This is a genomic window from Microtetraspora niveoalba, assembly GCF_001570405.1.
GTDB classification, from domain to species: domain Bacteria; phylum Actinomycetota; class Actinomycetes; order Streptosporangiales; family Streptosporangiaceae; genus Microtetraspora; species Microtetraspora niveoalba.
The window spans coordinates 28,809-80,310 of record NZ_BBYM01000039.1 but is presented as its reverse complement, the minus strand read 5'-3'; the positions used below and the strand labels follow the sequence as shown (position 1 = coordinate 80,310).

Sequence of the window (51,502 nt, the reverse complement as noted above, 5' to 3'; positions counted from 1 at the left end):
TTCACATGAATGTCAACCAAAGGAATCCATCCCCCCACACCGCAATGAGTGCGGGCAAGGACGGGGTTGTGCATCATGCACTGGCTTTTAGCACACTGTTGAGTTCTCAAGAAACGGACGCGACCACCATCACCTCAGACTCGAAACCGAGCCATCCGCTCCGGGGCGTTACATTCGCTTCACTTACCGCTATTCTCTCGTGTCGCCCGATCCGTGTCAAACCGTCCCGTTTCGGAACACTTGACCCGAACCCCGCAACCCTGAGGGAATCGCAGCCACCCCGTCTCCGGGGCAACCCCTCCAACTTACCAGATCCTTGTCCGCTTCGCGAACGAATGACCAGGAACTGATCGTTTGAGGAGACTTGTCGAGTTTAGCCCACGCCGTCCCATGCTCGAGCCACCCAGCGGAACCACTGAACCGCCTGGCAGAAGGAGAGGGAAGACGCCGGACTGCGCCGACCGGACAAGATTAACAGCTCGCCCAGAGTGTTCGAGCCGCGAATCGCCGGGACAGGCCGGGCGACAGCCGTACCGGGGGCGGGTGCTCGCGAACGGGCGCGGATCGATCTTTGTCCCTCGATCAGGTAGAAACGGGAGATGGCTGAACAGCGCGCTCCCCGGGCTCTCATCGTGTTGGTGTGCACGGCCGCCGCAGTCATCACCCTGGCCGGCATGCAGGCGGTCCAGTCGATCGTCGGACCGGTGATCCTCGCGCTGACCCTTGTCATCGCCGTCTCGCCGCTGCGCGAGTGGCTCTATCGGCGCAACGCCCCCGGCTGGATGCTCGTCGTGGTCCCCCTGCTGGTCCTGCTGGTGGTCCTCCTCGGCATGGTCGCCATCCTCAGTTTCGCGGCGGCCCAGCTCGCCATCCTCGCCCCCACGTACGCGCACCAGTTCAACGAGGTCATCGCGAGCCTCCAGCGCTGGGCCGCGGAGCTGGGCTACGGCAGCGCCGAGATCAACAAGGCCCTCGCGTCCATCGACTTCGGCAAACTGATCGAGCTGGCGCAGAGCGTCTTCTCCGGCCTGCTCGGCGTGTTCTCCAGCCTCTTCCTCATCGTGGTCATGCTGCTCGCGATGAGCCTGGACGCGCCGGTCTACTCGCGCATCATGAACGCCGCCCGGGCCGACCGGCCGGCGCTGATCACGGCGTTCACCACCTTCACGCACAAGACCAGGCGGTACCTGATCGTCTCGACGATCTTCGGCGCCATCTGCTCGGCGCTGGACATCGTGGCGCTGTACGCCCTGAGTGTGCCGCTCCCCCTGCTCTGGGGAGTCTTCGCGCTGATCACGAACTATGTGCCGAACATCGGGTTCATCCTGGGCCTGATCCCGCCCGCCCTCTTGGGGCTGCTCGAAGGCGGCCCGAAGACGATGATCCTGGTGATCGTCGCCTATATCGCGATCAATGTCGTGATCCAGTCCTTCATCCAGCCGAAGTTCCTGGGCGATGCCGTCGGGTTGTCCACCACGATGACGTTCCTGTCGCTGATCGTCTGGACCTGGGTGCTGGGCCCGCTGGGCGCCCTCCTGGCGATCCCCCTCAGCCTGCTCGTACGCGCGCTGCTCGTCGACAGCGACCCGAACGGCAAATGGGCGGCCGCACTCGTGTCCGGCCGGTTGCCGTCACCCTCGAAGGCACCCGACACAACCGTCTGACCTCGTACGACGCGTGGCGGCCGTCCCATCCGCCCGGCGGCGCGACGCGTATGGTCGAACCATGCGGCGATGGGACATCGACGAGCGGCAGACCGGGATCGCGGACGGCTCGGCCATGGACCCGGAGGTCCGACAGCTGCTGGACTGCATGAGACGCGACGGCTGGGTCACCGAGGAACCCGAGGTGCACCTGCTCCCGCACCTGCGCCGGGCCTGCGGCTCGGCGTGGCTGCTCACCGGGCAGCGGCTCCTCCCGGACGGCGTCTACGAGGTCACGGTCTCGCTGGCCGGCGACCAGGAGGGCGTGCACATCCACCGCGACGCCATCCGCCTGCTCTCCGCGGTCGCCGAGTCCGTCTTCTTCGTACGGCAGCGCGAGCCCGGGGTGTTCGACTGCGTCACCGGCGTGCTTGAGGGCGACAGCCCGGGGTTCAAGAGCCACGGCCACCTGATCCGGCTGATCGTCAAGTGACGGGCGCGGCCCGGCCGCGTCAGGAGGACGACGTATGCTCCGGCAGTACCGGCGAGACCGCGGGCGCGTGCTGAGGCGCGCTGGTCGGCAGCGCCCTGCGACGGCTCCACGGCATGCCCGCGATGAGCACCGGGAACAGCACGATGGAGCTGATCGCCCACGGCGAGTGGAGCTCACCCCACTTGGCGCCGGTGAACTGCGTGAGCACGAGATAGCCGATCGCCGCCCAGACCGTGCTGCCGATGATCACCGGCCAGGCCCAGCGGGTGGGCCGGGCGACCAGGAACGGCATGAACCACATGAGGTACTGCGCGCCGAGCCGCGGCGTGAAGATCATGAAGGCCAGGACGATCGCGATGGTGACGTCGATCGGATCCGCCTTGCGCCACCAGATCAGGCAGGCCACGAGCGACGCGTAGATGAGGTACTGACCGATCTTGAGCGAGGTGGGGCTGAGCACCCAGTCGCCCCCGTTCAGCACCGCGGTCCAGCCCCAGTCGCCGGTGATCGGACGGACGTCGCTGGGGCGCAGGCCGATCGTCTTGAGCACCTCGGGAAGCTGGTTCCACGCGGTCCAGCCGCCGATCGGCAGTGTCAGCAGGAACAGCACCGGCGGAATACCGACACCGATGAGCGAGACCACGCGGGAACGGAGGCCGGGCAGGAGCATCAGCATGCCCGGGACCAGGATGACCGGCCAGCTCTTCGCGCAGAGCGCCATCCCCATGAGCACGCCCGCCCACAGGGCACGCCCGGTCGCGGCACGGTCGGCGTCCGTCGGATGGGTGAAGCGGCGCAGGAACTCGGCCGGCCGCCGCCACGGGAGCGTCTCGGGAAGCGTCCAGCCGTTCGAGCCCCGGGCCACGACGAACGCCGCGACGGCGAACACCAGCGAGACCGGCTCGACCTGGCCGTGCACCGAGGCGACGAGGATCGCGAGGGGGTTGCACGCGTACTGGAACGCGCGGAGCCTCTCGGTCGAGCCGCCGGCCAGCTTGCCCACGAGCGGGATGAGCACGATGTCGGACACGACCGTCACCAGTCGCCCCGCCACCTCCCACGGAATGCCGAACCAGAGCAGCAGTCCGTACACGTACGGGATCGTGGGGAGGAAGTGCCAGCCGCCGTTGCTCTCAAGCACGGGGTCGCGGTGGTTGAGGATCGCCTCTCCCGCCGGGCGGAAGCTGTTCACGAAGTCGATCGGCTGCCAGCTGTCCTTCGCCGACAGCACCATGATCAGGACACGGAAGCCGATGCCGACCGCCAGAGCGACGGTGAGGGATGGCTTCCATCCCTTCCGCTGTGCCAGGAGAGCAAGGAGCACACCGGTGACGAGAACGAGGCCCGTGGGAATCGCGTAATCCATAACGGTCCCAAGACTGCCCGATGGGTGGCTATATCGGCCACTCAGGGAAGGAAGATTTCGGGGATTTCCGCGACAGAGCGTCGTAGTGTAACTACAGAGAGTTAAATTGGGGGCAGTGATGAAGGTGCGCTTGTGGATCGTGCTCGGGGTGGCCACGTTCGTGGGGATGGTGATCGGGTTCCTGTCCCCGTCCCGGAGCGACAGGCACGACGCGCGGCGCTGGGCCGCCTACCGCGCCCGCCGAGACGCCACATTCGCCAGGAAATGCATGGCCTCGCCGGCGGAGGCCGGCACGGCGTGAGACGGACGAGGCGCCGGTCGCCGGTCCCACCACCGCGTTCGAGGGCCGGACGTATTTCCGGTGACGCATTTCCGGTGACGCATTTCCGGTGACGGCTTTCCGGTGACGGCTTTCCGGTGACGGCGACGGCGACGGCGGCGGGCGGATCGATCGCGACCCGCCCGCCGTTCAGCCGGACTGTACGAAACCGGGGATCTACCCGAGCCCGTCAAGGTAGGCCCGGTGGCTGCGCGAGAACTCGAAGCCGTTGTACTTGTCCCAGTTGACCGACCACGTCATCAGGCCGCGCAGGCCGGGGAAGACGCCATGCGGGCGGTAGGAACCGCAGCCCGCGCCCTTCGCCAGACAGCCGAACGCCTTCTGGACCTCGGCGACCGTGGTGAACCCGTTCCCCGCGTACGGCGCGGCCGGCAGGCCGATCGCCACCTGCTCCGGCCGGAGCGGCGGGAAGACGGTCCCGCCGGCCACGGGGAAGCCGGTGAGCAGCATGTCGGTCATGGCTACGTGGAAGTCGGCCACGCCCATCGTGTGGTACTGGCCGTCAAGGCCCATGATCGGCCCGGAGTTGTAGTCCTGGACGTGCAACAGGGTCAGGTCGTCGCGCATGGCGTAGATCACCGGAAGGTACGCGCCGGAGCGGGCGTCCGCGGCGCCGTTCGGGCCCGGGCCGTAGAACTGGTAGCCGAGCTGGACGAAGAACGTCTCGGGCGCCATCGTGAGCACGAATCCCTGGCCGTACCGGGCCTTGAGGGTCTTCAGCGCGGAGATCAGGTTGACGATCACAGGGGTGGTCGGGTTCCTGAAGTCGTTGTCGCCCGTGTTGAGCGACAACGAGTGGCCCTCGAAGTCGATGTCCAGGCCGTCCAGGCCGTACTTGTCGATGATGGCGGAGACCGACCGGACGAAGGCGTCACGAGCGGCGGTGGTGGTGAGCTGGACCTGGCCGTTCTGCCCGCCGATCGAGATCAGCACCTTCTTGCCCGCCGCCTGCTTCGCGCGGATGGCGGAGATGAAGTCGGCGTCGCTCTCGACGCTCGGGCATTCGGCCGCCGGGCAGCGGGTGAACCTGATGTCGCCCGATGTCACGGAAGTGGGCTCGCCGAACGCCAGGTTGATGAAGTCCCACTCTTTCGGCACATCCGCCATCCGGACATATCCGGATCCGTTGGCGAAGGACGCGTGCAGGTAGCCGACCAGCAGCCGCTTGCCGCCCGGCGGGGGGCCGCTCGGAGACACGCTGGGGCTGGGCGAGGGACTGGGCGAGGGACTGGGCGACGGACTCGCGGACGGGCTCGGCGAAGCGCTGGCCGACGGGCTCGCGGAGGGGGACGGACCCGCTCCGGGGCCGTCAAGCACCACGTCATCGGCGTAGTAGGCCCCCTGGCCGTACCAGCCGTTGACGTAGATCGCGACGCTCGTCGTGGACGAGCCCGTTGTGAACGACGTCGTGAGCTGCGTCCACGCCGATCCGGGCGACGCCCACGTCTGCGCGTTCACCCCCGTGCCCGAGGCGCCGAGGAACACGTAGTTCCCCCGCACCCACGCCGACAGCGTGTACAACGTCGACGGCTTCACCGCGATCGTCTGCTCACACCGCGCCGTGTCGCTGCCCGCCGGGCTCGCGGACAGCGCCTTCGATCCGGCGTGTACGGGCGACGAGACCGCCTGGGCTCCGGACGAGGCCGAACACATCCACCCCGAGAGCCCGTCCTCGAACCCGGGGTTCACGGCGATGTTCGCGGCATATGCCGTACCTGATGAGAACAGGGAGCCGGCGGCGGCGAGCAGCACGGCCGCGGCGGCGGTCATCGGTTTCTTCATGGGCGTCATCCGTTCGCGAGGCGATGGTCATGGGAACGGGGCGGCGGTGGCGGTTCTCGGCGGTCACCGGGGACCGTGACGTCGGCGCACGCGCGGGCGCGACGGCGGGCCCGCGCCGGTCGGGTCGTCTCCTGCGTACGGGCGGTGTGGGGGCGGGCCGGAACGCGCGATCGGGTCGTGTCTCCCGATGCGGTCTTCACGGCCGCGCCTCCTCCGTGACACGGAGTGACTCGGCCTTCTTTTAATAAAGTTTCCTAACAGTTAGGATGTTAGCTCCGGGCATGCGGGCCGACAAGGCCCAATTCGGCGCGGTCCGCGCTTCCCGCGACTCCGTCGCGCCCCCTGTCGAAGGCATGCCAGGCGGGTGCCAGGCCGCTGCCAGCGGGGGCGGCGAGCCTTCAGGACATGACATACGCGATCGAAGCCGAAGGGCTGATCAAGCGATACGGGCACAAGACGGCACTCGACGGAGTAGACCTCCCGGCGCGTCCCGGCCGTGGCTTCGCCTCCTTGCGGTGGCGAAGCGGCTGTGGGACGCGAGCGCCGATCTCTACATCGAGCCGTACGGCCCCTTACGCAGGAGCGCGCCGCTGTCCCGCCTCATCACCGGCTGGGCTTGGACGTCGTAGGCCCCACCGGACGGGCCCTGCACATGGGGCGGGGTGCCCCCGGTCCCAGGTGGATGTTCACGGTGACGAGTGGGCGGTGCATTGCCGGTGCGTCCGTGGCGCGTTGATGGTGCGCCGTGGTGCTCATCGCTGTGTCGCGCCTCCTCCACGTTCGGCGGCCGTCGCCAGCCAATCGGCCACGGCATCGCCGATCGGCAGGCCGGTGGCGGCCTCCAGCCGGCCCCATTCGCCGTTGGGGTCGATCTCCAGGAACACATATTCGCCGTCCGGGCGCAGGATGAGGTCGACGGCCGCGAAGGCGAGGCCCAGGTCGGCGGCCAGGTCCAGGCAACGCCGTTCGACGTCGGCGGGCAGGTGGTGCACGCCGTACAGCATGTGGCCGTCGTCATGGGGCGGCCGATCGTCGCGGGCGGCCCGCGGGCCCCGCGCGTCGATCCCGGCGTCGAGCCGCGCGGCAACCCGCGCGGCGAAGGCGTGCTCGCCCACGACTATGACGCGCACGTTCATGGCCCTGGGAACGTCCGACTGCAGGATCACGGGCTCGTGCTGGAGACGATGGCGGGAGGCGAGGTGCCTGCGCGTCACCACGGTGGGATGGACGTGGTGATCCTGACCGTCCAGCAGGAACCGGTGCGAGTCGAAGAGCGTTGCGACCAGCCGCCCCCCGCTCCGCTCGTACGCGGGGACGAGAGCGGCGGGGTCGTTCGTCATCACGGTCTCGGGGACGACGAAGCCGAGCCGGATGGCCCGGTCCAGGTGCACGAGCTTGTTGTGGGCCCGGTCCAGGACGGGGAAGCGCGCGGGGAACCAGGGAACGGGAAGAAGGTCCCACAACCCGGCCATGAAGAACCGCGAGACCCGGTCGACGTGCGCACGCTGCGTCGGCTCGGTCATGTTCATGGCGGCCGAAGGGGCGTTCGGTCGCCTGACCCAGACGGCGGTCACCTCGGCCAGGTCGAGGACGAGGTCCTCGGTGGACAGCAGGTAGGAGGCACGGTCTCCGGTGAAGGTGACGGTGACCCGGCCGCCGGAGGGGAAGTCGCCCGGGTCCCACCACACGACCGGAAGCCCTCTGGCCTCGATCTTGGGCAGGGCCGTGTCCACGGTGGAGTCGCCGCGGTCACTCAGTACTAGAAGCATGTCGCCTTCCCTTGCTCGCGACCGCCCCACGGCGACGCGGGTTGCCCCCTCGACACCCCTGAATGTTTCGCGCCATGAAAGACGCGGACACCCCCGCAAATCTCGGCCCGGCGCACATCCCCACACCGCTCGGCACCATCGAAGACCAGCGCACCCCCAGACAGTCCGCCGCCATCGAAGACGAGCCCCCCAGATCCCCGCCCAGCGCACATCCCCACACCGCTCGGCACCATCGAAGACGAGCGCATCCCCAGACAGCTCCGCACCGTCATCGGTCAACGCACCGCCACACAGTCCGGCACCCTCGAAGGCAAGGACAGCGCCACAGATCCCGGCCCAGCGCACATCCCCAGACATTTCCGTGCCGTCGATGGCGAGCGCGCCCTCTGAAGGCTCGGCGTTGTCGATGGCGAAGGGGCAAGCCTGATCTCCGGCACCGGGTTCCCTTCCATCCTCAGGATGCGGTGCCGTCCACGTCCCTGCGGGAGAGGAATGTCCACGTTCTCCCAGGCGGCGAGGAAGGTGACATCACCGGGTCCCCGGCGATCGGCCGAGCACCTGAGGAGAACGTAGAGATCGCGACTTGATCGGGACTAAGCCGTCACTTGAACCGGGCTTGGGAATCGCTGCACCAAGGTCACAACGCCTCATCGCCGCACCGCGACCACAGGCGCTTCCGCCGGATTACAACGGCAAGGCATCCCCCCTGTCACCATGCCCTCACGATGCCGCGCCGGGTCACAAGGTCGCCTGGACGAGGGTGAACACGCCCGCGCCGACCAGCGCGGCGGCCCACATCCTGTCCAGGTTGAACCAGGCCCTGCGCAGGACCGTCAGCCCGGCGAACTCGTACACCACGAGGGCGACGACGCCCGCCGTCACGAACATGGCGAGCGTGTGCACCCCGGCCACGAACAGGCCGCCGGACATCGCGTGGCCGTGGTGACCGGCCGGGATGCGGGTCAGTACGGGCAGCAGCATGAGGCCGGCGCCGTGCGCGGACGACATGAGGAACGACCAGGCGGCGAGCTGGCCGAGCGACAGCCGCATCCCGACCCAGCGGAAGTGCCGTGTGGACAGCAGCCGCCACAGGCCGAACGCGACGAGCACCACACCCGCGCCGATCGACAGCGCGGTGCCCGTCACCAGGGATCCGGTGGCGCCGACGACCAGCGCCACCAGGGCCACGGAGGCGAGATGGCCGAGCGCGATCACCGGGAGGGACTGCAGCAGCCGGTCGCGGCTGCGCTCCTGCAACCCCCTGGCCACGGCGAACAGCCAGCCCATCGCGGGATTGATCCCGTGGAAGGCGCCCAGCAGGATGACCGCGGTCAGCGTCATGGGTAGCAGTAGGAGTCCGAGGAGGCGTCGCCGCCCTGCAACCGGGTCTGGTGCGGCCGCAGGCCCCGGAAGTCGTCGCCGTGCGGGAAGAACCGCTCGTCGAACGTGAACGTCTCGGTGTCGACCTTGGCCATCCACGCGCCGACCCCGTCGGGGTAGAACTGGTCGTCCCACGCGCCGTACAGGGAGTTGGTGACGTAGACGCGCCGCCCGTCGCGGCTGACCTCGATCATCTGCGGCCCGCCCGCGAGCGGCTCGTACGGCGCCGCCGGGTGGGGGGCGCGGCGGACGACGCCGCCGATGCGCAGGGAGCCGGTCTCGACGGGCGCGAAGGGGTCGGAGACGTCGTAGCGCTTCAGCTCGCCGGTTCCCCAGCAGGACACGTACAGGTGCCGGTCGTCCACGGACAGGTCGATGTCGGTCACCAGCGGCGGCACCGCCCCGAACGGCTTGAGCAGGTCGGGCAGGTCGTCGGCGGAGGCGGGCTCGGCCGGGATGTGGATGACCTTCCTGGCCTCCCACCTGGAGCCCTCGCGGTGCCAGACCCAGATCGAGGCGGACAGGTCCTCCACGTTGGTGACGACCCCGGCGAAGCCGTACGTCCTGGTCGGGTCGTGGGCGGGGCGCAGCTCCAGGACCATCTGGTGCTGGTCGCCGAGGTCGATCTCCTGGACGTGCCTGCGCCTGCGGAGATCCCAGAAGTGGAGGCGGTGGCCGTACCGGCGGCCGAGCAGCAGCTCGCCGACCAGGCCGTCCTCGACCATGGACGGCGTGCCCCATTCGGAGCTCACCAGCACGTCGTGGTTGATGTGCCACCAGAAGTCGTAGGCGAGGTGCTGCGGCCCGCGATCGGCCTCCCACCGGCCGATCACCTCGAACGAGGTGTGGTCGAGCAGCGCGATGCCGCCGGGGCCGTCCTCACCGAAGCCGCCGAGCGCCGAGACGTACAGTCCTTCGGGGCCGCAGTGCACGGTGTGCGGCCGGGAGTATCCGGCGCGTTTGCCCAGTTCCTCGGGTTCGATGACCTTGACCAGTTCGGGGCTGACCCGTCCCTTGGTGTCGTAGACGTAGATCCGTGAGGAGCGCAACCCCGGCACGATCAGGTAGCGGCGCTCGACATGCGGGTGCGGCGCGTTGGGGCACAGGGCGCTGCTGCACGCGTTCCACCCGAAGTGGTGGAGCTCGTCGCCCGTGTACGGAAGGTCCGTCCAGCCGACCACCGCGCCGTACGCCGGGGAGTCGGGATCGGTGTCGAGGACGACCAGCGCGTCCGGCCTCTCGGCGGACCGGTCGAAGGCGGCGACGTAGGCCAGCTTCTCGCGGGGGGCGGCAGCGGCGTCCCGTGGCGAGGGATAGAACGTGGGATCAGGCGTCCAAAGGCTCATGCCCCCAGAATCTTCCCACTATTCCCGTAGGGTCAATAGGTATTTCCGCCTCCGGCCTCCGACGGCTCCAGCATTCCATCCGGGGGCGCCGTAATCCTGTGGGGACATAACGTGATATGTCATCTTTCGCGGATTAACGCGGGCGCGATTTCCCGGTCGGCAGTCGGCGGTCCGTCACCGTGAACTCGAATCGGAGCGTGCCTCATGTTCTTTGGCATCACCGACATCTGGACGTACGCCGTCGGCGCGTTCCTGATCGTCCTGCTGCCCGGCCCGAACTCGCTGTACGTGTTGTCCACCGCGGCCCAGCGGGGCGTACGCAAGGGCTACCGGGCGGCCCTGGCCGTCTTTCTCGGCGACACGGTGCTGATGGTGCTGTCCGCCGCCGGCGTGGCCTCCCTGCTCAAGTCGAACCCGACGCTGTTCAACATCGTCAAGTACGCCGGCGCGGCCTATCTGGCATGGATCGGGTTCGGCATGCTGCGCGGCGCCTGGACGACGTGGCGCTCCCGCCGCGCCGCCAGGACGGCATCCGCCGCCCGGCTCGCGGTCGAGGAGACGCGCATCCCGGGGAACGCCGACGCGACCGCGGCGACGGCCGCCACCGCCGCCACGGACGGCGCGCCGCAGGACACCCGGGACCCGTTCCGGAGGGCGCTGGTGATCAGCCTTCTCAACCCGAAGGCGATCCTGTTCTTCGTCTCGTTCTTCATCCAGTTCGTGGACCCGTCGTACGGCGCGCCGGCCGTCTCGTTCCTCATCCTGGGCGTGATCACGCAGATCTTCAGCGCGCTCTACCTGTCGATGCTGATCTTCGGCGGCACGTTCGTCTCCGCGCAGTTCCGGCGGCGGCGCAGGTTGTCGGCCGGGCTGACCGCCGGCGTCGGCGCGCTGTTCCTGGGCTTCGGGGCGAAGCTGGCGACCTCCAGTCTCTGACGTCGGCGACCTCCGGTCGCCGACGAGATCTCTCCCGAGGAACGGACCCGCCGGAATAGCGGCGTGTTCACCGCCGTTGAATCGGACATATAGCAGGTTTTTTTTCTACAAAACTCTGCACAGAAGGGCTGTCGTCCCTGGTCGAACACCACGGGGGCCGACGGCGCAGGCCGCCCGGAGCGACGCGTACCACGCCTCGCGGGGTGACCGCGAGGTCAACGGGGCGCGCCGCCATCCCAGGGAGAGTCATGGACCATCCGCCCTTCACCCTGCCGCACCTGCCGTCCCTGCTGAGACAGGCGGTGCCGATGCTGATCGAAGGGGTGTTCGCCCCGCTCGCCGTCTTCTACGCCGCCCTCAGCCTGATCGGCCTCAACGGGGCGCTCGCCGCGGCCATGGCCTGGGTCTACCTGGGCATGCTCTGGCGCGTCGTCCGGCGCAGGCGCGTTCCCGGCACGATGGCCCTGACCGCCGTCGCGATCACGGCCCAGGCCGCGCTCGGCCTGTGGACCGGCAGCGCCGTCGTCTACTTCATCCAGCCCGAAGTCGGGACGATCTGTCTCGGGCTGATCCTCCTCGCGACCATACGGCTGCGCCGCCCGCTGCTGGCCAGGCTCGCGCAGGACTACGTCCACCTGCCCGCGTTCGTGCTCACGCACGAGCGGGTCAGGCAGTTCTTCGTCCGGGTCACCCTCCTGTGGGCGTTCGTGCTGATCGCGAACTCGGCCGGGAACATCTGGCTGCTGCTGAACGAGTCGATCGGCGGCTTCCTGCTGCTGCGCACCGTGGCCATGGTGGCGATCACCGGCCTGGCGATCGCCGTGTCCGTGTGGGGCTTCCGGCGTGCGCTGCGCCACCTGCGCCTCGACACCCCGGCTGCCCCCGCCGCCGTCGGCGCGTAGGCGCCCGGGCCGCGTCAGCGGAAGAGCAGGATCCGGATCGCCAGCGGGATGGGGGTGCCCCCGCCCACCACTTCGAGGACCCGGTGCCGGGTCTCCGGCGTGTCCAGGAGTCCCGCGATGACGGCGGCGACGTCGTCCCTGGGCACCGGATCGTGCTGCGACAGCGGCACGTCCGCGAGGGTGACCAGGCCGGTCCCCTTGTCGTCCGTCAGCCGGCTGGGACGAAGGATGGTCCAGTTGAGGGTGGTCCGGGCGCGCAGGTCCTCCTCGGCCGCGGTCTTCGCGTCGATGTAGGCGGCCCAGACCTCGTCGCTCCCCGGCGGTGGCGGCGCGCCCGCCCCGATCGTGGAGATCTGGATGAAGCGCCGCACCCCGGCCCGCTCGGCGGCGTCCGCGAGCAGGACCGACGCGCGGTGGTCCACCGTCTCCTTCCGCGCCGCGCCGCTGCCCGGCCCGGCTCCCGCGGCGAAGACCACCGCCCCGGCCCCGAGCAGGGTCTCGGCCACCTCCTCCGGCCGGGTCCGTTCGAGATCGCACAGCACGGGCTCCGCGCCGGCCGCCCGGACGTCGTCCGCGTGATCGGGATCGCGTACCAGCCCCACGGGCTCGTCGCCGCGCGCGGCGAGCAGCCGTTCCAGCCGGAGTGCGATCTTGCCGTGACCTCCCGCGATCACTACGCGCATGTGGCTCACCCCCGCCGACGATCCTCGCACGGCGTCCCTGACCTGCGCGGTACGGCACGGCGGGGTCCCCGTCCGACGAGCCCCGGGGCGCGGTTTCACTCCACCGGGTGACCGAAGCGGAAGACCCCCGAAGGGTCGTAGGCACGACGGATCTCCGCCAGCCGCCGGACCGTCTCCGGCTGCCACGCGCCCCTGAGCTGCTCGCGCAGCGCGTCACCCGTCAGCCCCAGGAAGTTGACCGGGGCGGGACGCGGACCGGCCACCGACATCAGGGTGTCACCCGCCTTGGCTCCCTCGGGCGAGGCGATCGTGTGGGTGGACAGGCAGTAGGCGGCGTCCCGCCATCCGACGGCGTTCCCCGCGTCGTGTGCCATCGCTCCCCCGAGGTGGCGGATCTCGACGATCACCAGCGACTCGTCGGCGGCGGCGAGCACGGCGTCCACGTCGACGTCGTCGAGGAGGACGCCCCGCCCCCACGAGGGCATCGGCCCCTCGGGGTCGTTGTAGACCAGGTGCGTGTCCCGGTACGGCATGTCGCGGAGATCGTCGGCCAGGACCGGCGCCGCCGCCCGCATGGGGGCGACCACCCGGTCGCCATCTGCGCCGGTGTGGACGACCCTGACCGCGACCACGGGCGGTGCGCCCGGCGGGCGCAGCAGCGCCACGGAGGTCGTCGTCTCCTCGGTCAGGCCGCGCGTCCAGTCGAGGTACGCGGCGAAGACCTGGCGTGCCGCGTCGCCGGGGTAGATCAGGCTGCCCGCGAAGACGCTCGCCTGCGGCAGGAGGTCGAACGTCATCGACGTGACGACGCCCAGGGTGACCTTGCCGCCCCTGAGCGCCCAGAACAGGTCGGCCTCCTGGTCGGCGTCCACCTGCCTGAGCCGCCCGTCGGCGGTCACGACCTCCAGCGCGCGTACGCGGTCGGCGGCGAAGCCGTACGTGCGCGACATGAGTCCGATCCCGCCGCCGAGGGTGTACCCGACCACGCCGACCCCCGGGGACGAACCGGACAGGGCGGCCAGGCCGTGCTCGGAGGCCGGGCCGATGACGTCGGCCCAGCGGGCTCCGCCCTCGACCCGCGCGGTGCGCGCGGTGGCGTCGATCGTGACGCCGTTCATCCTGCGCGTCGTGATGAGGAGACCGCCCTCAGCGGGCAGGCCCGGCGCGTGCCCCGCGCCCATGACCGCGACGGGCAGGCCCGCGTCGGCGGCGTGGCGGACGGCGGCGATCACGTCCTCGGCCGACTCGGCCGGCACCACCACGTCGGGGCGGTGCGCGATCGCGAGGTTGAACCCGCTCGTCTCCTGTTCGTATCCGGCGTCTTCCGGCTGCAGAGTTCTCATGGGGAACGAGGATGGCCGAGGCCGATTGCGGATCACTAAATCGCCACTCCAAGTGAAACCCAAGTCGTCCCTCGTCCGGCCGGGGTCCGGCGACGGAGAGCTTCAATGGAAGCGCTCCCACGATCCTGTGAGAGGGTCGTGCCCGCAGACGGAGGAGATCGCCGCCGGGCCGCACGCGGCCGGGACGCGGCCTGCCGGCGCGGGCGTCGCGCGGCGGCTCCTCCCCGATCGAGAGGAGCCCGATGGGTACCGCACTCGTCACCGGCGCGTCCCGGGGCCTCGGCGCCGCGATCGCCGGGCGGCTGGCCGCCGACGGCTGGGACGTCGCCGTGAACTACGCCCACGACACCGCCGGGGCCTCCGCCGTCGTCGAGCGGATCCGCGCCGCCGGCGGCTCGGCCCGGCTCGCCCGCTTCGACGTGACCGACGAGGAGTCCGTACGGCGGGGCGTGGCCGGGATCGGCCGGGTGGACGTCGTGGTGAACAACGCGACCGGCCCGCAACCGCTGACGCCGGTGGAGAAGCAGACCTGGGACGACCATCTCGACCAGCTCAGATTCTTCGTGAAGGCGCCGCTGCTGATCCTGCAGGCCGTGCTGCCCGGCATGCGCGAGGCGGGGGCGGGCCGCGTCGTCAACATCGGCAGCGAGGTCGCCGACCTCGGTAACCCCGAGTTCGGGCACTACGTGTCGGCGAAGGCCGCGATGCACGGCCTCACCCGGTCGTGGGCCCGCGAGCTGGGCCCGTACGGGATCACCGTGAACACGGTGGAGCCGGGGTGGATCCCGGTGGAGCGGCACGCGGACGTCCCGGCGGAGGACTACGCCGGCTACCTGGACGGCGTGGCCGCGGGCCACATGGGCGTGCCCGCCGACGTCGCCGAGGCCGTGGCGTTCCTCGTCTCGCCCGGCGCCCGTTTCGTCACCGGGCAGCGGCTCGCGGTCAACGGCGGCAAGACGATGAGCTGAGGCGCGTCCCTGAGTCCGGGATCGGGGAATCCCCGCCCGTTTCAGGGTGATCCCCGATGGCCGCGGCCGGCGATGTGGAGCACGCTCTGATCCGGTCCCCCGTACCCGCCACGGCCGGGCGGGGGCCACGGACGAGTCTCGGCGAGGGGTTGGAAACGGTGGGCGGAACGGGTGGACGGATCGCGGTCGCGGGTCCGATCCTCGCTCTCAGCGTCATGATCTGGCTGCACGTGGCCTATGCGGGGGTGGTGGACCCGATGACCGGCCTGGTCGACGGCTACGCCGGGGTGGACGGGGCGGGCCCGCTGCTCGCGCTCGGCGTCCTCTCGCTGGCGGCGGGTACGGCCGGGCTGACCCGCGCCCTGGCCCGGGTGGAGCCGGCCCGGAGCGCGGCGGCGCGGGTGCTGCTCGCGGGCGTCTCGGTGGCGCTGGTGCTGACCGCGGTGTTCCCCGGGGCCGACGGACCGTCCGCGGGCGAGATCGGCCGCTGGTCGACGGCGCTGGTGTTCACCGGCCTGCCGTGCGCGGCCTGGATCCTGGCCAGGCAGACCAGGACGCTGCCCGGTTGGCGGACGGCCGGCCGGGTGCTCAACGCGCTCAGCCTGGCCTCCGTGCTCGTCCTGGCGGCGTTCCTGATCGGAGGCCCCGGCTCGCCCGCCGTCGCGCTGACCGGCGTCGCGCCGTTCTCCGGCCTCGCCGAGCGCGCCCTGGTGCTCTCCGAGGTCGTGCTCGTGCTCGCGATGGCGGCGGCCGCCACGCGGAGCCGTCCGGCCCGGGCCCTGCCGTCCACCCCCTCCGGGTCGCTCGCCAGGGGAAACATCCGCTAGTGTCCCGGCATGTCTGAGGCGTACTTCCCCCGTGTCCAGACCGTCACGGGCGCCCTGCCCGTCTCCCTGATCCAGGGGGCCGTCCTTCCCGGCGAGCATCTGCGCACCGACACCCGCTGGGGGACGGGCGGCGAGTCCGATCCGTACCGGTGGCTGGACGAGGAGACGCACGTCACCTCGGAGCTGGCCGGGCTCGGCCGCGAGCAGGGGCTCGCCCTGGTCGTCGAGCACACCTGTCTCGGCATGGGACGTGACGTGGCCGCGCTGGCGCGCGTCGCCACGGCGGCCAGGATCGCGGTCGTCGCCGCGACCGGGTTCGCACCGGAGCCGTTCAGCGGCGACCTGATCCGCCGGTACGGCGTGGACGACCTCACCGCCGACCTGCTCAAGGAGATCGGCACCGGTCTCGACGGCACCGCCGCGCGTCCGGGCGTCATCGTGGCCGCCGCCTGGGACGAGCGGCCGACCCCGGCGGAGGCGCGCGCGATCACCGCCGCCGCTCGGGCGTCCGCCCGCACCGACCTTCCGGTGGCCGCGGACGGCCTCGACGTGCTGGAGAGCCTGCTCGCCGAGGGCCTCCCGCCCGCCCGGCTGAGCGCCCGCGCCGCCGACCCGCTCGTCCAGCGCAAGATCGCGGAGTCCGGCGCGTACGTCGCGGTGACCGAGGCCGAGCACGCGTTGGCGCTGGTGGAGGCGGGTCACGCGGCGCGCGTCCTGATCAGCGCGGGAGTGTCCCGGCAGGGGCACCTGCGGGCCTACGGCGGGCGCGGGTACGGCCGGCTGTTCGACGAGGTGGTGCCCGCGCTGGGCGCCGCCGGGACCGGCCCGGACGTCGTCGAGCTGATCACCCACCACAACCCGCTGCGTTGGCTGACAGGTCTCGACCGCTGACGCGAGCAGGGTGAAAATGGGGCGCATGCCGTACGCCGACGTCCATGCGCGCAGTGTCGAGGATCCTGAAGGCTTCTGGATGGAGGCGGCGTCCGCCGTCACCTGGCATCGCGAACCGGATCGCGCCCTCGACTCCAGCCGTCCGCCCTTCTACCGCTGGTTTCCCGGCGGAGAGCTGAACACCTGTCACAACGCGCTCGACCGGCACGTCGAGGCGGGGCACGGCGACCGGCTCGCCCTCGTCCACGACAGCCCGGTGACGGGTACGTGCCGCCGTTTCACGTACGCGGAGCTGCTCGACCGGGTGGCGCGGTTCGCGGGTGTGCTGCGCGGCCTCGGCGTGTCGAAGGGCGACCGGGTGGTCGTCTACATGCCGATGGTGCCGGAGGCGGTGGTGGCGATGCTCGCCTGCGCCCGCCTCGGGGCCGTCCACTCCGTCGTCTTCGGCGGTTTCGCCCCCAAGGAGCTCGCCCTTCGGCTGGAGGACGCGCGGCCCAAGGTCGTCGTCTCCGCGTCGTGCGGCGTCGAGCCGGCCCGGATCGTCCCGTACAAGCCGATGCTGGACGCGGCGCTCGACCTCTCCGCGCACGCGCCGCGCCACTGCGTGATCCTGCAGCGCCCGCAGGAGCGCGCCGAGCTGCGCGAGGGCCGCGACGTCGACTGGGACGAGGCGATGGCGGCGGCCGAGCCGGTCGGCTGCGTGCCGGTGGCGGCCATCGACCCGCTCTACATCCTCTACACCAGCGGGACGACCGGGAAGCCGAAGGGCGTCGTGCGGGACAACGGCGGCCACGCGGTCGCGCTGCTGTGGAGCATGCGCAACGTGTACGGCACGAGCCCGGGCGAGGTGTTCTGGGCGGCCTCCGACGTCGGCTGGGTCGTCGGGCACTCCTACATCGTGTACGGCCCGCTGCTGCTGGGCGCGACCACCGTGCTCTACGAGGGCAAGCCGGTGGGCACGCCCGACGCCGGGGCGTACTGGAGGGTGGTCGCGGACCACGGGGTGAACGCGCTGTTCACCGCGCCGACGGCGATCCGGGCGATCAGGCGCGACGATCCGTCCGCCGAAATGCTGGAAAAGTACGATATTTCGTCGTTGCGGACGCTCTTCCTCGCAGGGGAACGGCTCGACCCCGACACCTACCACTGGGCGGCGGAGCGGCTCGGCGTGCCGGTGATCGACCACTGGTGGCAGACCGAGACGGGCTGGGCCATCGCCGCCAACCTGCGCGGGCTGGACCCGATGCCGGTGAAGCCGGGCTCCCCCACCGTGCCGGTCCCCGGATACGACGTGCGCGTCCTCCGCCAGGGGGGCGAGCCGTGCGGCCCGGGCGAGGAGGGCGCGATCTGCGTGCGGCTGCCGCTCCCGCCAGGCGCCCTGCCGACGCTCTGGGAGGACGACGAGCGGTACGTCGCGTCGTACCTGTCCGCGTTCCCCGGCCACTATCTGACCGGCGACGGCGGCTACCTCGACGAGGACGGCTACCTGTTCGTGATGGGCCGGACCGACGACGTGATCAACGTCGCCGGGCACCGGCTCTCGACGGGCGCCATGGAGGCCGCGCTCGCCACGCACCCGGCGGTCGCCGAGTGCGCGGTGATCGGCGTGGCCGACCAGCTCAAGGGGCAGGTCCCGCGCGGCTTCGTGGTGCTCAAGAGCGGGGTGTCCGCCGACCACGACATGCTGCGCGCCGAGCTGGTCGCGAGGGTGCGCGAGCAGGTCGGCGCGGTCGCGGCGCTCAAGCGGGTGGACGTGGTGTCCGGGCTGCCTAAGACCCGGTCCGGGAAGATCCTGCGCAAGACGATGCGCGGCATCGCCGAGGGAGCCGACGAGCCGGTGCCCTCCACCATCGAGGACGCCTCGGTGCTCGACGCGCTCCGCGCCACGCTGGGCCGCTGACGGACGTTCCCCCGGCTCCCGCGCGGGAGCCGGGGGAACGGACGGTCCGTCAGGAGTCGAAGCCGAGCCCCAGCGCGTCGAGGGTGCGCAGCCAGAGGTTGCGCCGCCCCTCGTGGGCGTCGGCGCGCGCGATCGACCAGCGGGTGAGCTGGATGACCCCCGAACGCGCCGGCTCCGGCGGGAACGGCACCGGCTTGGTCCGCACCATCCGCAGCCGGGTGCGTTCGGTCTCCTCGCCGCCGAGCAGGTCCAGCATGACGTTGGCCCCGAACCTGGTGGCCCCCACGCCCAGGCCGGTGTATCCGGCCGCGTACGCGAGGCGGGAGCCGTACGCGGTGCCGTAGAAGGCGGCGAACCGGCTGCAGGTGTCGATCACCCCGCCCCACCTGTGCGTGAAGCGGACGCCTTCGAGCTGCGGGAACGTGTCGAAGAAGTGCCGCGCCAGCTTCTCGAAGGTCTCGTCCCGCTGGTCGTACCCGGCCTTGATCAGCCCCCCGTTGTGGTAGACGGCGTCGTAGCCGCCCCACAGGATGCGGTTGTCGTCGGTCAGCCGGTAGTAGTGGAACTGGTTGGCCGAGTCGCCGATGCCCTGCCGGTTGCGCCAGCCGATCCGGGCCAGCTTGTCGTCGGGCAGCGGCTCCGTCATCAGGACGTAGTCGTACACCGGGACCAGGAAGTGCCGCAGGCGGCGCAGCAGCGGGGGGAAGACGCCGGTGCCCAGGGCCACCCGGCGGGCCCGGACGGCGCCGTGCGGGGTGGCGATCTCCAGCCGGTCCCCCTCGTCGGAGATCGATCTGGCCGGCGTGTTCTCGTAGATGCGCACGCCCATCCGCAGGCAGGCGTCCCGCAGTCCCCAGGCGAGCCGGGCCGGGTCCACCATCGCGACGGAGTCCCGCTGCCACAGCGCGCCCAGATAGGTCGGCGAGTCCACCTCGGCGCGCACCTGGTCGCGGTCGAGATAGAGCTGGTCCGAACCGAGCTCCCGCGCGGCCCGCTCGGCCTCGCGCAGCCCGTCGAGCTGCCATTCCTCGGTGGCGACGTTCATCTCGCCGGTCCGCTCGAACGAGCAGCGGATGCCGTACCGCTCGACGGACGCCTCGATCTCGTCGAGGTTCTCCCGCCCGAGACGTTCCAGGGTGGGGAGCTCGTCGGGCCAGCGGGCCATGCCGTTGGACAGTCCGTGGGTGATGCTGGCGGCGCAGAAGCCTCCGTTGCGGCCGGAGGCGGCCCAGCCGACGCTCTTGCCCTCCAGCAGGACCACATCCTGCGAGGGGTCTCTCTCCTTGGCCATCAGCGCGGTCCACAGACCGGAGAATCCACCTCCGACGACGGCCAGGTCGGCGGTGGTGTCGTTGGTGAGCCGCGGTGACGGCTCCGGTGCCCCTGGCTGGTCCAGCCAGTACGGCGTGCGCTCCGCGTCAGCAAGAGCCTTCAGCGGATCCACAACTTTCACTTCCCTACGTGTTCAGTTGGTTGGTTGCGCGACCCCGAAACGGCCGGTCGCGCGCGGGTTCCCCCTCGCTCCGATCTCACCTCTCCCTGAATGCTCCGTGATGTGGGTGTGGCCGGCCCCCTCGCGTCGGCGAGGGGGCCGGCCGGGGTCTAGCGGCGGCGCCGCGCGACGAGCGCGTTGCCGAGGGCGATCAGCAGTCCGGCCGCGAAGATCAGCGTGCCCATCACGTTGACCTGCGGCGGGATGCCGACCCGCGTGGATCCCCAGATCCACAGCGGGAACGTCACCGTGCCGCCGGAGTTGAAGTTGGTGATGACGAAGTCGTCGATGGACAGCGCGAACGCCAGCATCGACCCCGCCAGCACGCCCGGGAAGATCATCGGCAGTGTCACCAGGCGGAACGTGGTCCAGGTGCCCGCGCCGAGGTCCCTGGCCGCCTCCTCCAGGGAGGCGTCCAGCGTCATCACCCTGGCCCGCACCGTGATAGCCACGAACGAGATCGAGAACATCACGTGCGAGATCACGATCGTCCAGAAGCCGAGCGGGACGGCGAGGGTGACGAACAGCGACAGCAGGGACGCGCCCATCACGATCTCGGCGCAGGAGATCGCCGCGAACATGACGACGTTCATCGCCCCGGAACCGCGGAAGCGGTACCGGCCGAGCGCGAGGCCGATGAGCGAGCCGAGAACGCCCGCGATCAGCATCGTCAGCACGGCGATGAGCAGCGAGTTCACCAGCGCCTGGGTCAGGTCGCCGATCTCGAAGAGCTTGCCGTACCACTTGAGGGTGAACCCCTGGAACGTGGAGTTGTAGCGGCCCTTCGTGTCGTTGAACCCGAAGAGGACCATCACCGCGATGGGGACGATCAGCCAGGCGATGACCAGCCAGGTGTAGATCTGCAGCCCGCGGCCGCGGAACAGTCTCATCGCGCCGCCACCTCCAGGACGTCCTCGGTCCCGAGCGCCTTGGCGTAGGCGAAGATGCCGACCAGCAGCAGCGCCATCAGCGTGAACGACAACGCCGACGCCGTCGGGTAGTCCTGCGTGACGAGGTACTGGTTCTGGATGACGTTGCCGATCATCGTGGTGTTGGTGCCGCCGAGCACCGAGGCGTTGACGTAGTCCGAGCTGGCGGGCACGAACGTCATCAGCACCCCGGCGAACACGCCGGGCAGCGACAGCGGGAGCACCACGCGGAGGAACGTCTGGAACTTCCCGGCGTACAGGTCGTTGGCCGCCTCGAGGACCCGGGGGTCGATCCGTTCGAGCGCCACGTATATCGGCAGCACCATGAACGGCAGGAAGTTGTACGCCAGGCCGCCGATCACGGCGAACGGCGTGGCCAGGACGCGGAAGTCGCCGGGCAGCAACCCGATGTTCTTCAGCGGGCCGAGCAGCATGCCGTTGTCCGACAGCAGGAACTGCCAGGAGATCGTCCGCAGGACGAACGACACGAGGAACGGCAGCAGCAGGAGGAAGAGGTAGACGGACTTGTGCCTTCCGCCCTTGAAGGCGATCCAGTACGCCACGGGGAAGCCGATGACGATCTGGATCAGGGTCGCGGCCAGGCCGTAGACCAGGGAGCGGATGATCTGGTCGTGGTAGTTCGTCAGCCCGTCGACGTACGACTGCCAGTTCCAGGTGAAGACGAACCCGTCGGCCACGTTCCCCGACTGCAGGGACAGGGAGAGCATGACCACGGTGGGGACCACGAAGAAGATCGCGAGCCAGACACCGCCGGGGAAGATCAGCGCGTACGGCGTCAGCGCCGCCCTCAGCCTTCGCATGGCGTCTCCTCGCCGAGTGGCCGGGAGCCGCGCGAGCGGGGGGCGCCGCGCCTGTCGAGTTTCTCGCTCCGCTCGTTCATGAGGTGGTGATGGGCTGGAAGATGCTCTCGAACTTCTTCTGCTCGGCGGAGTCCGCGAGCGTCCGGTAGGTGCGCAGCTTGGCGTACACCTCGGGGCTCGGGAACACCAGCGGGCTGTCGGCGATCATCTCGAGCGTCTTCTTGTCCTCGCCCGTCGCCTTCGCCGCGTTGGAGCGGATGATCTCCTGCGCCGCCGGGACCGGCGTGACGTAGTTGATGTACTCCGCCAGGCTGGCCGCGATGGGGGGCTGGTAGAAGAAGTCGATGAGCGTGATCGCGTCCACGGGGTTGGCGGCCGACTTGGGGATCATGAAGTTGTCGGTCCAGATCGTGGCGCCCTCCTCGGGGATCACGAACTTGAGGTCCGTGCCGTCGGAGAGGTTCTTCTGGAAGACGTCGCCCGACCATGCCTGGCAGAGCCAGATGTCGCCCTTCGCCAGCGGGTCGATGTACGACTGGTCGTAGTACTTGCGGACGATCCCGGAGTCGCGCTGCTGCCTGAGCTTGTCCGCGGCCTTCTCCCAGTCGGCCGGGGTGGACTTCTCCGGGTCGATGCCGAGCACGAACATGCCGAAGTTGGCGATCTCCTGCGAGTCGGCCATCATGCCGACCTTGCCCTTGTACTTGGGGTCCCACAGCGCGGAGTAGCTGGTGGGCGGGGTGGTCACGTACTTGGGGTTGTAGGCGATGCCGGTCATGCCCGAGGCGTACGGCACGGTGAACACGTTGCCGGGGTCGAACGACTCGTTCTTGTACCGCTCGCCGACGTTCTTGGCGAAGTTCGGCAGCCTCTCGTGGTCGAGCGGCACCAGGTAGCCGAGCTTGATGAGCTGGGTGAGCTGGATGCTGTTGGTGACGACCATCAGGTCGTAGTCGATGGACTGGCCGGCGGCGAGCTGCGGCTGGATCTTGGCGAACCAGCTCGTGGTCTCCTGGATGACCTCCTTGTAGGTCACCGTGATGCCGGTCTGCTCGGTGAACTTCTTCAGCTCGGGGTGTTCGGGGTCCATGTAGAGCGGCCAGTTGGCGAAGTCGACGTGGCCGTTCTTCACCTTGCCGGCCCAGTACTTCTCCACCTCGGACTGGGCCTGGGCGGAGCTGGTGGGCCGGGCGACGCCCTTCCCCTGCACCCCGCAGGCGGCGAGAGCGAGACCGGCGGCGGAAAGACCGGCCACACGGAAGGCGTCACGACGGCCGAGGCGGCGCTGGGTGAGACCGCGGAGAAACGCCGGATCAGGCGTTGAGGGGTTGCTCATGGGGTTCGTGCTCCCGTTTCGAGGGGTGTTACTGCAGCGCGTAGGAGTGCTGCGGCTGCCAGGACAGCCAGACCGTGTCGCCTCGTTCGGCCGTGGTGGTGCTGTCGTGTGCGTTCTGCTGGAAGACCGTGATCTCGGCGCCGCCGGCCAGAGCGACCGCGTAGCTGTTGTAGGTGCCGAGGTAGACCACCTCGGAGACCGTTCCTTCCACCATGCTAAGGTCGCCTTCGGGCTGCTCGGTGGAGATCGTGATCTTCTCCGGGCGCACGGTCAGCTCGACGGTGTCCCCCTCGGTCGCCGATCCCTTGATGGGGACGACGACCCGGTCCTCGGGACCGAGCGCGAGCACGGCGGAAGCCCCGTTCATCGCCCGCACGACACCGCTGAGCAGGTTGGACGTCCCGATGAACCCCGCTACGAACTTGGTCGCGGGCCGCTCGTAGATCTCCCGGGGGCCGGCGAGTTGTTCCACGAGACCGTCGTTCATGACGGCGATGCGGTCGCTCATCGTGAGCGCCTCGCTCTGGTCGTGGGTCACGTAGACGAACGTGATGCCGACCTCGCGCTGGATGCGCTTGAGCTCGATCTGCATGTGCTGGCGCAGCTTGAGGTCGAGCGCGCCGAGCGGTTCGTCGAGGAGGAGGGCGCGCGGCCGGTTGACCAGGGCCCGCGCGAGCGCGACGCGCTGCTGCTGGCCGCCGGACATCTCCCGGGGGCGCCGCTTCTCGCGGCCGACCAGGTCGACGATCTCCAGCATCTCGCCGACCCGGCTCCTGACCTCGTCGTCCGACACCTTCTTGCGCTTGAGTCCGAACGCGACGTTGTCCCAGACGTTCATGTGGGGGAAGAGCGCGTAGGACTGGAACACCATGTTGACGTCACGCTTGTTCGGGGGAACGTTCGTGACGTCCTGGCCGTGGAGCCGGACGACGCCCCTCGTGGGCTCCTCGAAGCCCGCGATCATCCGCATCGAGGTGGTCTTCCCGCACCCCGAGGGCCCGAGCAGGGAGAAGAACTCTCCCTCGCCGATGGCCAGGCTCACACCCTTGACGGCCTGTACGACCTCGCCGTGTGAGACGTACTCCTTCACGACCCCGTCGAGCTCGATGGCGGGCACCTGGTCGGGGGCAGCCACGCCGGCTGCCCCCGTACCCGCCTGGATCTCTGTCATTCCAGGCATATCCCTCTTTCAGGAGGCCGTACGGCTGTGCCGAGCGGCCTATTCGCCGATGTAGTGCATCACGTGCTTGACGCGCGTGTAGTCGTGCAGCCCGAAGACCGAAAGGTCCTTGCCGTAGCCGGAGTGCTTGAAGCCGCCGTGCGGCATCTCCGACACGAACGGGATGTGGGTGTTGACCCAGACCACCCCGAAGTCGAGGCGCTTGGACATGCGCATCGCCCGGCCGTGGTCGGAGGTCCACACCGAACCCGACAGGCCGTACTTGACGCCGTTGGCCTTGGCCAGGGCGTCCGCCTCGTCGCTGAACGTCTGGACGGTCATGACGGGGCCGAAGACCTCGTTCTGCACCATCTCGTCGTCCTGCTGGAGGCCGTCCACGACGGTCGGCGCGAAGAAGTAGCCCTTCTCGCCGACACGGTGACCGCCGGTCAGCACCGTGGCGTGCTCCGGCAGCCGCTCGAAGAACGACGAGACGCGCTCGAGCTGGTTGGCGTTGTTCAGGGGGCCGAAGTAGGCCTCCTCGTCGTCCAGACCGCCCAGTCGGGTGGCGGCGGCGGCCTCGGCCAGCGCGGCGGCGAACTCGTCGTGGATGCTCTCCTGGACCAGCACGCGGCAGGCGGCGGTGCAGTCCTGGCCGGCGTTGTACAGGCCGGCTCCGGCGATCGCCTCCGCGACGGCCTTGATGTCCTTGACGTCCTCGAACACCACGACCGGGGCCTTGCCGCCGAGCTCCAGGTGGACGCGCTTGAGGTCGTCGGCGGCCGTCCTGGCCACCGCCATGCCCGCGCCGACCGAGCCGGTGATCGCGACCATCGAGGCGTCGGGGTGGCTCACCACGAGGCTTCCGGTCTCCCGGTCGCCGGTGACGACGTTGAAGACGCCGGCGGGGAGGATGTCACCGATGATCTCGGCGAGCTTGACGGTGGAGACCGGGGTGGTGTCGGACGGCTTCAACACGATGGTGTTGCCCGCGGCGAGCGCCGGCGCGATCTTCCAGACCGCCATCATCATGGGGTAGTTCCACGGGGTGACCTGACCGATGACGCCGATGGGCTCGTGCCGGATCATTGACGTGTGGTCGGCGAGGAACTCACCCGCGGTGGGCCCTTCGAGCGTCCGGGCGGCGCCGGCGAAGAACCGGAAGTGGTCCGCCGCGACGGGCGTCTCGTCCTCCGCCATGCGGGCGCGCGGCTTTCCGGTGTTCCGGCACTCGGCCTCGTTGATCTCGTCGGCCCGCGCCTCGATCGCGTCGGCGATCTTCAGCAGCAGGGCGGAACGCTCCGCGGGGGTGGTCTGACCCCAGGTCTCGAAAGCGGCGGTCGCGGCGGCGTAGGCCGCGTCGACGTCCTCCTGGCCCGAGACGGGGGCCTGGGCGTAGACCTCGCCGGTCGTCGGATCGATCACGTCGGAGAAACGGCCGCTCACTGCGTCGACGAACTTCCCATTGACGAAGTTCTGCAGACGGGTGGTCACCTATGACCTCCTGGAGGTGTGCTGGTTGTCGGCGACTCTGACAGAATAACTTGGCTATAACAAGGGATTTCGTGGTGAAGATACCAAACTGCTACGAAATCGCTTGACACAAGCGACGGAACTGACAGCATGTAACACCAGGACGGCAACATGTCAGGAACCGCCTGTAACGCGGGTGCGTCACACCTGACTCGGCCCCTCCAAGAGAGGAACTCCCCCGGGATGACGACTCCACCCAAGGTACGCGCGACCGGCAAAACCGGTCCGGTGGTGCTCGACGACATCTCCAAGCAGATCGTCGAACAGCTCCAGACGGACGGGCGCAAACCGTACGCCGCGATCGGCAAAGCCGTGGGGTTGTCCGAAGCGGCCGTACGGCAGCGCGTGCAGCGTCTCCTCGACCAGGGCGTCATGCAGATCGTCGCGGTGACCGACCCGCTGACGCTGGGCTTCCCACGCCAGGCCATGATCGGCATCAAGTGCGAGGGCGACCTCGACCTCGTCGCCCAGGAGCTCTCCTCCATAAGCGAGATCAACTATGTCGTGCTGACCGCCGGATCGGTCGACATCATGGTCGAGGTGGTCTGCGAGGGCGACAGCCACCTGCTGGAGATCCTCGGGAAGATCCGCGCGATCCCCTCCGTACGGGCCACCGAGACGTTCGTCTATCTCAAGCTCCACAAGCAGACGTACTCCTGGGGCACCAGATAGTCGTTCAGGGCTCCTCCCAGCTCGTCGGGCGAGCCGGCCGGGCGAGGCCGGGTCATTCCCGATCGGTCCTTCCGGAGGGAGGGACGGAGCGGTCGTCACGCGGGCTCACCCGGGCCACGGCGCGCACCGGCGCGCCGTCCGCGCCGCGCAGGCGCAGCGGCAGCAGGGAGACCTCGATCCCGTGGCCCGCCTCCTGATGCTCCACGAGCCGGTCGAGGTGCCGCAGGTTCTCGGCGATGACGGCGTGCGCGCCGCACAGCACACGGTGGGCGGGGAAGTCCTCCGCCGGGGTGGGGTCCACGCTCAGCGCGTCGATCCCGACGGTCCTGATCCCCGCACGGACGATCAGCTCGGCCGCCTCCTCGGTCAGGTACGGATGGGCCGGATAGTCCTCGCTCCCCCACAGCGCGCCCCAGCCGGTGGCGATCAGCAGGATCACCCCCGGCACGAGCGCCCCCCGCTCGAGTGACCGGGCCACCAGGCCGGCGGGGATCGGCGAGCGGGGCGGCAGGCCACGGGCGTCGACGACCGCCGCCGGGCCGACGAAGCGTTCGAGCGGCAGTTCGTCGAGCGTGGGGAGCCGGTCGTCCACGTGGTACGGCGCGTCCACGTGGGTGCCCGACTGCGACCCGAGGCGCAGGCCGAGGACGTTGACGCCCTCTGCCGCCATGGTGAGCGCGGGCCGGACCTCGACCTCCGGGTCGCCGGGATAGACGGGCATGCCGGTCTCGATCGGCACCGACAGATCGATGATCACGCTTTCTCCCGGGACGGTGGCGGAACCCTGACGCTCCTGGCACGGCCTACGCCTCGGCGAGGGCCCTGCCCGCGTCCACGATAGGCGGCACCGGCCTGTCGGCCGCGCGGACCAGCCGGGGACCAGCCGGGCCGTACACCGCGCGCGGCTCGGGGAAGGCGGACAACAGGCCCAGATAGAGGATCGCGGCGAGCGCGAGGCCGAGCGGAAGCGAGATGTCGACGCCGCCCGCCAGCTCGCCGAACGGCCCGACGAACTGGCCGGGGATGTTGGTGAACAGGACGGCCGCGAGCGCCGAGCCCAGCCACGCGGTCATGCCGCGCCAGTTCCAGCCGTGGGTGAACCAGTAGCGGCCGCCGGTCTGGCGGCGGTTGAAGACCTGGAGCGCGTCGGGGTCGTACCAGCCGCGCCGGGTTACGTAGCCCAGGATCATGATCACCATCCACGGCGCGGTGCAGGTGATGATGAGCGTGGCGAAGGTCGAGATGCTGGCCGTCAGGTTCGCGGCGAACCGGCCGATGAAGATGAAGACGATCGACAGCGTGCCGATGAACACGGTCGCCTGCACCCGGCTGAACCTGGTGAAGACGCTGGAGAAGTCCAGGCCGGTGCCGTACAGCGAGGTGGTCCCGGTGGACATGCCGCCGATCAGCGCGATCAGGCAGACCGGGAGGAAGTACCACGTGGGAGCGACCGCGAGCAGGCCGCCGACGTAGTTCGGCGCCGCCGGGTCCATGTACGGCGCCGCCTTCGTCGCGATGATCGAGGCGGTGGACAACCCGAAGAAGAACGGCAGCAGGGTCGCGATCTGGCTGAGGAACGCCGCGGTCATCACCCGCTTGCGCGGGGTCGAGGCGGGGATGTACCGCGACCAGTCCCCGAGGAACGCGCCGAACGAGACGGGGTTCGACAACACGATCAGCGCCGCGCCGATGAACGACGGCCAGAACATCGGGTCGGCCGTGGACGCGAACGTGCCGGGGTACGACGGGTCGAAGTCGCCCGCGAAGGCGATGACGCCGAGGACGAACAGCGCCGACGCCGCCGCCACCGCGATCTTGTTGATGAACAGCATGAAGCGGAAGCCGTACACGCAGACCGTGAGCACGAGCGCGGCGAAGACGCCGTACGCGACGGCGTAGGTCAGGTCGGTGTCAGGCAGCCCGGCGAGCCGGTTGGCCCCGCCTACGAGCGCGTCCCCGGAGGACCACACCGAGATCGAGAAGAACGCGATCGCGGTGAGCAGCGACAGGAACGAGCCGACGACCCGCCCGTGCACGCCGAGATGGGCCGAGGAGGAGACGGCGTTGTTGGTGCCGTTCGTCGGGCCGAAGACCGAGAGCGGCGCGAGGAGCAGCGCGCCCACGACGAGACCCAGCAGCGTCGCCGCGAGGCCCTGCCAGAACGACAGACCGAACAGGATCGGGAACGCGCCCAGCACGCACGTGGCGAAGGTGTTCGCGCCGCCGAACGCCACCCGGAAGAGGTCGAGGGGCCGTGCCGTACGGTCGGCGTCCGCGATGCGTTCGACGCCGTATGTCTCGATCTCTGTGATGGACGGCGCCTCGGCCACGGTCTCTCCCACGAGTGTTACAGGACGCAAAGTTCCCGGTCAGGGCAACGGTCCCCCAGTGTCGGCGAGGCCGCGACCCGGCGACAATTGGGCCGGGCACGGAGAAGTGCCGCCCGGTTGTGGCCGGCGACAAAGCGTACGGTCTACTCGGGCGGCTCTCGGGCGGCTCTCGGGCGGCTCTCGGGCGCGGCAGGGCACGCGGGCGCGAGTTACCCGCGACTTACCCGCGACGATTCGGCGCGACCACTCCGCGGGATGAGAGGTAAATCACTCCGGAAACCGCGGGAAGCCATTCTCCTTAATGCCGCCGCATTCTTCGTTCAACACGACGAACTGTAATAACTTCTGCCTCCCCGTTCCCTTTCCGCCCGCCCCCGCGCGAGCGCGGGCGCGGCGCCGCGGGGATCGGCTCAACCGGCCGGCGTCGCGGGATCGGCTCAGCCGGCCGGCGTCGTCGCGCCGCGCCGCGGGGATCAGCTCAGCCAGTCGGCGTTGCGCGCCCGCCGGGACGCGATCATCGCCTCCAGCTCCGCCTCCTCGCGTAGCTCGTGCGACGACGGCGACAGGAACACCGCCAGGAGTAGGCCGATCGTGAGCAGGCCGACGCCGACCATCAGCGGAAGCAGGAAGTCGACCGCCTGCGCGCCCGTCAGGGCGAGGTGCGTCTCCACCGGCCGGACGTCCAGCGACACCATCCCGGCGTAGTGCATGGCGTTCAGCAGGAGGCCCGCCACCAGGGCGGAGCCGATGACCGCGAGCGCGCCCCGCGCGCGCAGGGCGGACCGGAGGACGGCGACGGCCGCCACCACCGCGACGAGCACGGAGACGGCGAGGAGCACGGGGTTGTAGGTCACCTCCGCCGCCATCGTCATGGCCTTCAGGGCGATGTGCTGCGCGGCCGCCACGCCGAGCCCGGCGACCAGTCCGCCCCCGGCCAGCGCGCCGAGCCGCCCGCCGCCGAGGAAGGCGCAGGCCAGACCGGCTCCCGCCGCCACGATCGCCACCAGCGCGGAAAGGACCGTCAAGGCGACGTCGTAGCGGATCGGAGTGCCCTCGACCCGCACGCCCAGCATCGCGACGAAGTGCATCACCCAGACACCGGTCCCGCCGACCGCGAACGCCGCCCCCGCGAGCCACCACAGCCGGGACAGGCCCACGACGGACCGGGCCCGACCCGCCATCATGAGCCCGATCAACGAGCCGAGCACGGACATGACGTACGCCAGGGCCGGTGTAATGACGCCATGGGAGAAAAGATCGATGTCAGACAAGGAAGTACTCATTTCACAGCGAGATGATCGGCGACATGATGACGGGTGACCGGCCGGTGCCTGATCACCGGGTCGCCGTTTACTCCCCGAAAAATGCCATTTCCGGCGGCGTTCCGTGCTTCCCGAGGCGCTCTCGAGCGAATTCACTGACAATATGAAGCGCGAATTTGCATTTTGTCGGCGCCCCGGGCGTGGCCTCTGCCTCCCTGTGAGAGCGGTCCCCGGCGCCCCGGTCTAGCGTGAGGTTGTGGGCGACAACAAGCTGACGGTGGAGGACCTGGTCCGTTTCCCCGCCCTCCAACTCCGGCTCCTGGCCGGCGAGCGCGGCCTCGGACGGTCGGTCTCGTGGGCGCACGTGAGTGAGCTGGAGGACCCCACCCCTTGGCTGCTCGGCGCCGAGGTCATCATGACGACCGGCATCGGCGTCCCCCGCGGAGCGGCGCGGCAGCGGGCGTACCTGCAGCGGCTCGACGCCGCGGGCGTGGCCGCCCTCGCGCTGAGCGCCGGGCTGCACGTGCCGCCGCTCCACCGGGCGTTCTTCGACACGGCGGAGGAGCACGGCTTCCCGATCCTGGAGGTCCCGCTGGCCGTGCCGTTCATCGCCGTCGCGCAGGAGGTGGCGGCGGCGGTGCAGGAGGACGCGCGGCAGCGGCTCGGCGCGCAGTTGCAGGTGTTCGGCGCGCTTCGCTGGCTGGCCGCCGAGCGGCTCGACCCCGCCCAGCTCTTCCGGCGGCTGGAACGGCTGTCGGGATACGACGTCTACCTGAGCACGCCTCAGGGACGGCCGCTGCTGCCCGGGGTGCCCGTCCCGCCGGACGTCGCGTCGCTGCCGCCGTCCGTGGACGCCCCGCCGACCATCCCCGGCGGCTTCGCCGTACCGGTGAACGCCCCGGGCGGCCCGGCCGGCTTCCTCGTCGCCTTCGAACGCGAGGGCGCCCGGCCCGCCGGGCTGGCCGTCGTCCAGCACATCGCGACGGTCGCCGCGCTGCAGGTCGCCATGGTCCGGCACGAGCGCGAGACGCTGCGCCGCCAGGGCGCGGAGACCCTCGCCGAGCTGCTCCAGGACGTCCTCGACCCGGAGACCGCCCGGCGCAGGCTCACCCGGATGGGGATGTCACCCGACCGGGACGTGGTGCTCCTGGTGGTCAGGAACGTCGACGAGGAGGCCGTCGTCCGGGCCCTCGACGAGCACCCCCACCTGATGCTCGGGCTCCACCCCGACCTCTTCGTCCTGGCCCACGACGCGGCGCCGCTGCGCGAGATCCCCGGCGTCGCGGCCGGGGCGAGCCGCCCGCTCCGGCCGGGGTCCTCGCTCACGGTCGCCCAGCGGGAGGCGCGGTGGGCCGCCGCGCGCGCCGCCGAGTCCGGCCAGCCCCTCGTGTCGTACGGCGACGACGCCACCGGCCGGTGGTTGCCCGAGGACCCCGGCGTGCTGGCCGGCCTGGTCGAGCACGTGCTCGGCGACGCGCTGAGGTACGACGCCGCGCACGGCTCCGAGCTGATCACGTCCGTGCAGACGTGGATGGAGCGGGACCGCCGCGTCGACGACGCGGCGCGGGCCCTGCACATCCACCCCAACACGCTGTCGTACCGGCTGCGCCGTTTCAGCGCGCTGACCGGCCGCGACCTGACCTCGACCGGCGAGTTCGCCGAGGTGTGGCTCGCCGTGCGCGCCGCCCAGCAGCTCGGCCGGGTCCCGTGACCCCGGTGGTCACAGGGCGGGCTTCTTCGAGCTGTACAGCCAGGCGTCGAACAGCGGGTCGAGGTCCTGCCCGGACAGCTCCTCGGCGAGATCGATGAAGTCGCGGGTGATGACCGTCGAGTGGCGGTTGCGCTCCGCCCAGGTCTTCACCAGCGAGAAGAACGTCTCGTCACCGACCTTCTTGCGCAGCGCGTGCAGGGTCATCGCCCCGCGCTGGTAGACGGCGTCCCAGTCGAACATGTTCTTCATGCCCGGGTCGCCGGTCTTGATCTTCCAGAACTCGTCCTTGTTCTTGTAGAGACGCTTGAACGTCTTCTCGGCCGAGGGGCCGCCGTGCTGCTCCTCGTACAGCCACTCGGCGTAGCTGGCGAAGCCCTCGTTGAGCCAGATGTCCTTCCAGCTCCGCAGGCCGACGCTGTTGCCGAACCACTGGTGGGCCAGCTCGTGCACGACCTCCAGGTCGTTCGTGGGGCCGCCGTCGTAGACCGGCCGTCCCTGGGTCTCCAGCGCGTACTGGACGTCGACCTTGTCGCCGATGCCGCCGGTCGAGGAGAAGGGGTAGGCGCCGAAGACCTTGGAACCCCACGCCACGACCTTGGCCGTGGTCCGGTGCAGGTACTTCGACTTCTTCGCCACCGACGGGTCGTACGCGGTGATGTTGAGCACGCCGTTCGACGTGCTCTCGGTGACCTTGAACTTGCCGATCGCGACCATGGCGAGATAGGTGGCCATCGGCTCCTTCATCTCCCACTTCACGGTGGACAGGCCGTTGCGCACGGAGGCGATGCCCGGGTTCTTGGGCTCTCCGTTCGCGAGGACGGTCAGCCCCACCGGAGCCGTGACGGTGAACGTGAACGTCGCCTTGTCGGACGGGTTGTCGTTGGCGGGGAACCAGCTCCGCGCCCCGTCCGGCTGGGAGAGGACGACCGCGCCGTCCTTGGTGTTGATCCAGCCCTCCTTGCCGAGCGCCTTGTCGTCGATGGCGCGCGGCTTTCCGGCGTAGGACACCGTGACGATGAACTTCTCGCCCGAGGGGAGCCCGCTCGCGGGGGTCACCACGAGCTCCTGGCCCTTGCGCTTGTACGCGGCCTTCTTGCCGTTCACCTCCACCTTCTTGACCTCGGGGCCGGAGAAGTCCAGGTTGAACCGGGACAGGGCCTGCGTGGCCGTGGCGGTGATCGTCGCCGTGGCGCTGAGTTTGCGGTTCTTCGGGCTGAACCGCAGCGCGATGTCGTAGTGCGCCACGTCGTAGCCGCCGTTGCCCGCGTGCGGGAAGTACGGGTCACCGAGCCCCGAGGAGCCGGGGGTGAAGGTGTCCGCGTGGGCGGCGGCGGGGGCGACCAGGGCCAGGCCGGCGGCGGCCGCGATCGCGGCGAAGGGGGATCTTCTGTGAAGCATGCGCCCTATGGTGCTATATCGCGATACCTGTTGGTCACCTCGCGGCGAAGCCGCTCACCCTCGCCGTTCGAGGACGTCGGCGACCTCGGCGAGGAAGGCGTCCACGTCGGCGATGGCGTACCCCGTCTTGAAGACGACGGTGGCGAACGTCGCCGTCCTGACCTGCTCGGCCGTCACCGGCCGGTCGGCGGTGCCGCGCAGCGTCGCCACCACGCGGTCGAGGAAGGCGTCCACCTCGTCCTCGGCATAGCCCATGCCGAGCCGTCCCGGCCGGAAGGCCACCCTCTCGATCCGCTCGGCCTGGCTCTCGAACGCCCCCTTCACGGGAGCCGCCGCAGAGGCAGCCGCAGAGGCAGCCGTAGCGGCCGCCGCAGGAGCCGTTGTAGGGGCCGCCGCGCCGTTCCCGTCGGCCGTACGGGCTTCCGCGGACGGAGTGACCGGCGCCCCGCCCCCCGGGGAGGGCACGGCGGCCGAGGCCCCCTCCCCACGAGCGGCGTCCTCCCCGTCCGGCGCCTCCTGCTCGCGGGTCTCCCCGTCGGCGGACTCGTCCGAGACGTTCGGCGCCTCCTGTTCGCGGGTTTCCTCATCGGCGGACTCGTCCGGGACGTCCGGCGCCGGATGTGAGGGGACACGCTCCCCCGGCGGGTGTGAGGACACGCCGTCCGGAGGCGGCCCTTCCGCCTGGAGGGGCGGGGCCGGGCTGGTCGCGAGGGCCTCCACTGCGACGATGAAGGCGTCCAGCGCGAAGTCCACCGCCGTCTCGTTGTACCCGCCGCGCCTGACGCGGAAGGCCGCCGAGCGGATCTCGTCCGCGGTGACCGGCGGCCCGTCCAGGTCGGTACGGCCGAGCGTGCCCTCGATCCGGCGGACCAGCTCGTCCACCTGGCCGGGGTCGTAACCCAGCCGAACTCCCCTGACACGTGGAAAGCGGTTCACGCACGTCCTCCCGGGCCCGGCACGGCAAACCCTGTCCATTGTGGACGTACCTGGAAGCCCGCGCGAGCCGCGATTAGGCTGCGAACCCTATGCGCGTCTCGAACCTGTCCTTCCGATATCGGCGCGGCGGCCCCTGGGTCCTCTCCAACGTGGACCTGGACTTCGCCCCCGGTGACGTGACCGAGATCGTGGGACGCAACGGTGCGGGCAAGTCCACCCTGCTGCGGTTGCTGGCCGGGCTGCTGACGCCCCTCGACGGCACGATCTCCTCCCGTCCCCACGTCGTCGGGTACGCCCCGGAGCGTTTTCCCACGGAGCAGCCCTTCACCGTGGCGGGCTATCTCCGGCACATGGCGGGCGTCCGCCGTACCGACCCTCGCCAGGTGGAGGCATGGGCCGAGCGGCTCGGCATGGACCACCTGCTGGGCCATCGGCTGCCCGACCTGTCCAAGGGCACCGCGCACAAGGTGGGCCTGGCCCAGGCGCTTCTCGGCGGGCCGGGACTGCTCGTCCTCGACGAGCCCTTCGCCGGCCTGGACACGGCGACCCGCTCCGAGCTCCCCGTCATCATCGGCGAGGTGGCGGAACGCGGCGGCCTGGTCGTCGTCAGCGACCACCAGGGGGACCTGCGCGGCTTCCCCGGCCTCCGCCGCGTCGAGGTGGGCGGCACGGCGGCGCGCGAGGTCGATCCTGACGAGGTCGCGGCGGATCCGGACGATCCGGCGGACGCCGGTCCGCGAGAGGCGCTGACGGTCCTGGAGGTCACCGTCGCCGCCTCGCGGGCGGGCGAGCTGGCGGACCGCCTGCGCCGCGAGGGACACATGGTACGGACGCCCGAGGCGGAGGTGGCGGAGTGATCGCGCTGACCCGGTTCCGGATCGCCGCGTACGTGCGATCCCATCGGGCGTTCCAGCCGCTCATCGGCCTGCTGGTCCTGCTGGCGATCCTGTACGGGACCCCGATACCCGCGGGGGCTGAGCTGGGCACCATGGCCGACTCGGCCGCCATCCTGATCCCGATCTTCGCCTGGGCGGCCCGCGGGCTCCTGGACAACGAGCCGGACGAACAGCGGATGATCTCCATCACGGCCGTCGGCCGCCGTGAGGCCGTCACCGGGATCGCCGCGGCGTGGATCTTCAATGCCGGGCTTGCGGCGATCTCGTTCGCCGTGCTCACCCTGCGCCTGTCGGCCCGGCCGGAGGTCGCCGAAGTTCTGGCGGGCGTCGGCCTGCACCTGATCGCCATCCTCGCGGGCACCACGCTGGGCGCGCTGACGAGCCGCCCCATCCTCGGCTCGCCGGCGACCTCGACCCTGGCCCTGCTCCTCGGCTATCTCGCGGTGCTGCTGCTCAGCCTGTCCGGGCAGCCCTGGCTCACGGTCCCCCTCATGATGTGGATGCGGGAGGCGCACCACGGAGAGCTGCTCGCGCACTTCCCCGCCCTGGCCGCGTGGTCGCTGCTGTGGCCGCTGATCGGCCTCGCCGCGTACGCCCGGCTGCGCCGCACCCGGCCGTGAGCGGACCGCGCGAGCGCACCCGTACGAGTCAGGCGTCGAGAGAGGCGGCGGCGAGCTGGCCGCAGGCTCCGTCGATCTCGCGACCGCGGGTGTCGCGTACGGTGACCGCGACGCCGTGCGACTCCAGGCGGCGGACGAACGCGCGCTCGTCCTCGGGACGGGAGGCGGTCCACTTCGACCCCGGCGTGGGGTTCAGCGGGATGAGGTTGACGTGCGCGAGCTTGCCCTTGAGCAGGCGCCCGAGCAGGTCGGCCCGCCACTCCTGGTCGTTGATGTCCTTGATCAGCGCGTACTCGATGGAGACCCGGCGCTTGGTCCTGGCCGCGTAGTCCCAGGCCGCCCCGAGCACCTCGGCGACCTTCCACCTGGTGTTGATCGGCACCAGTGTGTCGCGCAGCTCGTCGTCGGGGGCGTGCAGGGAGACCGCGAGCGTCACCGGAAGCCCCTCGGCGGCCAGCTTCTCGATGGCCGGCACCAGGCCCACGGTGGACACGGTGACGCCGCGCGCGGAGATGCCGAGCCCTTCGGGCGAAGGATCGACGAGCCGGTGGACCGCGCCGATGACGGCCTTGTAGTTCGCCATCGGCTCGCCCATGCCCATGAAGACGATGTTGCTCACCCGTCCGGGACCGCCGGGCACCTCACCGGACGCGAGGGCGCGGGCCCCGGCGACGACCTGCTCGACGATCTCGGCGGTGGACATGTTCCGGGTCAGACCGGCCTGCCCCGTGGCACAGAACGGGCAGTTCATGCCGCATCCGGCCTGGGAGGAGACGCACATCGTGACGCGGTCGGGATAGCGCATGAGCACCGACTCGACCAGGGAGCCGTCGAACAGCTTCCACAAGGTCTTGCGGGTCATGCCGCCGTCACAGGTGATCTCGCGTACGGGAGTCAGCAGCGACGGCATGAGCTGGGACACCAGCCGGTCGCGGGTGTCGCCGGGAAGGTCGGTCATCTGCTCGGGCGACGCGGTCAGCTTGGCGAAGTAGTGCCGGGAGAGCTGGTCGGCGCGGAACGGCTTCTCGCCCAGCTCGGCGACGGCGGTGCGGCGCTCGGCCATGGTCATGTCGGCCAGATGGCGCTGCGGCTTGGCACCGCGCGGCGCCACGAGGGTGAGCTGGGAGGCGTTCCTGCTCTGCGGCTCGCTCACGCGGTCACTTCCGATCTCTCGCTCGTCTGGTCTGTCCGGTTGTCCGGCATCGTGAGTCCGCCGGTTCCGGGGCCGGTACGGCGCAGCCCGCTGTGCGGCGGACCCGGGTCCGGGCCTGGCCGCCGTCGCGGGGAACGCGTCGGCTCGCTCCCGCCGGGTCTGCCGGGGGCGGGTCTCGCGGGGGGCGTCGCCGGGCGGGCCCGGGCGTCCTCGTAGCTTACCCGCGGGGTCGGCACGCGTCCGCCGGGCGGATCTCCACGGACGCGGTCGGACGGGACCCCGTGCAGGCGGGGAGCCCGGGGCTCACACCCGCCGTCAGGACGGGATGAACACCTGCAACAACACCCAGACCGGGACCAGCGTGAAGAGCAGCGAGTCGAGCCGGTCCATGACGCCGCCGTGGCCGGGCAGCAGCGTGCCCATGTCCTTGATGCCGAGGTCGCGCTTGATCACGGACTCGATCAGGTCGCCGAGGGTGGCGCACACCACGGCGACGGCGCCGACGATCGCGCCCTGCCAGTACGCCCCGTCGAGCAGGAAGTGGACGAGCAGCGCGCCCGCCACCACACAGGCCAGGGCGGAGCCGGCGAACCCCTCCCAGGTCTTCTTCGGGCTGATGACCGGCGACATCTTGTGCTTGCCGAAGAGAATTCCCGCGAAATATCCCCCGATGTCACTGGCAACAGTGACAGCGATGAAGATGATGACCCGGTGCGGGCCGTCCTCGGGGACGAGCAGCAACGCGACGAACCCGGCGAGCAGCGACGGATAGGCCGCGACGAACACGCCGGCGGTGGCGTCCCGGACGTAGCCGTCGATGCCCTGGAACATGCGCCAGGTCAGCAGCACCATCACGGTCACCGCGAAGGAGCCGACGAGGGACACCGGCCCGCCCCAGTACGCGCCGGCGATCATCGCGACCGTGCCGGCGAGCAGCGGGACGAGCGGCACGCGCACGTCCCGGGCGGCGAGCGTTCGGACCAGCTCGTGGACGCCCAGCCCCACGGCCGCCGCGAGCACGACGAGGAAGACCACCTTGACGACGTACAGCGAGCCGATGACCACCGCGCCGAGCGCGACGCCGACCGCGACCGCGACCGGCAGGTTCCGTCCGGTACGGCTCCCGCCCGCCGGGGGCACTGGCGCCGACCCGTTGGCTGACCCGTTGGCCGAGCCGCCCGGTGATCCGTTCCGCGGCGTGTCCCGTCCGTCGCTGGAGGAGGCGGCCATGTCCTCGGCCGAATCCCGGTCGCCAGCAGCCGTTCCGTCCAACGCGTTCTACTCCCTATACACGTGATCCTTGTGCCGCGCTGTTCGCGGGAACAGCACGGCACAAGGATCACGGCTGTGCCCAGGCGGTGCCTAGACTTCCAGCAGTTCGGCTTCCTTGTGCTTCAGCAGCTCGTCGATCTTGGCGACGTGCTTCTGGGTCAGGTCGTCGAGCTCCTTCACCGCGCGGTGGACCTCGTCCTCGCCGGCCTCGCCGTCCTTGACCATCTTGTCGAGGGCCTCCTTGGCGTGGCGGCGGATGTTCCGCACGGAGACCCTGCTGTTCTCCGCCTTGTTACGGGCGACCTTGATGTACTCCTTGCGGCGCTCCTCCGACAGCTCGGGGAACACCACGCGGATCACGGCGCCGTCGTTGCCGGGGTTCACGCCCAGGTCGCTGTCCCGGATGGCCTTCTCGATCGAGGTCATCGCGCCCTTGTCGTAGGGCTGGATGAGGACCATGCGGGCCTCGGGGACGTGGAACGACGCGAGCTGCTGGATCGGGGTCGGCGATCCGTAGTAGTCCACGTTGATCTTGTTGAACATCGAGGGCGTGACCCGGCCGGTGCGGATGCCCGCGAAGTCTTCCTTGGCGACCGTTACCGCCTTGTCCATCTTCTCCTCGGCCTCGAGGAGGGTTTCGTCGATCACAGCGGCTCCCTATTTCCCTGCCGGACTCACCAGCGTGCCGATCTTCTCACCGCGGACCGCCCGCAGGATGTTGCCGTCCCCCATCAGGTCGAAGACCACGATGGGCAGGCCGTTGTCCATGCACAGGCTGATCGCCGTGGCGTCCATGACTCCGAGCCCCCGAGTCAGCACCTCGCCGTATTCGAGCTGGTCGAACCGTACGGCGTCGGGGTTCTTGCGCGGGTCGGAGTCGTAAACTCCGTCAACCTGGGTGCCCTTGAGCAGCGCCTCCGCGCCGACCTCGAGGGCGCGCTGCGCGGCGCAGGTGTCCGTGGAGAAGAACGGGGATCCGAGCCCGGCGCCGAAGATGACCACTCGGCCCTTCTCCAGGTGGCGGATCGCGCGGCGGGGCAGGAACGGCTCGGCGACCTGCTGCATCGTGATCGCCGTCTGCACGCGGGTCTCGATGCCGCGCTTCTCCAGGAAGTCCTGCAGGGCGAGGCAGTTGATCACGGTGCCGAGCATGCCCATGTAGTCGGCGCGACCGCGGTCGATGCCGCGCTCCGACAGGGCCGCGCCCCGGAACATGTTGCCCCCGCCGACGACCACCGCGACCTGCACGCCCTCGCGGACGGCCTCGGCGATGGAGTCGGCGAGCTGGGCGACGACCGCGGCGTCGATGCCGAGCGGCTCGCTTCCGGCGAACGCCTCACCTGACAGCTTCAACATCACCCGCTTCCAGCGCAGCGGGCCGTTCTGCGACGAAGCCGCCGGCGTGGCGGGTTGGGTCTTCTCCTGCACGACGGCGGCCTCCTCGGTGATTCTGCGGGTCAATGGGCTCCTGGCTCTTCGGGCCGTGTCCCTAGCCTAAGCCTGGCCGACCTTGTAGCGGGTGAAGGCCAGAACCTTGACGCCCGCCTCATCGGCGTACTTGCTCACGCTCTTCTTGTTGTCCTTCACGAACGCCTGCTCCAGCAGCGTGAAGTCCTTGTACCAGCCGTTGACCCGGCCATCGACGATCTTGGCGATGGCGGCCTCGGGCTTGCCCTCCTCGCGGGTCATCTCCTCGAAGAGCGCGCGCTCCTTGGCGATGACGTCGGCCGGGACCTCGGCCGGGCTGAGGAACTTGGGCGCCATGGCCGCGGCGTGCTGCGCGATGTCCTTGGCCACGTCCGGGTTGGCGGTGTCGAGCTGCACGAGCACGCCCACGGCCGGCGGGAGCTGCGGGTCGGTCTTGTGCATGTAGGAGCCGACGTAGCCGCCCTCGAGCACCGAGAAGCGACGGACCTCGATCTTCTCGCCGAGCGCGGCGTTGGCCTCGTCGAGCATCTCCTTGACGGTCTTGCCGTTCAGCTCGGACTCGAGCAGGGACGGCACGTCGCTGGGCCGGGTGGCGAGGATGTGCGCGACGACGTCGGCGGCGAGCTGCTGGAAGCGCTCACCCTTGGCGACGAAGTCGGTCTCGCAGTTGATCTCCAGCAGAGCGGCCAGGGAGTCGCCCTCGTGCTGGACGGCGACGAGACCGTTGGAGGCGGTGCGGGCCTCGCGCTTGCCGACATCCTTCGCGCCCTTGAGGCGCAGGAGCTCGACGGCGCGGTCGAAGTCGCCCTCGGACTCCTCGAGCGCCTTCTTGCAGTCCATCATGCCGGCGGCGGTCAGCTCGCGAAGCCGCTTGACGTCGGCCATGTTCACGGAAGCCATTGTCGTAAATTTCCTCTTCGGAACCCTGATGGGAAGTCTTTGCTGATCTCAGAGTCGGCATGAGATCAGATGTCTCGTGGACCGGGGTGGGCGCATCCGGCGGACGCGCCCACCCTGTGGAGCCTTCGGCGTCGTACGGCGAAGCCGTACCGGGCCGGACTAGGCCTGCTGCTCGCCCTCGGCGGCCGGGGTCTCCGCGGCCGGAGCCTCCGCAGCCGGAGCCTCGGCGGCCGGCGTCTCGGCGGCGGCCTCGGCGGCCGGAGCCTCGGCGTTCTCGCCGGCGAGGAGCTCGCGCTCCCACTCGGCCAGCGGCTCGGCGGCGGCGACGCCCGCGGGCTTCTCGTCACCGCGGCCAGCGCCCGCGCGGGTCATCAGGCCGTCGGCGACCGCGTCGGCGATGACGCGGGTGAGGAGGCTGACGGCGCGGATGGCGTCGTCGTTGCCCGGGATCGGGTAGTCGACCTCGTCGGGGTCGCAGTTGGTGTCAAGGATCGCGACGACCGGGATGCCAAGCTTCTTGGCCTCGTTGATCGCGATGTGCTCCTTCTTGGTGTCCACGATCCAGATGGCACTGGGGACGCGAGCCATGTCCCGGATGCCGCCGAGGGTGCGCTCCAGCTTCTCCTTCTCGCGGCGGCGCATCAGGAGCTCCTTCTTGGTGAGCCCCGAGCTGGCCACGTTGTCGAAGTCGAGCTCCTCGAGCTCCTTCAGACGCTGCAGCCGCTTGTGCACGGTGGAGAAGTTGGTGAGCATGCCGCCCAGCCAGCGCTGGTTCACGTACGGCATGCCGACGCGCGAGGCCTGCTCCGCGATGGACTCCTGAGCCTGCTTCTTCGTGCCGATGAACATGATGGAGCCGCCGTGTGCGACGGTCTCCTTCACGAAGTCGTACGCCCGGTCGATGAACGACAGCGACTTCTGCAGGTCGATGATGTAAATGCCGTTGCGCTCGGTGAAGATGAAGCGCTTCATCTTCGGGTTCCACCGACGGGTCTGGTGGCCGAAGTGAACGCCGCTCTCGAGCAGCTGTCGCATGGTGACGACAGGGGCCATGGTGATGGTCCTCCAGAACTCGGTTCCATGCGGGGGCGCGCCGCCCCCGCCCTGACGCCCCGAGCCGTTCCAGCCGGAAGAACCGGACCGATGGGACGACCCGTGAACGGGCGTGCGTATTCGGCCCGCATGCTGCAGGCCGTCGAACAGTCTACCTGTCTCCGCCCCTCTGGATGACCGGCGACTTGACTGCCCGGGGACCGCTCGGCGACCGCCCCCGGCGGCTCGGGGCGCGGTCCGCCGAGAGCGTGTTGGGCCCAGGCCGGACGGCCGGGCGGACTCGCGTCCCAAGAGGTCTCAGGAGGCCGCCGGACCCACCTCGGCGGAGCGGTCCGCGGTGGCCGGGGGCCTTCCGGCGGGGCGTGACTCGGCCGGCGAGCTTTCGGCGGAGGACGCGTCCGGCCGGCGCGTCGCCTTGGGAAACATGCGCAGGTGGACCTCCGCCAACCGGGCCCCGGTCGGCACGTCCTCCGGATCGCGCTCCGTCACACGGTACGGATCGATCAGCGCGCTGATCTTCCGTTGGAGCTCCCGCAGCTCTTCGGCGTCCACGCGCAGCACGGTGTGCAGGAGCCAGGCGGTGCTCCGCCACTCCCGGGACTCGCGGTCGGACTGGGCGAGGTAGTCGCCGAGCCGCCGGTTGGCCTCGGTCAGGATCGACTCGATCACGGCGTTCTGCGCCTCGACGAGGTCGGGGGACTCGTCCTCGGTGGGCATGAATCCCCACCCCCGCTGCAAGGCCCGCCACACACGCTCCCTGCCGTCCCCCCGGGGAGGCGCGTCGGCCACGAACCCGTGCTTGGCCAGCTGGCGCAGGTGGTAGCTGCACGCGCTCGGGGAGAGGCCGGTGATCTCCGCGCACTCGGTCGCGGTGGCGGGCCCCTCCGTCTGGAGCCGGCTCAGGATGGTCAGCCGCGCGGGATGCGCCAGCGCGCGCAGCACCCGGGCGTCGGTGACCTGCCGGGAGCCCTCCGGCCATGCGCTCGTCATGCCTCACGAGGTTACCGTCTGTCCGATGTGAAGTATTGCTTTCACAACTGTGAAGCATTACCTTCACAGTTGTGACGACTCCCCTGATCCCCCTGCGCCGGCAGCGCGACTACCGGCTCCTCTGGTCCGCCAGGGCCGTGTCCGAAACGGGAAGCGAGGTCGCCAGGCTGGCCGTGCCCCTCACGGCCGCCGTGGCGCTGGACGCGTCCCCGATGCAGATGGGCGTGCTCGCGGCCGCCTCGACGTTCCCGTTCCTGTTGGTCGGCCTGCCCTCCGGCGCCATGGCCGACCGCGTGGCCCGGCGCAGGCCGGTCATGGTGGCCTGCGAGCTGGTCGCCGGCCTCGCCGCGCTCTCCGTGCCGCTCGCCTGGCTGGCGGGGATGCTCACCATCCCCTGGCTGATCACCGTCGCCTTCGCGATCGGCCTGTGCACGGTCGTGTTCCGGACGTTCAACATGCCGCACCTCGCCACCGTGGTCGCGGAGCCCCAGCGGACGGCGGCCCTCGCCGGATTCCAGTCGGTCTACTCCATCGCCCAGATGGGCGGCCCCGGCCTGGCGGGACTGCTCGTCGCGCTGCTCACCGCGCCCGTCGCGGTCGTGGTCAACGCGGTCTCGTTCCTGGTGTCCGCGGTCTGCCTGCGCGGCATCCGCACGCCCGAGAACGGAACCACCGCCAAGGGCCGCGGACTCGGACGGGAGGTCGGCGAGGGGCTGCGCGTCCTGATGAACCACGGCGTGCTGCGCGCACTCTGCGTCACCGGCATGATCGTCAACGTGCTGGGCGCGGCGGAGATGGCGCTCTACGTGCTCTTCGCGGTGAACGTGCTGGGCCTGCCCGCTCCCCTGGTGGGCGTCGCGGCGATCGGTTTCGGCGTCGGCGGCCTGATCGGCGCCGCGATCGCGGCGCGGCTGGCCGGCCGCTTCGGAGAGAACAGGGTGCTCCTCGGCTCCGTGCTCTTCTGCCCCCTGGGGTTCGCGGCCACGGCGGCCGCGAGCGGCCCCATCTGGCTCGTCTGCTGCCAGATCGCGATCGCCGAAGTGATCACCGGCGCCGCCATCGTCTGCTACAGCGTGTGCGCCGGGTCCGTCACCATGCGCGAGGCCCCGGCCGGGCTGCTCGGCCGGGTCAACGCCACGACGAGCTTCGCGACGCAGGGGGTCATGGCCCTGGGCGGCGTGCTCGGCGGCGTGCTCGGCCAGGTGTTCGGGCTGCGTCCCGCCCTCTGGATCTGCGCGGCGGGATCGCTGCTCTGCATCGTCAGCCTGTGGCTGTCGCCCATCCGGCGGGGTGCTCGCCCGGCCGCGGCGGAGGACTCGCCCAACGCGGTTCCGCCCCCTCTATCCGACCCGGCGGCCTCACATACGTGAGCACACCGAACGAGCTGGCCATCCGCTCCAGCAGATCGTCCATCCGGTGGGGTGCGTGGGAAGCCTCGCCGCCGGCCGACCTGCCGAGACCGTCCAGCCATCGCGCGGTCCGGGCGAGGGACAGCTCCACCCGCCAGGAGCCTCCCTCGTCCCCGCGTCTGAGCAGCCCGGCGACGGCGCCGAAGGCGGCCAGATATCCGGTGGCGTGGTCGAGCGCCTGGCACGGCAGGGGGCGCGGGCGGGCGCCGTCTCCGCCATCGTGCGCGATGCCGCACGCCATCTGCACCAGACTGTCGAACCCCCTTCGCCGCCCCCACGGGCCGCGGGAGCCGTACGCGGAGATCTCGACGCACACCACTCCCGGCCTCAGCTCGGCGAGGTCCTCCGGCCCGAATCCGCGTGCGTCGAGCGACCCGGGACGGTACGCCTGGATGACCACGTCGGCCCGCCGTACCAGCTCGCGCAGCGTCTCCGCCTCGGTGCGCAGGTCGATGTGGCAGGAACGCTTCCCGAACGCGGTCTCCAGCACCAGCCCGGGCACCTCGGGCAGGTGCGCGGCCCCGACGTGGAGCACGTCCGCGCCGTGCGCGGCCAGGATCCGTGCCGCGACCGGCCCCGCGATCACCCTCGTCAGGTCCAGCACTCGTACGCCCTCCAGCGGCCGACCGGCCCGTCCAGCCGCCGAAGAGGGGACGGGGGCGGGGAGGGCGGAGCCCCAGGGGAGCCCCTCGGGTGCGGCCGAATCCGTCGCGGCCGCCTCGAAGGCGCAGCGGTGGGACAGGGCTCGGCCCGCGGCGGTCACATCGGAAACGGGCAGGGCGCGGTCCGCGCCGATCGTGTCGGCAACGGACAGGGCTCGGTCCGCGCCGATCGTGTCGGGAGAGAGCCGGTTCCGGAGGGTTCCGGCGCGAGCGGGCGCGGCGCCGATCCGCGACAGTGCGACCAGCGGCGACCCGGCCACCACCTCGGCCTGCGGATGAGCCAGCCACTCTTCGCGGCCGCGCATGGCCGCCGCGCATCCGCCCTCGCGGATCACCGCGTCCTCGATCTCCGCGCTCGTACGGCTCTCGCAGGCCCGGGAGACATCGGCTCGATCCGCGTCGGTCGGAAGCTCCAGCGCCCTCAGCGCGGCGTCCCGGTGATGGTCGAAGTTGCAGTGCAGCCTCACCCAGCCGTCCGACGTCCGGTAGTCACCCGACAGCGGCGCCCACAGACCGATGCCCGCACCGTCGATCTGGAAGTACCGCTCGCTCATGAACGCCGCGACGGCGTGCCGCACGTCCACGCTCACCTCAGGCGTGGTCGCCGCTTCCGCGGAGCCTCGCCCCTCCGCGGTTTCCGCGACATCCCGCGCCTGGGTGGCCGGTGCCCCGTACCGCGTCCAGTACAGCGCTGCCGCGGCGGTGACCGCTCCCACACTCACAGCCGCCGCCGTGGCGACGGGGAACACCGACGGCACGGCGGGCTCCACTCCGGTGATCCGTACCTCCGGGAGGTCGACTCCGACCTCCTCGCCCAGGCTTTCGATCAGCTTTTCTCTCAAGGCGACCCCTCCCGAAGGCCAGTGTCCTCCTCGGCATCGGCCGGCCGTCCGCCGCTCCATGGCGTGCGAACCGGTGGTGAGCGCTTTCCGCGCCCCGCTGCCACCCAGCCAGGACATCCGAGCGGCGCGTGGGAGGATTTCGGCGCACGGTGATTACTCGTACGGGAGGACGAGCGCGCATGCGCGACGACAAGATCGGTGACTTCCTGACCCGGCTCGCCGACCGGGTGCCTGCGCCCGGCGGCGGCGCGGTGGCGGCCCTGCACGCGGCCCAGGCCGCCGCCCTCCTGGGCATGGTCGCCCGCTACACGACGGGCGACAAGTACGCCGGCCACCGGCAGGCCGTCGAGCGCGTCATCGCCGAAACGGACGACCTGCGGACCACCGCGTTGCGGCTCGCCGAGGAGGACGCCGCCGCTTTCACCGCCGTGACCGACGCGTACAAGCTGCCCAGGGACACCGGTGAAGCGAAGGACGCCAGGTCCGCCGCCATCGCGCGGGCCCTGCTGGAGGCGGCGGGACCGCCCGCGGAGGTGATCGGCGTCGCCCACACGATCGTCGATCTTGCCGAGGACCTGCTGCCGATCGGCAACCGCAACGTCGTCACCGACATCGCCGCCGCCACGGAGGCGGCACGTGCGGCGGCGACCACCGCACGCGTGAACGTGGAGATCAACCTCGGCGGGATCAAGGACGAGGCGGCGCGGACCCGGCTGGCCGCCACTGTCGCCGGGGTCGACGACATCGCCCTCCGCGCCGAACGGGTGACCGCGGCGGTACGCGAGGAGATCGCGAAATGACCGCTTCGGTGCTCTCCGGCAAGGAACCGGCCGCCGCGATCAGGTCCGAGACCGCGGCGGAGGCCGCCCGGCTCGCCTCCGCGGGAACGGTGCCGAGGCTCGCCGTCGTCGTCGCCACGGCCGACGAGTCCAGCGCCTGGTACGTCCGCTCCATCGCCCGCGCGGCCGAGCAGGTGGGCATCGCCTGCGACATCGTGGATCTCGGTCCCGAGGCCGCGGGCCGCGACATACGCGACACGCTTGAGAGGCTGAGCGAGGACGCCTCCGTCCACGGCGTCATCCTGCAGACCCCGTTGCCGCCGGGAGTGAACGCCCAGGACATGGCGCTCGCGATCCGCTTCGACAAGGACGTGGACGGCGCCAACCCCCTCTCCCTGGGGCGGCTGGCCGCCGGTCTGCCCGCGTTCGCACCGGCGACCGCCGAGGCCGTCGTACGGATCCTGGAGCACCACAGGGTCGAGCTGACCGGCCGGCACGTGGCCGTGGTCGGCCGCTCGACGGTGGTGGGCAAACCCGCCGTCCACCTGCTGCTTGACCGGAACGCCACGGTGACGGTGTGCCACTCGCGCACGAAGGACCTCGCCGCGGTCACCTCGGCGGCCGACGTGGTGGTGGCCGCGGTCGGCAGGATCGGGCTGATCACGGCCGACCACGTCTCCCCGGGGGCCGTGGTGGTGGACGTGGGCACCAACCCCACCGACGACGGGGGGCTGGTCGGAGATGTGGACGCCGCCTCCGTGGCCGAGAAGGCCGCGGCGTTGACGCCGGTCCCCGGCGGCGTCGGGCCGGTGACGACCGCTCTCCTGCTGTCGCACACCGTCCGTGCCGCCGACGCCGCACACCGCTCGTAGCGCCATCGCGGCCATCGCGGCCATACGGCCCCGGTGGCCCGCTCACGGGCCGTAGGAGCTCCGTCCCGGGGCTACCCCGGCTCGATGGACGTGCGGGGGCGGCGGTTCTCTGTCCACAGGCCGGCGAGTTTCCACAGGCGGACGTCGACCGCCTCGGGGCCATGCCGTGATGAGCGAGTCTCTGGGACCGGAGGTGGTCCCATGGCAGCCAAGGACGAGCTGGGCAGGCAGGGCGAGGAGCTCGCCGCGGAGTTCCTCAGATCGAGGGGCATACCCGTCCTCGCCCGCAACTGGCGGTGCAAGGAAGGCGAGATCGACATCGTGGCCCGCGACGGCGGGGTGCTGGTCGTCGTCGAGGTCAAGACCCGCTCGGGGCGCAGCCACGGCACGGCCTTCGAGGCGGTCGGCCGGGCGAAGCTTCACCGCCTGCGGTCGCTCGCCGCCCGCTGGCTGGCCGGGCAGGGGGAGCGTTTCGACTCCGTCCGGGTTGACGTGATCGCCCTGGAGCGGTTCGCCGGCGACTTCGCGATCCGGCACGAGCGCGGGGTGAGCTGAGATGACCGTGGCACGCACCCGGTGCGTCACCCTGATCGGGGTCACCGGTCACACCGTGGAGGTCGAGGCGGACGTGGGCCACGGGCTGGCCGGCACCCACCTCATCGGCCTGCTGGACACCGCCATCAACGAGGCCCGCGACCGGGTCAGGTCCGCATTGCTCAACAGCCGCTTCGGGTGGCCGGACGCGCGGATCACCATCAGCCTGTTCCCCGCCAGCCTGCCGAAACGAGGCTCGATCTTCGACCTGGCCATCGCGATCGCCATACTCGGCGCCGCGGGCGCGGTTCCCGCGCGACGCATCGCCCAGCCGTTCTTTCTCGGCGAGCTGGGGCTGGACGGCATGGTCCGGCCGGTGCGCGGAGTGCTGCCCGCTGCGCTCGCGGCGGCGCGGGCGGGCGCCCGCACGATCGTCGTGCCGTCGCTGAACGCGCCGGAGGCGGCACTCGTCCCCGAGCTCACCGTGGTGCCCGCGGGCAGCCTGGCCGAGCTGGTGGAGTGGCTCCGGGAGGACGAGTTGCACCGGCTGCCGGTGACGATCGCGACGCCCTGGCCGACGGCCGACGCGGCGGGCGGCCCCGGCGGGGACGCGGGCGGAGCCGACGCGCGACCTCTCGACCTGCGAGATGTCGCGGGGCAGGCGACCGGTCGGAAGGCCCTGGAGGTGTGCGCGGCCGGAGGACACAACCTGTGGATGCTCGGCCCGCCTGGCACCGGCAAGACCATGCTCGCCGAGCGGTTGCCCACGCTCCTCCCTCCCCTGCAGCGTGAGCAGGCACTGGAGGTCACGGCCATCCATTCGGTGGCGGGCACGCTGCCGCCCGACCGGCCGCTGCTCGTCCGGCCGCCCTTCGTGGCCCCGCACCACACCGCGACGGTCGCGGCCGTCGTGGGCGGCGGCAGCGGTCTCGTACGGCCCGGCGCGGTGTCCCTCGCGCACCAAGGGGTGCTCTTCCTGGACGAGGCGCCGGAGTTCTCGACCAGCGTCCTGGACTCGCTGCGGCAACCACTCGAATCCGGCAAGGTGACCGTGGCACGGGCGGCCGGCACGGTGACGTTCCCCGCGCAGTTCATGCTCGTTCTCGCCGCGAACCCGTGCCCCTGCGGAGAGGCGGGGACTCCGGGCCACCCCTGCCGTTGCACGCCCACCGCGCGCAGACGCTACCTGGCCCGGCTCTCCGGGCCGTTGCTCGACCGGATCGACGTGAAGGTACGCGTCGCCCGCGCCACCCGCGCCGAGCTGATGGCGGACCGGCACGTCGCCGAGTCGAGCGCGATCGTGTCCGAACGAGTGCGGATGGCCCGTGAGCGCGCGCTCAAGCGCCTGACCGGCACGCCGTGGCGCAACAACGCGGAAATCGGCTCCGCGGCGCTCCACACCGACTTCCGGCTGCCCTCCGAAGCGCTCACGCCCCTGTACCGGGGGCTCGACCTCGGAACGCTCAGCGCCCGGGGGGTGGACCGCGTGATCCGCGTGGCCTGGACGATCGCCGACCTCGCGGGCAAGGACCGTCCGGATGAGACCGACACGTCGGCCGCCCTCGCGATGTGGCTGGGAGTGGACTGACACCCCGCCCGAAATCATCCGCACGTTTCTGGGGCCGACACATCTCGGAAACAGCCACGCTGCCGCCGAGGAACCTCTCCTTCCTCCAGATCACCGCTCCCGCCTGGGAGCCGACCGCCGTACGCGGTCCGGGGCGTCCTCGGACGCGCCGTTCGTCCCGCCAGTTCGACCGCCATCACGAAGCCGGAGCCAGTCCCATGTCAACACCTCTCGAGGCACCCCGCGGCTCCCTCCGGGAAGCCCGTATGCCGACCACCCCGGAGCGTCGCCACGGCCCGGGAGGCGAGCCGGCGCCGACACCGGCTCACATCGACTGCGGCCCTGCCCGCGACCATCCGGCCGACCCAGCGCTTCCTGATGACGCGGTGGCCGCTGGTGGAACCACCACGAACGCGGCGCCGTCGATACGGTCCACCGCCGCGCCGCCCGGCCGGGGCGAGGCTCCCGAGGGACCGGAACTTCCAGGCGTGAGCACGCCTTCGGACGCTCGGAGGCGGAACGAACTCTCCGACCGGCCTGGCCACGAGGTTTTGGCACAACCACCGGGTCGTGAGGAGTCGGCCCGGCGACAGGACCAGGCCGTGGAGCCGCCGTCGAAGCAGCCGGGCGGATCCGCGATCGCGTGTCTCTCCGACGACCGCGGCCGTGCGGATCACGTGTCGGAGCCCGAGACTCTCGCCTACGTCGCGATCATGCGCATGGCCGAGCCCGGCGATCACGTGATGGGCAGGCTGATCAGGCGTTGCGGCGTCGTGGCCGCCGCTGATCAGGCGCGACGGGGTGTCATCGACCCCGAGTTCGTCTCGGAGGAGACCAGACGCGCCCGCGCCGCGGGCCGTCTTCCGACGCTGGAACGGCTCGCCGCGTCGTGGGCGGCGCGCTACACCGATCCCGCTCGCGACCTCGCGGAGGGACGTGAGCGGGGCGCCCGCTTGGTCGTCCCGGGAGATCCGGAGTGGCCCACGCAGCTCGACGATCTCGGCGACACACGCCCCTACGGGTTGTGGCTCCACGGCCAGGTCAACCTGCGGTTCGCCTGCCTCCGCTCGGTCGCGATCGTCGGGGCCAGGGCGGCCACGGCCTACGGCGTACAAGTGGCGTCCGAGCTGGCCTCCGGCCTCGGGGACAGGCGCTGGACCGTGATCAGCGGCGGCGCGTACGGCATCGACGCCGCCGCCCATCGTGGCGCCCTGGCGAGCGGGATGCCCACGGTCGTCGTCCTCGCCTGTGGCACGGACGTCTGCTATCCCACGGCCCATCAGGACCTGTTCCGCGTGGTGCGGTCCCAAGGGGTGGTCATCAGCGAGGTTCCCATGGGTTCCCGCCCGACGCGCCCGCGCTTCCTGGTCAGAAACCGTCTGATCGCCGCGCTGTCGCGGGGCACCGTGGTGGTGCAGGCCGCCGTGCGCAGCGGGGCGCTCAACACGGCGACGCACGCGAACGAGCTGAACCGGCATCTGATGGCGGTACCCGGACCGATCACGTTGGAGGTGTCCGAAGGCTGTCACGACCTCATCCGGCAAGGGCGCGCCGTATGCGTGACCTCGGCCCAGGAGATCACCGAACTGGTCGGGACGATCGGCGGTGATCTGGCGCTGGTACGGCGGGGCCCCGCCCATCCGCGCGATGGGCTGAACGACGAGACCAGGCGGGTCCTCGAAGCCGTTCCCACCCGGGTCGGGGCCGGTCCGGCGGCGATCGCGGTCTCGGCGGGAGTGGACCTCTCCACCGCGCTGAGCTGCCTGGGCGCGCTCGCCGTCGCCGGTTTCGTCGAGCAGACCGACCGCGGCTGGCGGCTGCGTCGCGAGCAGGAGGCATGAGACGTGTGCACGGGATCATGACTGGGGCAGGTCGTTACCATGAGTCGTATGGCCGACGGCGTGGCACACGACGGCACCTCGAGAAGCCCGGTTCCCCCCACGCCCGGGTCCGCCGGCGTACGCCGTGATGGGGGCGCGTCGTTCGAGACCGCCATCACCGAGTTCGAACGGCACCTGCGTGTGGAACGGGACCTCTCCCCGCACACCGTCCGCGCGTACAGGGGCGATGTCGCCGCACTGCTCGGCCACCTCCAAGCGGCTGGGCACGATCGGCTCGACGCCCTGGACATCACCGTGCTTCGCGAATGGCTGGGCGGGCAGCACCAGGCCGGGAGATCACGAGCCACACTCGCGCGTCGCTCGGCCTGTGCTCGCGCCTTCACCTCCTTCTGCCATCGGCGGGGGTGGTTGGCGAGCGACCCCGGACTGCTTCTGGGCACCGCCAGGGCGCCCCGTCGCCTGCCCGTCGTGCTCAGCCAGGAGGAGGCCAGGGCGATGCTGGAACGAAAGGACTCGACCCGCCCGTCCTCCTCCCC

General features: G+C 70.6%; 46 protein-coding genes. 20 read left to right on the top strand and 26 right to left on the bottom strand.

Translation table 11 applies throughout. The features are described from left to right. The first annotated feature begins 599 nt into the window (after positions 1-599). Positions 600-1,664: an AI-2E family transporter gene (locus AWQ70_RS31445; protein WP_067184242.1), complete on the top strand. Its 1,065-nt coding sequence runs from the start codon at positions 600-602 to the stop codon at positions 1,662-1,664. Between the two features lie 61 nt (positions 1,665-1,725). Further along, positions 1,726-2,136: a hypothetical protein gene (locus AWQ70_RS31440; RefSeq protein WP_067184238.1), complete on the top strand. Its 411-nt coding sequence runs from the start codon at positions 1,726-1,728 to the stop codon at positions 2,134-2,136. Between the two features lie 19 nt (positions 2,137-2,155). Here AWQ70_RS31440 and AWQ70_RS31435 read toward each other — a convergent pair whose 3' ends face one another. Continuing rightward, entirely contained in the window at positions 2,156-3,460 is a 1,305-nt protein-coding gene (locus tag AWQ70_RS31435; RefSeq protein ID WP_174552440.1) for a hypothetical protein, read from the bottom strand. 160 nt (positions 3,461-3,620) lie between these two features. On the opposite strand from AWQ70_RS31435, the gene AWQ70_RS39415 reads away from it, so the two are divergent. Further along, positions 3,621-3,803: a hypothetical protein gene (locus AWQ70_RS39415; protein WP_157530660.1), complete on the top strand. Its 183-nt coding sequence runs from the start codon at positions 3,621-3,623 to the stop codon at positions 3,801-3,803. Between the two features lie 195 nt (positions 3,804-3,998). Here the strand turns inward: AWQ70_RS39415 and AWQ70_RS31430 are convergent, their stop codons facing one another. From AWQ70_RS31430 to AWQ70_RS31415, 4 genes are all read right to left on the bottom strand, one after another. Continuing rightward, positions 3,999-5,624 (bottom strand): chitinase, encoded by a 1,626-nt coding sequence (locus AWQ70_RS31430; protein ID WP_067184232.1) that lies wholly within the window; start codon positions 5,622-5,624, stop codon positions 3,999-4,001. Positions 5,625-6,376: 752 nt separating this feature from the next. Further along, complete coding sequence (locus AWQ70_RS31425) at positions 6,377-7,393, bottom strand: MvdC/MvdD family ATP grasp protein (protein WP_067184229.1); 1,017 nt, start codon at positions 7,391-7,393, stop codon at positions 6,377-6,379. 738 nt (positions 7,394-8,131) lie between these two features. Then, complete coding sequence (locus tag AWQ70_RS31420; RefSeq protein ID WP_067184228.1) at positions 8,132-8,734, bottom strand: hypothetical protein; 603 nt, start codon at positions 8,732-8,734, stop codon at positions 8,132-8,134. Further along, positions 8,731-10,119, bottom strand: a complete 1,389-nt coding sequence (locus AWQ70_RS31415; RefSeq protein WP_067184226.1) for a selenium-binding protein SBP56-related protein — start codon at positions 10,117-10,119, stop codon at positions 8,731-8,733. Before AWQ70_RS31415 ends, AWQ70_RS31420 begins: the two co-directional genes overlap by 4 nt. 204 nt (positions 10,120-10,323) lie before the next feature. On the opposite strand from AWQ70_RS31415, the gene leuE reads away from it, so the two are divergent. Together leuE and AWQ70_RS31405 are read left to right on the top strand one after the other, a co-directional pair. Beyond that, positions 10,324-11,055, top strand: a complete 732-nt coding sequence (gene leuE / locus AWQ70_RS31410) for a leucine efflux protein LeuE (protein WP_067184224.1) — start codon at positions 10,324-10,326, stop codon at positions 11,053-11,055. 248 nt (positions 11,056-11,303) lie between these two features. Next, positions 11,304-11,957: a VC0807 family protein gene (locus AWQ70_RS31405; RefSeq protein ID WP_067184222.1), complete on the top strand. Its 654-nt coding sequence runs from the start codon at positions 11,304-11,306 to the stop codon at positions 11,955-11,957. 14 nt (positions 11,958-11,971) lie between these two features. On the opposite strand, the gene AWQ70_RS31400 is transcribed toward AWQ70_RS31405, so the two are convergent. Both AWQ70_RS31400 and AWQ70_RS31395 read right to left on the bottom strand, forming a co-directional pair. Continuing rightward, positions 11,972-12,640, bottom strand: coding sequence for an SDR family oxidoreductase (locus AWQ70_RS31400; protein ID WP_067184219.1), 669 nt, complete (start codon positions 12,638-12,640; stop codon positions 11,972-11,974). A gap of 95 nt (positions 12,641-12,735) precedes the next feature. After that, the gene (locus AWQ70_RS31395) at positions 12,736-13,983 is read right to left on the bottom strand and encodes an FAD-binding oxidoreductase (protein WP_067184215.1); all 1,248 of its coding nucleotides are present in this window, start codon (positions 13,981-13,983) and stop codon (positions 12,736-12,738) included. Between the two features lie 242 nt (positions 13,984-14,225). Here AWQ70_RS31395 and AWQ70_RS31390 point away from each other — a divergent pair, with 242 nt between their 5' ends. Genes AWQ70_RS31390 through AWQ70_RS31375 form a run of 4 tightly spaced genes read left to right on the top strand, consistent with a single transcriptional unit; the run spans position 14,226 to position 18,569 of the window. Continuing rightward, entirely contained in the window at positions 14,226-14,951 is a 726-nt protein-coding gene (locus tag AWQ70_RS31390) for an SDR family oxidoreductase (protein ID WP_067184212.1), read from the top strand. Between the two features lie 56 nt (positions 14,952-15,007). Continuing rightward, a complete protein-coding gene (locus AWQ70_RS31385; RefSeq protein ID WP_084518016.1) occupies positions 15,008-15,778 on the top strand; it encodes a DUF998 domain-containing protein in 771 nt (256 codons plus the stop codon). A gap of 9 nt (positions 15,779-15,787) precedes the next feature. Beyond that, entirely contained in the window at positions 15,788-16,669 is an 882-nt protein-coding gene (locus tag AWQ70_RS31380; protein WP_067184206.1) for a phosphotriesterase family protein, read from the top strand. Between the two features lie 16 nt (positions 16,670-16,685). Further along, positions 16,686-18,569: a propionyl-CoA synthetase gene (locus AWQ70_RS31375; protein WP_084518015.1), complete on the top strand. Its 1,884-nt coding sequence runs from the start codon at positions 16,686-16,688 to the stop codon at positions 18,567-18,569. A gap of 49 nt (positions 18,570-18,618) precedes the next feature. On the opposite strand, the gene AWQ70_RS31370 is transcribed toward AWQ70_RS31375, so the two are convergent. From AWQ70_RS31370 to AWQ70_RS31345, 6 genes are all read right to left on the bottom strand, one after another. Beyond that, the gene (locus AWQ70_RS31370) at positions 18,619-20,013 is read right to left on the bottom strand and encodes an NAD(P)/FAD-dependent oxidoreductase (RefSeq protein WP_067184201.1); all 1,395 of its coding nucleotides are present in this window, start codon (positions 20,011-20,013) and stop codon (positions 18,619-18,621) included. Positions 20,014-20,171: 158 nt separating this feature from the next. After that, positions 20,172-20,951 (bottom strand): ABC transporter permease, encoded by a 780-nt coding sequence (locus AWQ70_RS31365; protein WP_067184198.1) that lies wholly within the window; start codon positions 20,949-20,951, stop codon positions 20,172-20,174. Continuing rightward, on the bottom strand, positions 20,948-21,811 hold the full coding sequence (locus tag AWQ70_RS31360) for an ABC transporter permease (RefSeq protein ID WP_067184194.1): 864 nt from the start codon (positions 21,809-21,811) through the stop codon (positions 20,948-20,950). Before AWQ70_RS31360 ends, AWQ70_RS31365 begins: the two co-directional genes overlap by 4 nt. Before the next feature lie 76 nt (positions 21,812-21,887). Continuing rightward, a complete protein-coding gene (locus AWQ70_RS31355; RefSeq protein WP_067184191.1) occupies positions 21,888-23,147 on the bottom strand; it encodes a polyamine ABC transporter substrate-binding protein in 1,260 nt (419 codons plus the stop codon). Between the two features lie 28 nt (positions 23,148-23,175). After that, the gene (locus tag AWQ70_RS31350) at positions 23,176-24,318 is read right to left on the bottom strand and encodes an ABC transporter ATP-binding protein (RefSeq protein ID WP_067184188.1); all 1,143 of its coding nucleotides are present in this window, start codon (positions 24,316-24,318) and stop codon (positions 23,176-23,178) included. A 48-nt stretch (positions 24,319-24,366) separates the two neighbouring features. Beyond that, positions 24,367-25,800, bottom strand: coding sequence for a gamma-aminobutyraldehyde dehydrogenase (locus AWQ70_RS31345; RefSeq protein ID WP_067184185.1), 1,434 nt, complete (start codon positions 25,798-25,800; stop codon positions 24,367-24,369). A gap of 222 nt (positions 25,801-26,022) precedes the next feature. Here AWQ70_RS31345 and AWQ70_RS31340 point away from each other — a divergent pair, with 222 nt between their 5' ends. After that, positions 26,023-26,511: an Lrp/AsnC family transcriptional regulator gene (locus AWQ70_RS31340; protein ID WP_067184182.1), complete on the top strand. Its 489-nt coding sequence runs from the start codon at positions 26,023-26,025 to the stop codon at positions 26,509-26,511. 52 nt (positions 26,512-26,563) lie between these two features. On the opposite strand, the gene AWQ70_RS31335 is transcribed toward AWQ70_RS31340, so the two are convergent. The 3 genes from AWQ70_RS31335 to AWQ70_RS31325 form a co-directional block, all read right to left on the bottom strand. Then, positions 26,564-27,268, bottom strand: coding sequence for a cyclase family protein (locus AWQ70_RS31335; RefSeq protein ID WP_084518013.1), 705 nt, complete (start codon positions 27,266-27,268; stop codon positions 26,564-26,566). A gap of 46 nt (positions 27,269-27,314) precedes the next feature. Continuing rightward, the gene (locus tag AWQ70_RS31330) at positions 27,315-28,853 is read right to left on the bottom strand and encodes a purine-cytosine permease family protein (protein ID WP_245647236.1); all 1,539 of its coding nucleotides are present in this window, start codon (positions 28,851-28,853) and stop codon (positions 27,315-27,317) included. 461 nt (positions 28,854-29,314) lie between these two features. Continuing rightward, positions 29,315-30,112, bottom strand: coding sequence for an MHYT domain-containing protein (locus AWQ70_RS31325; protein WP_169808772.1), 798 nt, complete (start codon positions 30,110-30,112; stop codon positions 29,315-29,317). A 247-nt stretch (positions 30,113-30,359) separates the two neighbouring features. Between AWQ70_RS31325 and AWQ70_RS31320 the strand changes: the two genes are divergently transcribed. Continuing rightward, complete coding sequence (locus tag AWQ70_RS31320) at positions 30,360-31,814, top strand: PucR family transcriptional regulator (protein ID WP_067184175.1); 1,455 nt, start codon at positions 30,360-30,362, stop codon at positions 31,812-31,814. Between the two features lie 9 nt (positions 31,815-31,823). Here the strand turns inward: AWQ70_RS31320 and AWQ70_RS31315 are convergent, their stop codons facing one another. Together AWQ70_RS31315 and AWQ70_RS31310 are read right to left on the bottom strand one after the other, a co-directional pair. Then, entirely contained in the window at positions 31,824-33,212 is a 1,389-nt protein-coding gene (locus tag AWQ70_RS31315; protein WP_067184172.1) for a M1 family metallopeptidase, read from the bottom strand. A gap of 54 nt (positions 33,213-33,266) precedes the next feature. After that, positions 33,267-34,148, bottom strand: a complete 882-nt coding sequence (locus AWQ70_RS31310) for a DivIVA domain-containing protein (RefSeq protein ID WP_169808771.1) — start codon at positions 34,146-34,148, stop codon at positions 33,267-33,269. Between the two features lie 89 nt (positions 34,149-34,237). Here AWQ70_RS31310 and AWQ70_RS31305 point away from each other — a divergent pair, with 89 nt between their 5' ends. Both AWQ70_RS31305 and AWQ70_RS31300 read left to right on the top strand, forming a co-directional pair. Then, positions 34,238-35,005, top strand: coding sequence for an ABC transporter ATP-binding protein (locus AWQ70_RS31305; protein ID WP_067184166.1), 768 nt, complete (start codon positions 34,238-34,240; stop codon positions 35,003-35,005). Next, on the top strand, positions 35,002-35,664 hold the full coding sequence (locus tag AWQ70_RS31300; protein WP_067184163.1) for a hypothetical protein: 663 nt from the start codon (positions 35,002-35,004) through the stop codon (positions 35,662-35,664). Before AWQ70_RS31305 ends, AWQ70_RS31300 begins: the two co-directional genes overlap by 4 nt. 28 nt (positions 35,665-35,692) lie before the next feature. On the opposite strand, the gene rlmN is transcribed toward AWQ70_RS31300, so the two are convergent. The 7 genes from rlmN to AWQ70_RS31265 all read right to left on the bottom strand — a co-directional run bounded on the left by rlmN (position 35,693) and on the right by AWQ70_RS31265 (position 42,460). Continuing rightward, the gene (gene rlmN, locus AWQ70_RS31295; RefSeq protein ID WP_067184160.1) at positions 35,693-36,817 is read right to left on the bottom strand and encodes a dual-specificity RNA methyltransferase RlmN; all 1,125 of its coding nucleotides are present in this window, start codon (positions 36,815-36,817) and stop codon (positions 35,693-35,695) included. Between the two features lie 315 nt (positions 36,818-37,132). Beyond that, complete coding sequence (locus AWQ70_RS31290) at positions 37,133-38,047, bottom strand: phosphatidate cytidylyltransferase (RefSeq protein WP_084518010.1); 915 nt, start codon at positions 38,045-38,047, stop codon at positions 37,133-37,135. Positions 38,048-38,179: 132 nt separating this feature from the next. Next, positions 38,180-38,737 carry a ribosome recycling factor gene (gene frr, locus AWQ70_RS31285; protein WP_067184158.1) on the bottom strand — a complete coding sequence of 186 codons (558 nt, stop codon included), beginning with the start codon at positions 38,735-38,737 and terminating at the stop codon, positions 38,180-38,182. Between the two features lie 9 nt (positions 38,738-38,746). Then, positions 38,747-39,445, bottom strand: a complete 699-nt coding sequence (gene pyrH, locus AWQ70_RS31280; protein ID WP_067184273.1) for a UMP kinase — start codon at positions 39,443-39,445, stop codon at positions 38,747-38,749. 138 nt (positions 39,446-39,583) lie between these two features. Then, positions 39,584-40,417, bottom strand: a complete 834-nt coding sequence (gene tsf / locus AWQ70_RS31275) for a translation elongation factor Ts (RefSeq protein ID WP_067184155.1) — start codon at positions 40,415-40,417, stop codon at positions 39,584-39,586. Between the two features lie 159 nt (positions 40,418-40,576). Beyond that, complete coding sequence (gene rpsB, locus AWQ70_RS31270) at positions 40,577-41,470, bottom strand: 30S ribosomal protein S2 (protein WP_067184152.1); 894 nt, start codon at positions 41,468-41,470, stop codon at positions 40,577-40,579. A gap of 297 nt (positions 41,471-41,767) precedes the next feature. Further along, complete coding sequence (locus AWQ70_RS31265; protein WP_067184149.1) at positions 41,768-42,460, bottom strand: ArsR/SmtB family transcription factor; 693 nt, start codon at positions 42,458-42,460, stop codon at positions 41,768-41,770. 71 nt (positions 42,461-42,531) lie between these two features. On the opposite strand from AWQ70_RS31265, the gene AWQ70_RS31260 reads away from it, so the two are divergent. Next, a complete protein-coding gene (locus tag AWQ70_RS31260) occupies positions 42,532-43,830 on the top strand; it encodes an MFS transporter (RefSeq protein WP_084518009.1) in 1,299 nt (432 codons plus the stop codon). Here AWQ70_RS31260 and AWQ70_RS41650 read toward each other — a convergent pair. Beyond that, complete coding sequence (locus tag AWQ70_RS41650; protein WP_245647235.1) at positions 43,721-45,373, bottom strand: CoA transferase; 1,653 nt, start codon at positions 45,371-45,373, stop codon at positions 43,721-43,723. The two genes, AWQ70_RS31260 and AWQ70_RS41650, sit on opposite strands and share 110 nt — an antisense overlap. Before the next feature lie 179 nt (positions 45,374-45,552). Here AWQ70_RS41650 and AWQ70_RS31250 point away from each other — a divergent pair, with 179 nt between their 5' ends. The 6 genes from AWQ70_RS31250 to AWQ70_RS31225 form a co-directional block, all read left to right on the top strand. Further along, positions 45,553-46,173 (top strand): cyclodeaminase/cyclohydrolase family protein, encoded by a 621-nt coding sequence (locus AWQ70_RS31250; protein ID WP_067184143.1) that lies wholly within the window; start codon positions 45,553-45,555, stop codon positions 46,171-46,173. Further along, the gene (locus tag AWQ70_RS31245) at positions 46,170-47,024 is read left to right on the top strand and encodes a bifunctional 5,10-methylenetetrahydrofolate dehydrogenase/5,10-methenyltetrahydrofolate cyclohydrolase (RefSeq protein WP_067184139.1); all 855 of its coding nucleotides are present in this window, start codon (positions 46,170-46,172) and stop codon (positions 47,022-47,024) included. The genes AWQ70_RS31250 and AWQ70_RS31245 overlap by 4 nt, the downstream gene beginning before the upstream one ends. Before the next feature lie 201 nt (positions 47,025-47,225). Next, positions 47,226-47,579 (top strand): YraN family protein, encoded by a 354-nt coding sequence (locus AWQ70_RS31240; protein ID WP_067184136.1) that lies wholly within the window; start codon positions 47,226-47,228, stop codon positions 47,577-47,579. Position 47,580: 1 nt separating this feature from the next. Beyond that, positions 47,581-49,146, top strand: a complete 1,566-nt coding sequence (locus AWQ70_RS31235; RefSeq protein WP_067184133.1) for a YifB family Mg chelatase-like AAA ATPase — start codon at positions 47,581-47,583, stop codon at positions 49,144-49,146. A 656-nt stretch (positions 49,147-49,802) separates the two neighbouring features. Further along, positions 49,803-50,966: a DNA-processing protein DprA gene (gene dprA, locus AWQ70_RS31230; RefSeq protein ID WP_245647234.1), complete on the top strand. Its 1,164-nt coding sequence runs from the start codon at positions 49,803-49,805 to the stop codon at positions 50,964-50,966. A 48-nt stretch (positions 50,967-51,014) separates the two neighbouring features. Then, a partial coding sequence (locus tag AWQ70_RS31225; RefSeq protein WP_169808770.1) for a site-specific integrase occupies positions 51,015-51,502 on the top strand: 488 nt, incomplete at its 3' end.

Excerpts from the sequence above, each read along its gene's own strand:
- AWQ70_RS31445 (WP_067184242.1), top strand. The coding sequence starts at position 600 with ATGGCTGAACAGCGCGCTCCCCGGGCTCTCATCGTGTTGGTGTGCACG.
- AWQ70_RS31440 (WP_067184238.1), top strand. The coding sequence starts at position 1,726 with ATGCGGCGATGGGACATCGACGAGCGGCAGACCGGGATCGCGGACGGC.
- AWQ70_RS39415 (WP_157530660.1), top strand. The coding sequence starts at position 3,621 with ATGAAGGTGCGCTTGTGGATCGTGCTCGGGGTGGCCACGTTCGTGGGG.
- AWQ70_RS31430 (WP_067184232.1), bottom strand. The coding sequence starts at position 5,624 with ATGAAGAAACCGATGACCGCCGCCGCGGCCGTGCTGCTCGCCGCCGCC.
- AWQ70_RS31425 (WP_067184229.1), bottom strand. The coding sequence starts at position 7,393 with ATGCTTCTAGTACTGAGTGACCGCGGCGACTCCACCGTGGACACGGCC.
- AWQ70_RS31420 (WP_067184228.1), bottom strand. The coding sequence starts at position 8,734 with ATGACGCTGACCGCGGTCATCCTGCTGGGCGCCTTCCACGGGATCAAT.
- AWQ70_RS31415 (WP_067184226.1), bottom strand. The coding sequence starts at position 10,119 with ATGAGCCTTTGGACGCCTGATCCCACGTTCTATCCCTCGCCACGGGAC.
- leuE (WP_067184224.1), top strand. The coding sequence starts at position 10,324 with ATGTTCTTTGGCATCACCGACATCTGGACGTACGCCGTCGGCGCGTTC.
- AWQ70_RS31405 (WP_067184222.1), top strand. The coding sequence starts at position 11,304 with ATGGACCATCCGCCCTTCACCCTGCCGCACCTGCCGTCCCTGCTGAGA.
- AWQ70_RS31400 (WP_067184219.1), bottom strand. The coding sequence starts at position 12,640 with ATGCGCGTAGTGATCGCGGGAGGTCACGGCAAGATCGCACTCCGGCTG.
- AWQ70_RS31395 (WP_067184215.1), bottom strand. The coding sequence starts at position 13,983 with ATGAGAACTCTGCAGCCGGAAGACGCCGGATACGAACAGGAGACGAGC.
- AWQ70_RS31390 (WP_067184212.1), top strand. The coding sequence starts at position 14,226 with ATGGGTACCGCACTCGTCACCGGCGCGTCCCGGGGCCTCGGCGCCGCG.
- AWQ70_RS31385 (WP_084518016.1), top strand. The coding sequence starts at position 15,008 with ATGGCCGCGGCCGGCGATGTGGAGCACGCTCTGATCCGGTCCCCCGTA.
- AWQ70_RS31380 (WP_067184206.1), top strand. The coding sequence starts at position 15,788 with ATGTCTGAGGCGTACTTCCCCCGTGTCCAGACCGTCACGGGCGCCCTG.
- AWQ70_RS31375 (WP_084518015.1), top strand. The coding sequence starts at position 16,686 with ATGGGGCGCATGCCGTACGCCGACGTCCATGCGCGCAGTGTCGAGGAT.
- AWQ70_RS31365 (WP_067184198.1), bottom strand. The coding sequence starts at position 20,951 with ATGAGACTGTTCCGCGGCCGCGGGCTGCAGATCTACACCTGGCTGGTC.
- AWQ70_RS31360 (WP_067184194.1), bottom strand. The coding sequence starts at position 21,811 with ATGCGAAGGCTGAGGGCGGCGCTGACGCCGTACGCGCTGATCTTCCCC.
- AWQ70_RS31355 (WP_067184191.1), bottom strand. The coding sequence starts at position 23,147 with ATGAGCAACCCCTCAACGCCTGATCCGGCGTTTCTCCGCGGTCTCACC.
- AWQ70_RS31350 (WP_067184188.1), bottom strand. The coding sequence starts at position 24,318 with ATGACAGAGATCCAGGCGGGTACGGGGGCAGCCGGCGTGGCTGCCCCC.
- AWQ70_RS31340 (WP_067184182.1), top strand. The coding sequence starts at position 26,023 with ATGACGACTCCACCCAAGGTACGCGCGACCGGCAAAACCGGTCCGGTG.
- AWQ70_RS31315 (WP_067184172.1), bottom strand. The coding sequence starts at position 33,212 with ATGCTTCACAGAAGATCCCCCTTCGCCGCGATCGCGGCCGCCGCCGGC.
- AWQ70_RS31305 (WP_067184166.1), top strand. The coding sequence starts at position 34,238 with ATGCGCGTCTCGAACCTGTCCTTCCGATATCGGCGCGGCGGCCCCTGG.
- AWQ70_RS31290 (WP_084518010.1), bottom strand. The coding sequence starts at position 38,047 with ATGGCCGCCTCCTCCAGCGACGGACGGGACACGCCGCGGAACGGATCA.
- pyrH (WP_067184273.1), bottom strand. The coding sequence starts at position 39,445 with ATGTTGAAGCTGTCAGGTGAGGCGTTCGCCGGAAGCGAGCCGCTCGGC.
- tsf (WP_067184155.1), bottom strand. The coding sequence starts at position 40,417 with ATGGCTTCCGTGAACATGGCCGACGTCAAGCGGCTTCGCGAGCTGACC.
- rpsB (WP_067184152.1), bottom strand. The coding sequence starts at position 41,470 with ATGGCCCCTGTCGTCACCATGCGACAGCTGCTCGAGAGCGGCGTTCAC.
- AWQ70_RS31265 (WP_067184149.1), bottom strand. The coding sequence starts at position 42,460 with ATGACGAGCGCATGGCCGGAGGGCTCCCGGCAGGTCACCGACGCCCGG.
- AWQ70_RS31250 (WP_067184143.1), top strand. The coding sequence starts at position 45,553 with ATGCGCGACGACAAGATCGGTGACTTCCTGACCCGGCTCGCCGACCGG.
- AWQ70_RS31245 (WP_067184139.1), top strand. The coding sequence starts at position 46,170 with ATGACCGCTTCGGTGCTCTCCGGCAAGGAACCGGCCGCCGCGATCAGG.
- AWQ70_RS31240 (WP_067184136.1), top strand. The coding sequence starts at position 47,226 with ATGGCAGCCAAGGACGAGCTGGGCAGGCAGGGCGAGGAGCTCGCCGCG.
- AWQ70_RS31235 (WP_067184133.1), top strand. The coding sequence starts at position 47,581 with ATGACCGTGGCACGCACCCGGTGCGTCACCCTGATCGGGGTCACCGGT.